Genomic DNA, 44,431 nt, shown 5'->3' with positions numbered 1-44,431 from the left:
GCACCACCCTCAGGGGTTCCGGTAGTCACCACTGCCTCCGAGTTCATGGACGCCGCCTCCGTCGCTCCGCCTCATCGAGCGACCGCGAGCCGGAGTAAGCATGCCATGACCCGACAGTAAGCGGGAGTGGGCTCGCGTCGATCCGGCGGTATCGCTGCAAGCGAGCCCACAGCCTCAGTGGTTGCGGTCCAGAAGGTTGTCGAAGTCGCCGTCGCGGGCGCCGGCGATGAAGGCGGCGATCTCGTCGTAGGTGTATATGAGCGCGGGCCCCTCAGGGTCGCGCGAGTTGCGCATCGCGAATCCGGCCCCGTCGGGCAGTGGGGCCAGCTCGACGCAGTTGCCGCTGGGGTTGCTGCGGCGGCTCTTCTGCCAGGGCACGCCCGGCAGTTCGCCGGCCGGCATCCCGTTGTACGTCTGCTCCATGGACATCTCTCTGCAACATGTAGTTGAAAGTTTGCCGAGAATCGGCGTCTGCACGTGCATCGGCTCTTGCGTATGCAGCCGATAACGCGCATGCTAGCGCATGTGCGAATGTGCGGGGACGCTCACAATTTGTGACTGAAACCGGACGTTCGCTCCCAAATGATCGGGTGGCTTCCCCAGCTGCGATCTTGGAGGACGTGCGCATGGACCCTCTTGCCTTCCTGGCCGGTGCGGCCGCGGCGGCTGGAGCGTGCGCGGCTTGGGTCATGCAGCGCCGGGTGACCCAGCTGCAGCGGCAGCTCACCGCGGAGCGGCACGCCGCCAGCCATGACTCGCTGACCGGCCTGCCGAACCGGCGGGCCTTCTATCAGCGCGGCGCCGAGCTCGTCGCGGACGTGCAGGCCTTTCCCCTGGTCGCGGTCGTCCTCGACGTCGACGGCTTCAAACAGATCAACGATGCATACGGTCACTCCGCCGGTGACGAGGTCCTGGTGACGATCGCGCGCCGGTTCTCCGCGTGCGCGGGCCGCGGCATCGTGGCCAGGCTCGGCGGCGACGAGTTCGCCGGTCTCCTCGCCGGGCGGGACGGGGCCCCCGACGAACAGGCCGCCCAGCTCGCCGACCTCCTGGCCGCGCCGATGCGGCTCTGCGGTCAGGTGGTGTCGGTCAGCACGTCGGTCGGGCTCGTCCCGGTCGAGCCCAGCGCGCACCTCGCCGATGCGGTGCACCGGGCCGACGCCGCCATGTACCGGGCCAAGCACCACAGCCAGCGCCGCCGCCCCCACCTGGCGACGCACCAGCACCTCCTGCATGCCTCGCTCCGCATCGCCAAGCCCACCCACCCCACATCGGCGACCTGACAAGGACCCCCGCGATGGACCTCAAAGAGCTCGTCCGCCAGCGCCGCCGCCACCAGCCCCGTCCGAAGAGCTGGCTGGCCGCCAAACTCCACCGCGCCGAGCAGTGCCGGGACTGCCACCAGCCGTGGCCATGCGACCAGTACGTGGCCGCCCGCAACTCCGTGCTCGTCTACGCGCTGCGACGCCTCGAGCTCGCCCGGCCCGGGAGTCTTGGGTGACGATCGCGCACATCCCGGGCCGGCCGACGTGGCTGTGCACGGGGTGCCGCGAGCCGTGGCCCTGCGCCGCGAAGCGGGACCAGCTCGTCGCGGAGCACGGCGACAGCCCCGCCGCGCTGCGCACCATGATGGCGCTGCGGGTCGCCGACGCCGCCGAGGACCTGCGCCACCTCGGCGCCGACCAGCTCTGGGCCCGGTTCCTGGGCTGGCTGCCGGCACCGGGACAGGGTCCCATGATCCGCTGGGTCGCGAACCCGCCGCTCGGCGGGCACCGCACACCCGTGCCGGTCAGGGAGCAGATCGACCCCCGGGGGCCGGCGCTGCGAGTGCCGCCAGCACCGGAAAGTGGTCCGACGCGGACGCAGTCCCGCCGCCGGTCAGCACACGGCACGACGTGAAGTCCCCGGCGACCGCCGGCGACGCCAGGATGTAGTCCAGCCGCGACCGGACGAACTCCCCGCCGCCGAGCGCGGTCGGCACCGTCCAGCCCTCCCCCGTGCCCACCTCGCGGAACACGTCGACGAGTCCGCGGCGGGCGAGCAGCGCCATCGCCCGCGTGTCCGGGCCGCCCCGGCCGAACCAGCGCCGGTGCCGCCGCCCGACCTCGCCGTAGGGCGTCCAGGGGTCGAGGGAGTTGAAGTCCCCCATCAGCACGACCCGCTCCCGCCGGGCCGCGAACGCCGCCAGCCGGTGCGCCTCATACCTGCGGATGAAACCCCAGTACGGGAACAGGTGCGTGCTGATCACCGTCAGCGGGCCGCCGTCGACCTCCAGCTCGACCCACGCCGCGCCGTGATGGAACCGCCCCGGCACCGTGCCCTGCCGCAGGATCCGCAGGTGCCGCGCGACCAGCAGGCCGACCGGCTGCCCGGTCCCCGGCGGCGCCACGTGCAGGCGCATCCCGGTCCGTTGCGCCAGCGGTGGGTCGCCGCGCAGCTCCTGCACCGCGGCCACGTCCGGCGCGGCGGCATCGACGACCGTGCAGACCGCGTCCAGCCGGCCCCCGTTTGCGCCGTTCAGGATGTTGTACGTAAGGAGCGTCAACGACATACATTGCCCGGATGGACGTCCACAACGCTCTCCTCAGTTCCCGCGACGAGACCATCGGCACGCTCGTCGACCTGATCCGCGTACCCAGTGTGGGTGGCACTCAAGCGGAAGGCGAGATCGTGCGGCACGTCGCCGGTCTGCTCGCGGCGGAGGGCGTCGAGACCGACCTGTGGCAGATCCCGGTCGCCGACCTCGCCGCCCGCCCCGACTTCCCCGGTATGGAGGTCGAGCGGACCGAGGCGTGGGGCCTCGTCGCCCGCCTGCCCGGCACCGGCGGTGGCCGGACGCTCATGTTCAACGGTCACCTGGACGTGGTGCCGCCGGGCGACCTGTCGACCTGGTCCGACGACCCGTACTCGGGGCGGATCGAGGACGGCCACGTCTACGGCCGCGGCGCCTGTGACATGAAGGGCGGTTTCGTCGCGGCCCTGGCGGCGCTGCTCGCCCTGCACCGCAGCGGCACCCGCCTGCCGGGCGACCTCCTGCTCGCGGCGGTCGTCGGCGAGGAGGACGGCGGTCTCGGCACGTATGCGACCCTCGACCGCGGCTGGCGCGCCGACGCCTGCGTGATCACCGAGCCGACCGAGCTGAACGTCCTGGCCGCGAACGGCGGCGCGCTCACGTTCCGGCTGCGCGTGCCGGGCCTGGCCGCGCACGCGTGCGCGCGCACCAGCGGGGTCAGCGCGGTGGAGAAGTTCCAGCTCATCTTCCCCGTGCTCCGGGCCCTGGAGGCGTCCCGCAACCGGGTCGTCGACCCCATGATGGCGCGCTGGGACATCGCGTACCCCCTGGAGATCGGCACCGTGCGGGCCGGCGACTGGGCCTCGACGGTCCCCGACCTGCTGGTCGCCGAGGGGCGGTTCGGAGTCGCCCTCGACGAGCCGGTGGAGGAGGCCCGCGCGGCGTTCGAGCGCACGGTCGCGGAGGCCTGCGCCGGCGACCCGTGGCTGAAGGAGCACCCGGTGACGGTCGAGTGGTGGGGCGGGCAGTTCGCCTCCGGCCGCTGCCCCGACGGCACCGACCTGGTCCGGCGGGTGCTCGACGCGGCCGTCGCCACCCACGGTGGTCCGCCGCCGTCGGTCGTCGGCGCGCCGTACGGCTCCGACCTGCGGCTGCTGACCAACATCGGCGGCATCCCGACGGTGCAGTACGGCCCGGGCGTGGGCTACGGGCACTGCCCCGACGAGCGGGTGTCGATCGCGCAGGTCCACGCGTGCTCGGCCACCCTCGTGAACCTGGCGCTGGGTTTTTCGGCGGAAGGCATTGACCAAGAGTTGTAAAGACTGTTAACTAATCACCCAACGGGCGCTGCGACGTTAGGGTGATCGATGCGTATCTCGCGCACGTTCCTGCTGGCCGGGACCGCCGGCGCGGTGATCCTGCTGGCTGCACCCCTGACCGCGGCTGCCGCGTCGGCGTCGCTGACGGCCGTGTTCGCGCAGACGTCGGTGTGGAGCAGCGGATACGGCGCCGAGTTCGCCGTCACCAACCGGGGCGACGCCGCGGCGAGCGGGTGGGTCGTCGAGTTCGACCTGCCGGCCGGCGCGACCGTCAGCAGCTCCTGGGACTCCACCCGCACCAGCGCCGGGCAGCACCACCGGTTCGCCAACGCGTCCTGGAACGGCACCGTCGCGACCGGCGCGACGGTCCGCTTCGGGTTCAACGTCAGCGGCACCGGGACGCCCTTGAACTGCACGGTCAACGGCGCACCGTGTGCCGGCGGCCCGGCCCCGTCGCCGTCCCGCTCCTCGTCCTCGCCTTCGCCTTCCGCTTCCGCTTCCCCGTCGGCTTCCACTTCCCCTTCGCCGTCCCCGTCGACGCCGCCGACGAGCGGGTCCACTGTGGATGTCTCAACGGCGGCGCAGCTGCAGGCCGCCCTGGCGGGTGCCCGGCCCGGCCAGACGATCCGGCTGGCGCCGGGGGTCTACGACGGCTCGTTCATCGGCACCACCCCGGGCACCGCCGCCGCGCCGATCACGGTCACCGGGCCCCGCACCGCGGTCCTGACCAACCCCACCAGCGCCGGCAGCGGCCCGTCGTGCCCCACCCCGACGCCCGGCTGGGACCCCGGCTACGGGTTCTGGCTCGCCGGCGCGCCCTACTGGAACCTCACCGGCTTCACCGTCGCCGACGCCAAGAAGGGCGTCGTCCTCGACAACTCGCCGCACGTGACGATCGACGGCCTGTACGTGCACCACATCGGCGACGAGGGCGTCCACTTCAGACGGTCCTCATCGGACGGTGTGATCCGCAACTCGACGGTCGAGTACACCGGCACGGCGCAGCCCGCGTACGGCGAGGGCGTCTACCTCGGCTCCGCGAACTCGAACTGGGCCTGCCACGGCAACAGCGACGGCGTCGACCGCTCCGACCGGGTGCAGGTGCTGAACAACCGCATCGGCCCGTACGTGGCGGCGGAGCACATCGACGTCAAGGAAGGCACCGTCGGCGGCGTCATCCGCGGCAACACCTTCGACGGTCGCGGCATCGCCGGCCAGAACTCCGCCGACTCCTGGGTCGACGTGAAGGGCACCGGCTACCTGATCCAGGGCAACACCGGCACGTTCGCCGCGCCGGGGACCTTCGCCAACGGGTACGAGACGCACAACCCCGTCGCCGGCTCGGGCTGCGGCAACGTGTGGCGGGACAACGTGTCCGACCTCGGCGGGGTGGGCCGCTACGCGGTCAACGTGACGTCGACGTCCAAATGCGCCGGCAACCTCAACGTCGTCTATACCTCCAACAGCGTCACGAACGCCACCGGAGGATTGACGAACATCAGTCCCACGAACGGCTGACCGATCGGTCGATGGTATATACCGATGATATGAATATAGTGATGGATATGACTGGCGTACCGTTACGTGAACCGACGTTCCTCGTGCTGACCGCCCTCGCGGCCGAACCGCAGCACGGCTACAGCGTCCTGGAGGACGTGCGGCGAATCTCCGACAACCGCGTCCGTCTGCAGGCCGGCACGCTCTACGGCATCCTCGACCGGCTCCGGGTCGACGGGCTGATCGAGGTGGACCGGGAGGAGGTCGTGGCGTCGCGGTTGCGGCGCTACTACCGGCTCACCGTCCCCGGGCGTGACCTGCTCAGCGCGGAGACAGACCGGTTGCACCGCAATGCCGCTGCCGCCGATCGCCGGCTGCGGCAGCTCCGCCTCGCCACCGACACCGCTGCCTGACGGCCGGCCGCACCGCCTCAGCTCCCACTGATCCGCAGCAGCGACTCCCGGAGCCGGGCCAGCTCATCCACCCCGAGCAGCGCCGCGAAGTCGCCGTCGACCGCCGCCATCGCCGCCGGCGCATCGGCGAGGAACGCCGCACCCCGCCCGGTCAGCGCCACGATCACCGCCCGCTGGTCGCTCGGGTCCGGCCGGCTGGAGACGTACCCGGTCGCCTCGAGCTCCTTGACCAGGCGGCCCGCCATCTGCCGGGTCATGCCCGCCTTCGCCGCCAGGTCCGTGATCCGCGTGCCCTGCGGATCCAGGTTCGTGAGGACCGGCACGTGCCCGAGGCGGATCTCCCCGTGCCCGCCGGCCTGCAGCTTCGCCAGGGACGCCGCCTGGGCCCGCCGGTGCGCGTGCAGCAGCAGGCGGCCGAGCGGCATCGCCCGGAGCTCGTCGGGCGTGAGATCGGACATACGAAACCCCGTTTACAAAGTACGAAACCTGGTTTAGTTTTAGCGGCACCGAGACGGAATGAGAGGACAAGCATGAGTATCGTCCGTGCGGCCGACGCGCCGCGATTCGAGCTCGACGGCTCCCAGTTCACGGTGTTCGCGGGGCCCAGCAACGGCTCCCGGCAGGTCTGCGCGTGGCGGCTGACCGTCGCCGCCGGCCACGAGTCGATGCCGCACAGCATCGACCGCGACGAGGTGTTCATGGTGCTGTCGGGGCAGCTGCGGGTCACGCCCGGCGGCGAGGTGCTCGGCGCCGGCGACTCGGTCGTCGTGCCGGCCGGCGAGCCGATCGAGGTGCACAACCCGGGCGCCGGGCCCGCCGAGGTGCACGTCACCGTCCCCGCCGGTTTCACCGCCTACCGCGCCGACGGCAGCGTGTTCGGCACCCCGCCCTGGGCGGCGTAACGCGCGGGGGTGACCCCGACGTGCCGGACGAAGTGCCGGTGCAGGTGTGACTGGTCGTGGAACCCGACCTCCGCGGCCACGTCGGCCGGGCGGCGGCCGTCCAGCAGCAGCCGGCGGGCCTGCTCGACCCGGCGGCCCACCAGGTACCGGTGCGGCGGCAGGCCGAACGTCGCGGTGAACGACCGCACCAGGTGCCCGGGATGGCACTGCAGCAGCGCGCCGGCCTCCTGCAGCGTGATGCCCTCCCGGGTCCGCACGTCGAGGAGGTCCCGCAGCTCACCGGCGAGCCCTCTCGACAGCGCCGCCGGCGCGGCGAGCCGGCCGAAGTGGCCGCGCAGGCGGTCCCGGATCAACGCGAGGCGGCTCTCCGCCTCCAGCTCGTCCCCGGGCGCGTCCAGGGCGAGGTGCAGCTGATGGATGCGCTGCCGCAGCAGCGGGTCGTCGACCCCGGGACGATCCACGGCGGCGCCGGCGAGTCCCGCGTCCAGGACGCTCGTGTCGAGATAGAGCACCCGCTTGCGGAAGCCGTCGCCGGTCGCCGCCCGGCCGTCGTGGGCGACGTTCGGCGGCAGCAGGGTCACCGACGAGCCGGCCGCGCCACGGTGGTGCCGGTCCAGGTCGAAGCGGATCGCGCCCTCGTCGACGATGAGCAGCGTCCACGCGTCGTGGACGTGCGGCGGATAGGCGTGGTCCACGAAATGCGCGTGGAACACCTCGGCGATGCCGGGCACCCTGGGCCGCCATGCGGTGACGAGCTCCATGTGCACAACGTACAAGACCGCCCAGGTCAGGACCGGCACGCTGGGGCCATGACGTTCCCCACGAAGATCGCCGTGCTGCTGCGGGACGACCTGGCGACCTGGCAGCGCCTCAACGTGACCGCGTTCGTCGTCAGCGGCATCGCCGGCACGGCACCGCAGCTGCTCGGCGAGGACTACGTCGACGCAGACGGCACCCGGTACCTGCCGATGTTCGGCCAGCCCGTCATGGTCTTCGAGGGCGACGCGGCGACCCTCGCGGCCGCGCACCGCCGCGCCGTGGAACGTTCGGTCGCGTGTGCAACGTTCACGGAGGAGCTGTTCAAGACCGGCAACGACGAGGACAACCGGGCCGCCGTCCGCGCCGTCCACCAGGCAGATCTCCGGGTCGTCGGGATCGCCGTGCACGGGCCGAAGAACGCCGTGGACCGGATCCTGAAAGGAGCGCGCCTGCATCGCTAGGCTCCGCCGCCATGGAGCTCCTACTCGCCGATCGTGTCACCGTCGCGTTCGAGGGGCCCGGCGCCGGCAGCGGACCGCTGTCATGGGGCCAGATCGAGAGCTGGAACGCGGTGCGCACCCTCGGGCACTGGATGCCGATCGGTGGCGCGCTGCCGCTGCGGCCCGGCACCACCGTCGAGGACGTGGCCGGCGAACTGCGCCACCACCTGAGCCGCCACCCGACGCTGCGCACGCTCCTGCGGATCCCGGCCGGCGGTGGCACTCCCACGCAGGAGGTCCATGCTTCCGGTGTCTCGCTGCTGGAGGTGTACGACACGAGCGGCGCCGACCCGTCCGACGTTGCCGAGGCCCTCGCGGGGCGGTACCGCGACACGGACCTCGACTTCACGGTGGAGTACCCGATCCGGATGGCGGTCGTCCTGCGCGACGGCGTGCCCAGCCACGTCGTTGCCCTGATCTCCCACTTCGCCGCCGATGGCGCCGGCGCCCAGGCGATGCTCCGCGACGTCGCCGCGCGGTCCTCGGCACCCGTTGCCGGGCGGCAGCCGCTGGAGCAGGCGCAGTGGCAGGCGTCGCCCGCGGGGCGGCGGCAGAACGAGTCCGCGCTCCGGCACTTCGAGGGCATCCTGCGCACCATGCCACCGGCCCGGTTCCGCGCCCCGGCCGGACCCGAACGACCCCGGTTCTGGCGGGCCGGTTTCGACTCGGCCGCGCTGCCGCTCGCGCTGCGGGCGTTGACCGCCCGGACCGGCGCCGACCCTTCGGCCGTGCTCCTCGCCGTGTTCGCCATGGCCGTGCACGCGACGTGCGGCATCGACCCCGTCGTCGTGCGACCCCTGGTGAGCAACCGCTTCCGGCCCGGGCTGGCCGACGTGGTCTGCACCGCCGTGCAGGCCGGCCTGTGCCGGGTGCCGGTCGCCGGCCTGGACTTCGACGACGTCCTGCCGCAGGCCCGGCGCGCCGCGACGACCGCGTACAAGCTGGCGTACTTCGACCAGCGCGACCTGTTCGCCCTCGTCGACCGGGTCGGCGCCGAGCGCGGGGAGCGCCTGGAGATCGGCTGCTTCCTCAACGACCGCCGCGACCCGTCCGCCGGCGGCCCGGAGCCGACCGCCGGCGAGATCGAGGCGACGCTGTCACGGTCGGCGTTCGGCTGGGTGGTCCGGCGGGCGGCGCCCGGGTTCGAGCCGATGATCCTCGACGTCGAGGACACCGCGACCGGGCTGCGCTGCACCGCGCACACCGACACCGCGCACATCTCCCCCGCCGACACCGAGGCGCTGCTGCGTCACCTCGAGCGCATCGCTGTCGCCTGCGCGGTCACGGCGTCAGCTGTTCGATCTGGGTGAGGGCCCACAGCGCCGCCTCGTCCAGCGGCGGCACCGGCCGCGTCGTCGTGACGGGCCCGCCGGTCGCAAGGAAGTTGCCGGCGGACACCTGGACGTGGACGCCGTCAGGACGATACGTGTCGACCGTGAGCAGGACCGCGCCCCCGCCGTAGTCGACCCTGGACCGGTGGACGACGGTGCCGTCCTGCTGTTCCTCCCGCACACAGGTGGCCGTCTCCTCGTCCCGGATGCAGGCACGTTCGGCCGACGCGGGCTCGCGCGAGACCCGGACCTCGACCCGGGCCGGGCCGGCGCCGTCGACCACCACGATCGCCGCGACGAGCACCTCACCGTCAGGGCGGAACGAGAACCCCGGCTCGCAGGTGACCGCGTCCAGCAGCGTCGCACCCGGCAGCGCCTGCCGCAGCGGGGCGTCGAGCGCCATCGTCAGTGGCGCCGCCCCCACGACGTGGAGCCTCGCCCTGGCCTGCGCCATCACCTCGTCGTCCGACGGTTCGGAGGCCCCGTCGCCGGCCGGCGGCGCGCACGCCGCGAGCCGCGCGGCGCTGTCGTCGCCGGCACCGCCGCCGGTGAGCGGCACCGCCACGGCGAGCGCGAGCCCCGCCACCACCGCGGTCACGAACGCCCGGGTGCGGAGCCGGTGCCGGTGCGCCCGCCGCACGACGGCGTCGAGGTCCACGGGCGACGGCGGCAGCGGAGGGTCGAGCTCGCGCAGGGCATCGGTCAGCTGGTCCACGGTGACTCCTCCTGAACGGAAATGCGTTCCCGCAACGTGTCGAGGGCCCGCGCCGCCTGGCTCTTGACCGTGCCGGGGCTGCACCCGAGTTCCCGCGCGGTCTCCTCGACGGACAGGTCGCAGCAGTACCGCAGCACGACCACGGCACGGCGGCGGGCCGGCAGCTCGTCGAGCAGCGCCAGCAGCGACACCCGTTCGTCGACGGCGTCGCTGCCGCCCGAAATCGGCGCGGGCTCCGGCAGCGCGGCGAGGGTGCGTTCGCGGCGCCATGGGCGGCGGCGCTCGTTGAGCATCGTGCGCACCAGAACCTGCCGGACGTAGCCGTCGACGTTGTCCGCCGCCGACACCTTCGGCCAGTGCAGCAGCAGCCGGACCAGGGACGCGGACAGCACGTCGTCGGCCGTGTGCCAGTCACCGCACAGCAGGTACGCGACCCGGCGCAGCGCCGGCAGCCGGCCGGTCACGTACTCGCGGTATCCCTCGACATCCGTTGCCACAACCACCTGACACCGCGGGCACCGCGGGGGGTTGCCTGGTTTGTCAGTGTTCCTGGTCGCGCAGCAGCTCGGCGAACTCGGGATAGGACAGGTCCGACTTCGGCAGGATGCCGGCCGCGACCATGGCGGGACCGAGTTCCCGCCGCACCTCGGGGTCGGCGCACTCCAGGCCGAACTGGATGACCTCGGCGACGACCTCGGTGGTGCCGGCGCGGAAGATGGTGCCGCTGTCGACCTGGTACAGCCACGCGTCGAACCGCGCCTCGGCGCCGTCGACGACCCGCCACAGGGTGCAGAACCCGCGGAAGCTGGCCTCGTCGTGGTCGTCGTCGGCGAGCCGGGCCTCGGCGTCGAGGTCCTCGCCGTCGTACAACCGGCCGGCGGCCCGCAGCTGCTCGCGCTCGATCGGGCTCAGCCCGCCGGCGTCGATGATCTCCCGTTCGTCCACGAATCGGCTCGCCACGGCGCACAGCTAACCGCACTTCCTCGTGATCCGGAAGACCTAGCCCACCCAGAGGTGCACAGGGTCTTCCGGATCATGGGAAGAGGGGCGCGTTGAAGCGTTCGGGCCGCAGCCCGTCGCCGTCGGACCGCCAGCTGCTGAGGGAGCAGTTGCCCAGTGCCGTGGCGTGCGCGAGCTCCGTCAGGCTTGCCTCGTCGAGGCCTTCCACCAGGTATCGCACGAGCATGATGACCGCTTCGTGGCCGAACAGGACGACCCGGCCGCCGGGGTGCTCGGACCGCACGTCGCCGAGCAGTGACCGCAGCCGCAGCAGCACGTCGGCCCAGGACTCGCCGCCGGGTGGCCGGTAGTAGAACCTGCCGAGCCGGCGGCGCCTGGCCGCCTCCTGCGGCAGCCGGGCCTCGACGCCGCGCGTGGTGAGCAGGTCGATGACGCCGAGCTCGCGGTCGCGGAGGCGCTCGTCGAACACGGCCGGGATGCCCGTCCCGGCGAGGGCCAGTTCCGCGGTCTGCCGGGTCCGCAGGTATGGCGAGACGACCGCCACGTGCGGCCGCTCCCCGGTGGGCAGCCCGGCGATCCACCGGCCGGCGGCCGCCGCCTGCTCGCGGCCGAGGTCGGACAGCGGCACGTCGGCGTCGCGCTCCGGGATGGCGATCTCCTCCAGTCCATCCTGCTCGGCTTGTTGTGCAAGCACATTTCCGGTCGACTGCCCGTGCCGGATGACGCCGAGCCACTGGAGTTCCGCCATTGCGTACCTTTGCCCCGGTTGGATTCCCTTCACACAACGACTCTGGCAAGATCGGTGCCTCAGTCTCCGGGGGGGTTGGGCAGCGATGCTGGCGAATACGGTGTTCACGCTGGGTGTCGTGCTCGTGGTCGCCGGGGTCGCCGGATGGGTCGTCGCCGGCATCCTCAGCCGCGCCGGCGCCGGCGGCCCCCGCGGGCGCGGCCCGCAGCCAGGCGAGATCTGGTGGGCGACCGTGCCCTACCGCGACGGCGAGGGTGAGAAGCGCCGCCCCGCGCTCGTGCTGGGCGGTGACGGGCGCTCGTACACCATCCTGAAGATCACCAGCCAGGACAAGAGCCAGCGGCACGACCACCTCGAGATCCCCACCCGCACCTGGGACCGCCGCGCCACCTACAACAGCTTCCTCGATCTCTCGGCCCCCTTCCAGCTCAACCGCCTCGACTTCGCCAACCGCGCCGGCGTCGTCGACCCGGCGACCTGGCAGCGGGTCGCGCAGCTGCACCGGGTCGGCCTGCCCGTCGTGGGATCGTCGTTGCCGCGCGGACGGCTCGTCGCCTGGCTCGGCACCCTGTCGTTCGTGCTCGGGGTGCTCGCCACCTGCGCCGGTATCGCCGGACCGTGGCTCAACGGCGTCCGCAAGGACGCGGAGGCCGCCGCGACCGCCGACGTCCCGCTGTACGACGCCGACCGCACCGCCGCCGACCAGGGCGGGTCGGGCCGCCCGTACGACAGCACCCTCAACGGCGTGCACTTCGCCAACTCGACCGGCTTCTGGGTCGGCTGCGAGGGCAAGGCGTCGGTGGTGACGTTCGCGCTGGACGGCAAGTTCAAGCGCTTCACCGGCACCGCAGGGCTGGACGCCGTCGCCCCGAAGGACGTCGTGGTGAAGCTCGTCGTCGAGGTCGACGGCAAGGACGCGGCGACGGTGTCGGTGAGCCGGACCGCCTCGGCCCCGCTCGACGTCGACCTCACCTCGGCCCGCACGTTGACCCTGTCGGCGCTGCGCACCAAGGGCACCTGCGCCACCGCCACCCGCCCGTACGGCGCCGTCGGCGACGCCCTGCTGCACCGCGCCTGACCCCTCAGGTCTTCGCGGCGTCCCGCACGGGCACCTGCAGGACCATGAGCAGGTCGGCGTGCTCGACCGGGCGGAGCTGGAACATCTCCAGCTCGAGCCGGCCCATCTCGGGGTGCTCGAGCTCGACCGTCGCCGGCCGGAACTGGCGGATGGGGTGCTCCGCCCACCACTGCCGGAACTCCGCGCTGGCCTCGGTCAGCGCCGCCACCATGATCGCGAATCGCGGGTCGCCGGGGCGCTGGCCGGCGGCGGCCCGGAACTGGCTGAGCACCGCGCGCGCGGCCGGTTCCCAGCGGACCATGCGGGCACGGTTCTCCACGTCGGTGAACATCATCCACAGGAGATTGCGCCTGTCGTCGGGCAGCGCCGCGGGGTCGTTCCGGAGGCGCACGTAGGGCGTGTTCCACACCACGTAGTCGAGGTGCAGGTCATAGATCGACGCGGCGTTCGGGGCGGCCGCGTCGACCAGCCGCTGCAGCCGGGGAAGCACCGCACCGACGGACGTCTCGCCCGGCGCCGTGGCGAGACCGGCCAGGCCGCGCAGGTGGCGGCGTTCGTCGGGGTCGAGGCGCAACGCCCGGGCCAGCGCGTCGACCACCTGCTCCGACGCCGCGATGTTCCGGCCCTGTTCCAGCCAGGTGTACCAGGTGACGCTGACCCCACAGAGCCGGGCGACCTCTTCGCGCCGCAGGCCAGGAGTGCGGCGCCGGCCGGGCTGGTCGTCCTCCGGCAGTCCCAGATCGGCCGGCCGCAGCCGCGCCCGCCGGGCACGCAGGAACGCGGCCAGCTCGGCACGGCGTGCCGACTGCGGGGTCTCGCGGCCGTTCGTCACGCCGAGCTGACTCCAGTCCGCAGTGGACGGTGAACAGACCGCAGGCTAGCAGTATCAGTGCCAGGACCGGAGGGGTCAGGTCTCACTATCCTGCCGATGACGGCCATGATCCTCCGGGCCCGGAGACGTAGGAGCTTCGCATGCCAGATCACAAGGGACCGGTCCTGGTCATCGGCGCCACCGGCCAGCAGGGTGGTGCGACCGCGCGGCAGCTGCTCGACCGTGGCCGGAGCGTCCACGCGCTGGTGCGCGACGCCGATTCGCCCGCCGCCAGGGCGCTGCAGCTGGCGGGGGCCGGCCTTGTCGTCGGTGACCTCGATGATCCGGTGTCGCTCCGGACGGCGATGGAGGGCGTGCACGGGGTCTTCCTGGTGCTGACCATGATGGTCGGTCCGAGGATCAGCCTCGAAGGCGTGGTGGCGGAGGAACGGCGCGGCAAGACGGTGGCCGATCTCGCCCGGGATGCCGGCGTCGAGCATCTCGTGTACAGCTCGCTCAACGGCGCGGGCGCCCGGTCGGGCATCCCCTACTACGAGAGCAAGGCACGGATCGAGGAGCACATCCACGCGACCGGGCTCCGGGCGACCGTGCTGCGTCCCGTCTCCTTCATGGACAACTTCGCCACATACAACCGCCCGGTCCTGGAGGACGGCGAGCTGGTGGTCAACCTCGCCGTCCGGCCGGAGCTGCCGATGCAGCTGATCTCGGTCCGCGACATCGGTGCGTTCGCGGCGATCGCGTTCGACCGGCCCGACCAGTTCGTCGGCCGGACCGTCGAGATCGCCGGGGACGTCCTGACTCCGCCGGAGATCGCCGAGACCTTCGGCCGGGTCTGCGGCCTGCCGGCCCGGTTCCGCCAGACGCCCATCGAACGGATCCGCGCCTTCGACGAGCAACTGGCCCAGATGTTCGCGTTCTTCAACGAGCACCCCTCCGAGCTGTCGGACCTCTCCCAGCTGCGGGCGGACCATTCCGGCCTGATGCGGCTGGAGACCTGGCTCCGCGAGACCGGCTGGAAACCCTGAGCACAGAAAGTGGGCAGACATGACCGACGGACTGCTGGTGCCACCCGGTGGCGGCCGCAGGATCCAGACCATGACCCTGAAGGCGGGCGCCGACCAGTCGAAGATCTGGTCGACGTTCGAGGCGGAGGTGCCGCCGGGCTTCGACGTCGGGGCGCACCTGCACAACCAGGCCGAGGAGGTGTTCTATGTCCTCGAAGGCGAGCTCGACCTGCTCGCCTTCCAACCGGCCGCCCCGGTCGGCGGCGACTGGCGCACCTGGGAGTCGGAGACCGGGGCCACGGTGTTCCGGGGTGGGCCGGGAAGTTTCATGTTCGTGCCCGCCGGATGCCCGCACGCGTTCTTCAACCCAGGGTCCGAGCCGGCCCGGATGCTCTTCCTCGTGTCACCGTCCGGCCACGAGCTCTACCTGCAGGAGCTCAGTGAGCTGCTGGCCACCCCGGGGCCACCGGACCAGGCCGAGATCGCGGCACTGCGGCTTCGCCACGACATCCACCAGGTCACACCCCTCGTGAACCGCCGCGGCGGCCCGGATCCTCAGCGCAAACCGGCGTAGCGACGCGCCGTCGGCCGGGGTGACATCGCGTGTGAGATCGATGGTGAACGCTAGCTGATCTCCCTGGAGCGAATAGGTTCCGAACTACACCCGGGGTTCTTTCCGGTTGTAGACAACCGTTTCGCCTTGTCCAGGTTCCTGGAAAGCCCTTGCTTGAACGGGGCTGGGTCGGACGTTGGCCCGCAGGATGCACAGCTGAGTCCTGGACCTACCGTGGGAGCACGTTCTGTCCTCAGTTCGCCGCCTCGTTGCGGTCTCAATAGTCCTGTCCGCTGTCGTACTTCCCGCACCACCCGCGGTCGCCGCCACGGCGCCGGCCGAGGCCGACATACCGCAACAGGTCGCCGCCCGGACGCCGGTGCTGCGGGCCGAGCGGTTCTTTGAACGGCGCACGCCGCCGGTCCGGCCGGTCACCGAGGTCAAGCTGACCGCCGTGAAGGACACGGTCCAGAAGACAACCGACCCGAAGGCCACGAAACCGAAGGCCACGAAGCCCAAGACGACGACCAAGCCGAAGAAGCCCGCGGCGCCGCAGACGCAGACGCCGGTCGTCGCCGGGTCGGTGAGCGCCGTTCTGGCGTACGCGAAGGCCCAACTGGGCAAGCCCTACGTATGGGCCGCTGCCGGGCCGAACGGGTTCGACTGCTCGGGGCTGGTCGTGGCCAGCTATGCCCGGGCCGGTATCAAACTCCCGCACCAGACCGGCGGCCTGATCGGCCGTGGACGGTCGGTGTCCCGCGCGCAACTGCAGCCGGGAGACCTGGTGTTTCCCAGTTCCGGGCACGTCGGGATCTACCTGGGTGACGGCATGATGATCCATGCCCCGCACCCGGGGGATCATGTCCGGATCGCCAAGGTCTACGCGTTCTACGCCGGGCGCCGCATCATCGGGTGACCCGCTGTCGCGCCGGTGATCGCCGGTGCGTCGCGACGACGTGCATCGCCGCCGCCCGCTATGTTGCTGACATGTCGGAAATGCCGGATATCAGGCTGTACCGGGTGCATCGGCGGGCGGCGGTGGTGGATTTCGAGGGTACGGCGGCGCCCGGCCTGTGCGCCGGGTACCTGCACCGTAAGGCCGGCGGGCGGGTCGCGTACGGCACGGGCGGCTGGCTGGTGTGCGAGGCGGGCCGGATCAGCCACCGCTGAGCGGGAGGGCGCCGCCGACCACAGCGGCGGCGGGCGCCGGGGCCGGGCGGTGCACGCACCAGAGCGAGAACGCGGTCAGACCCAGCGCGATGCCGAACGCGGCCAGGTGGATCCACGGGGTCGCGATCGGCACGAAGCCGATCACGGCCACCGGCAGCTGCACCACCGCCACGAGCCCCAGCAGCAGCCTCCTGCGGGCGCCGCCCCAGAGATACGCCGTCCACAGTGGAGCGGTCACGACGGCGAGCGTCAGACCGTCGAGCACGAGGTGCAGCCAGCGGTCGTGGACGGCGTTGTGCGCGAACGCCGACGCCGGGGAGGCGACGAACAGCAGACCCGTCGCGGCGACGAGAACACCGAGTGCACGTCGCATGGCGACCTCCAAGGCCGATGCCGTTGCACGTCACGCTACGGGCGGCCGGTCCAAGACCGTAACAGCGAGTCGCGTGAATGAATGCTTGCGATGGACACGCGACACGGATACTCTTCTTACATGACTATACAACTCCGGTCGCCGAGCTACTTCGTGCTCGCCTCGCTGCTGGACGGGGCGCTGCACGGCTACGTCATCATCAAGCGGGTCGAGGCGCTGTCCGACGGCGCGGTGCGGCTGGCCGCCGGATCGCTGTATGCGGTGCTGGACCGGCTCGCCGACGCCGGGCTGGTCGAGGTGGTCAACGAGGAGATCGTCAACGGGCGGGCCCGGCGCTACTACGCGCTCACCACCGACGGTGGCACGGCACTGCAGGACGAGGCGACCCGGCTCGCGGCCGCCGCGAAGGTCGTCACCAACGCGACGGCCCGGCGCCGCGCCATCAGCACGGCGGTGAGCCCCGCATGAGCGACGAGACGGTCCTCGCCCGGCGATACCGGGCGCTGCTGCGGGCCTACCCGAAGGCGTGGCGGGCGGAGCGCGGCGACGAGCTGCTCGGCACGCTGCTCGACGCCGCCGAGCCGGACCGCCGCCGGCCCAACCTCCGCGAGTCGGTGAGCATCCTCGCGCAGGGGACGCGGGAGCGGTTCGGCCTGCGGCGGCGGCGCGCACCCGGCGAGGTGTGGTCCGAGGCGCTGCGCATCGGCGTGCTGGTCCTGCTGGGCCAGACGGTCGCCTCGACGCTCCTGTCCATCCTGGAGTTGTTCACGATGGACGCGGTGATGCCGGTCGCGAACATCGCCCGCTACGGCGCCGGGGTCGCGTTCGGGATCGCCGCGATGGTGGCCCTGGTCCTCGGGCAGACCGTGGTCACGACCGTCCTGACCGGACTGTGGATCGCGGCGCCGGTCATGCACGGCGAGCTGCCGTGGCAGCTCGTCACCGCGTTCGCGGTGCTCGCCGGGCTGAGCCTCGCGGACCGGACCCCCGGGCGGCGGCGCACCTCCGCGGTCTGGCTGGTCGTCGTGCCGCTCGTGCTGCTGCTGGGGTTCGGCTTCAACCAGATGGTCGGGGGCTACTTCTACCCCGCGAGCGCGCTGCTGTATCCGTTCGCGCTGCTGCTGGCGCTCACCGCCGGGGTGACCGTCGACCCGCGGCTGCCGATCGCCGTCGCCTGCCTGACGGTCGCGATGATGCTGAACGCCACGCTGCACATCCCGTCGCTGTTCGGCGGCGGCAGCATCAACGGGGTGTCGCCGGTGGAGCTGCGGCCGCAGACGGCGGTGTTCGGCGCGATCGCCGTGGTGCTGCTCACGATCGGGCACCTGCGGGCCCGGCGACTCGCCCGGATCTGATTCACCGGGTCCTATGCTTGCCGGATGAGTGCGGAGCACCGCCTGGCGAGGGCCCGGGAGCTGTACGAGCGGAGCGTCTTCGGCGACGACCACGAGGCGCTGCCCGCCGCCGACCGCGAGCTCGACGCGGTCGAGGCGGACCTGCACCTGGCCCGGGGCAGGGTCGTGCACGCCCGGTTCCTGCGGGACCGCGTCGAGGACCCGCAGGAGCTGCCGCTGTTCTCCCGGGCCGCCCAGCTCTACCAGCAGCTGGGCGACGCCCGGGGTGAGGGCGAGGCGCTGTTCTGGATCGGCTGCTTCCACCAGGTGGTCCGCCAGGACGACGACGCGGCGGTGCCGGCACTGCAGCGGGCCAGGACCCTCGCGGGCGCCGCCGGCGACCGGCTGACCCTGTCCTACGTGCTGCGCCACCTGGGCATCTCCGCGCACCTGGCGGGCCGCCTCGACGAGGCCAGGGACCACCTGCTCGCCTCGGCGCGGCTGCGGGAGGAGCTCGGTCATCAGGCCGGCGTCGCGGCGAACCTCGTCGGCCTGGCCTACGTGGCCGCCGCCGACGGCCGCCCGGACGAGGTCCCGGACCTGCTTGACCGGGCGGCCCGGCTCGCCGAGGAGCACGGCGCGGCCGGTGTCGCACGCCAGGTCGGTGAGGCACGCCGGGCGCTCGGCTACGATCGCGCCTCATGAGCATGATCACGCAGTACGCGCGGTTGCGCGACGGCGACCTGGCCGATCTGCGGGACCTGCTGCGGACCGACCACTTCGCCGCCAACGACCAGATCACCGACCGGCCGCACATCGACATCGACAAGGCGTGGGGCGGCCTGGAGTTCCTGCTCGCGCAGGTGGACGCGCCCGTCGACGTGATCAGCGGCGGGGTGCCGATCACCGACGAGCAGTGGGGCTACGACTCGCCGCGGGTGCTCACCCCGGACGAGGTGGCGACCGCCGCCGCGTTCCTCGACACGACCCCGTTCGGGTCCCTCGCCGCGCACTACGAGCCGGCCGCGCTCATCGCCGACGACGTGTATCCGAAGATCTGGCACGACCCGACCTCGCTGGACTACCTGCGGCAGTCCTACGAGGCCCTGGCCGCGTTCTTCCACGCCGCCGCGGCGGAGGGCGACAGCGTCCTCATCTGGGTCAGCTGACGCCCCCGCCGGGTCAGGCCGAAGCCTTGGCCCCGCCGAACCACTTCAGGCGCAGCGCGCGCAGCAGCAGGCCAGGACTGGCCAGGGCGTTGGGGTGGTCCAGCATCGTGGTGACGCGGTTGAGCCGCTGGCTGGTCTTGTCGTCGGTCATGGACGCCTTGAGGATGACCTCGCTGGCCCACTTGATGACCTTGTAGCCGCGGGGCTGGCCGCTGGTGATGTGCGGCAGGCCGAGGTCGGCGAACGTCGAGACCTGCCAGGCGGCGTCGACGACGACCCGGACCCGCTCGAAGTAGCCGCGGGCCGGTTCGGTGGCGACGTCGGGCCCGGTGCGCAGCCACTCCGACAGACAGGACGCGTGCAGCGTCGCCGACGTCATGCCCTGCCCGTAGACGGGGTTGAACGAGGCGACCGCGTCGCCGGCCGCGACGATCCCGGTGGGCAGCCGGTCGAGCTGGTCGAAGTCCCGGCGGCGGCTGTCGGCCTGGTGGTAGGTGATGACGTTGCCGATCATCGTGCCGCGCTCGGCGATGTCGCCGAACATCTGCGGGAAGTACTGGCGGCAGCGCTTCGCGAAATCGTCGACCTCCCGGCTGGGCCGGTCGTCGTCGTATCCGGCGACGAGCACGATCCAGCGGTCACCCTCCACGGAGCTGACCCCGCCGATGCGGGCGATGCGGTCCTTGGCCGGGGTGGTCTGCGAGATCGCGATCCAGGTGTCGCTGACCGCGGGGTCGCGCTGGAACAGCGCCGAGGCGTAGTTGAGCTTGATGGGCATGCGCTGCATCGGGGCCCGGGGCCAGCCGCGCTGCTCGAGCCAGTCGTTGAGCGAGCTCGCGCGGCCCATCGCGTCGACGACGAGGTCCGCCTCGAGCTCCACCGGCTCGCCGTCGCCGGTCGGCACGTACCGGGCGCCGACCACACCACCGTCGGGACCGTCGGCGAACAGGAGGCCCTCGGCCCGCCCGTACACCATCCGGACCTTGGGGTTCTCCAGGACCCGCAGGCGGACCTGGGCCTCCAGGAACGGCCGGGTGGTGATGAGGATCGGCTTCTCCGGCGGCGGCTCGGTGGTGGTCCGCAGCTCGTCGTTGATGAAGATCTTCGCGTCGGTGCGGCCCTCGTCCGGCGCTCCGGCCGCGACCGCGCGCTCGGTGAAGTCGGGCCACCAGCGGTCCAGCTGCACCTGCCCGGCGGGCAGCAGCGCGTGGACCTGGCTGCCCTGCGGCACCCCGGGCCGCGGCCCGGCGGTGACGTCCGTGTCGTCCCGCTCGATGATGACGACCTCGTCGGCGTGGTCGCTGAGGACCCTGGCGGCCATCAGGCCGGCCATGCTGCCGCCGAGGACCACCGCTCGCCGCATGAGGACCTTCGCGTCCGTCGGCGGGTGCGGCGTGTTGATCTCCGCGAAACGCTGCGCTGCTGTCGGTGTCACCGGTCTCCCTGTCTCCTGCCTCGGCGGCCTTCGGCCGTGAAGCCCGCCCCCGCCACACTCGAAACCCATCGAGGATCTTACCCAACAGGTGAAGAACCTTCTCGATGCCATCGTGAGCTGGGAATTCATCGACATGCAACAGGGCGAGCAGGACCAGTCGTAATCTTGCGACGATTGCATCGAAGTATTGCGTTGGGCTGTGGGTTGCTGGCAGGATTCCAGCGCAGAAGCCGACATGCGATGCCAGCACCGCCAACCGCGCCGTGACACGCGTGGGCTGCTCGTTGCCGGTCCGCGGGCCCGCCTGCCCGCTGCCCCGCCACGCAACGCCCCCGCCCGCCCCGTCGCACGTGCCCACCCGCCGCGCCGATCGCCGCGCCCGACCGCCATCGGGCCGGTCAACTGCCGTGCGCGGGCCGGACACTCCGACGGGCACACCCGAGGAGTCCACATGGGAGTTTCCCGCCGCTCCGTCATCACCACCGCGCTCGCCGGGACGGCCGCCACCGCCCTGCCGGTCGCGGCCGCCACCACCGCCGCCGAGGCGGCCAGCCCGCCCGGCGACGTCGTCGGCAAGGTCACCGTCGGCTACCAGGGCTGGTTCGCCGCCCCCGGCGACGGCGCGCCGATCAACGGCTGGTGGCACTACAGCCCCAACTGGTCCCAGCCGCCGGCCCCGGGCGCCTGCTCCATCACCTGCTGGCCCGACATGCGCGACTTCACGCGCGGGTACCGCACGAACTTCGCCAACCTCGGCAACGGCCAGCCGGCGAACCTGTTCTCCTCCTACGACCAGCAGACCGTCGACACCCACTTCCGGTGGATGCAGGAGAACGGCTGCGACGTCGCGGCCCTGCAGCGCTTCAACCCGTTCGGTGGCGAAGGACCGACCCGCGACGCGATGGCGGCGAAGGTCCGCACCGCCGCCGAGGCCACCGGGCGCAAGTTCTACATCATGTACGACGTCACCTGGTGGCTGACCATGCAGTCGGAGATCAAGACCGACTGGACCACCAAGATGTCCGCGTACACCGCCTCCCCCGCCTACGCGAAGCAGAACGGCAAGCCCGTCGTGTGCATCTGGGGCTTCGGCTTCAACGACGACGGCCGTCCGTTCACCCCGGCGCAGTGCCTGGACGTCATCAACTGGTTCAAGAACCAGGGCTGCTACGTGATCGGTGGCGTGCCCACCCACTGGCGCCTCGGCACCGACGACTCCCGCGCCGGTTTCATCGACGTGTACCACGCCTTCCACATGATCTCGCCGTGGATGGTCGGCCGGATCAGCGACAACAACGGCGCCGACTGGTTCTACACCAACCGGGTCCTGCCCGACCTCGCCGACCTCAACGCCCGTGGCATCGACTACCAGCCGTGCATCATCCCCGGCGACCTCGCCTCCGGCCACCGCCGCCACGGCGAGCTGATGTGGCGGCAGTTCTACAACCACACCCGCGCCGGCGTGCCGAGCGTCTACATCTCGATGTTCGACGAGTTCAACGAGGGCAACCAGATCGCCAAGACCGCGGAGAGCGCGGCGTGGCAGCCGACCAACTCCGGGATGCGCGCCCTCGACGAGGACGGCACCCCCTGCTCGTCGGACTACTACCTGCGCCTCACCAACGACGGCGGCCGGATGCTCAAGGGCCAGATCGCGCTGACCGCGACCCGGTTCACGGTGCCGTTCCCGACCGGCCCCGACCAGACCGCGCCGAGCGTCCCCGGCAACCTGCGGGTCACCGGCAACACCGACACGACCGTCGCCCTGGCCTGGAACGCCGCCACCGACAACGTGGGCGTCGCCGGCTACCGGATCTCCCGGGTGAGCGGCTCGGGTTCAGTGGCCATCGGCACTACGGGGAGCCTCGCCTTCACGGCGACGGGGCTGACCGGGTCGACGGCGTACACCTTCGTCGTCGCCGCCTACGACGCGGCGGGCAACACCTCCGGCGCCTCCAACGCGGTCACCGTCACCACGTCTGCGCCGCCGAACAACACCACCAACCTGGCGCAGGGCAAACCCACCTCGGAGAGCAGCCACACCCAGGTGTACGGCAGCGGCAACGCCGTCGACGGCAACACCGGCACCTACTGGGAGAGCGCCAACAACGCGTGGCCGCAGTGGCTGCAGGTCGACCTCGGCGCCGCCACCGCCGCGCGGCGGGTCGTGCTGACCCTGCCCTCCAACTGGGGCACCCGCACCCAGACGCTGTCGGTCACCGACGGCAGCACCGGCGCGACCATCGTGAGCTCGCGCGGCTACACGTTCGACCAGAACGCGGCCAACACGGTCACCATCACCCTGCCCACCACGACGTCCGTGCGGTACCTGCGGCTGAACTTCACCGCCAACACCGGCTGGCCCGCCGGCCAGGTCTCGGAGTTCCGCGTCTACACCGGCTGACCCGAACCTCCCTGACCGACGCCGACGGTCAGGGCCAAGGCGGGTGGCGACCAGGCGTCCGGTCGCCACCCGCCGCCTCAGGCGGCCTTGAGGTAGCGGCCCATGTGGTACAGCAGGGGCAGGCCCTCCCGGTGTTCCCCGAGGACCGGCTCGGCGAGCACGATTGCGTGGTCGCCGGCGTGGACGCGTTCCACCACCCGGCAGACGAGGACCGCGAGGGCGCCGTCGAGGACCGGGACGTCGTGCGGGCCGGACCGCCAGCGGGTCGGGGCGGCGAACCGGTCGATGCCGCTGGTCGCGAACTGGCGCGCGACCTGCTCCTGCGCGTCGGCGAGGACGTGCACCCCGACGTGGCCGGCGGCCTCGACCGTCGGCCAGCTCGACGAGCGGCGGTCGAGGCAGAACGACACCAGCGGCGGGTGCAGCGACACGGACGTAAACGACGTGGCGGTGAACCCGGCCGGGCCGGACGGGCCGGGCGCGGTGATCACCACGACACCGGCCGCGTGCCGGCGCAGCAGCTGGCGGAACAGGTCGGGTTCGATGGCGGTGACGGTCATCGGGGTCCCCCTTGAGCTGTCAGTGCGGGTGGACGGTGAGGATCGGGGTCGCGTCCGCGTCGGCGCGCAGGCGCTCCAGCCACTGCACGACGTGCGCGGCGACGGTGCGGTGGGTGGCGTCGTTGAGCACGTCGTGCCGGCCGTCGCGGACCGTGGCGAGCTCGGCCTTCGGCAGGTCCGCCGCGAGCCGCCGGGCGGCGTCGACGGGGCTGACGGTGTCGGCCTCGCCGTGCAGGACGAGGACCGGCACCGCGACCGGCGCCGGGGCGAGGAGGTTCGCCGCCACCGGCAGGGCGAGCGCCCCGCGCTGGAAGCCGGTATCGCCGGTCAGCCGCGCCTGGTGGGTCGGGCACGCGGTGCGGGCCTGCAGTTCGTCGTCCCAGTCCACGGTGACCCCATCGGCCGCCGGGGCCCCCGCCGCGACCACCCCGGCGAACAGGTCCGGGTGCGCGGCCGCGACGGCAAGGGCGTGCAGCGCGCCGGTGTCGGAGCCGGCGAGCACGACCGGACCCGGCGCGTCCTGGGCGAGCGACACAGCCGTTTCCGGGGTCGCGGAACGCACCGCGTAGCCGTCGGCGGCGATGCGGCGGCCGAACCGGTCGTAGACGCCGGCGTGCTCGCCGCGGCCCGGCAGGATGAGCACCGTGCCGCGGACCGCGATCGCGGCCGGCGGGTCCCAGCGGGCGCCGGCCACGACGGGCGAGCCGATCGTCGCGGTCATCGGGCACCCGCCGCGACCGGCTCAGCCTGGGAAGCCGGCTTCGAGAGCTCACGGTGTGCGAGCTCCTGGCGGATCAGCGGCAGCAGGTGCCGGCCGTAGTCGATCGCGTCGTCCAGCGGGTCGTAGCCACGGATCAGGATCGTGGTGACGCCGATGTCGACGTAGTCGAGCAGGGCCTTCGCGACGGTCTCGGGCGTGCCGACCAGCGCGGTCGAGTTGCCGCCGGCGCCGGTCGCCTTGGCCGGTGCGGTCCACAGTGCACGGTCGTGCAGGTCACCCTTCGCGGCCGCGGCGAGCAGCCGCTGCGAGCCCACGTTCTCCGGTGCGCCGTTGGTGCGCCACGCGCGCTGCGGCCACTTCGCCGCGCCACTGGTGATCGTGTCGAGGATCGAGTGCGCCCGCTCCCAGGCGAGGTCCTCGGTCGGGGCAAGGATCGGGCGGAACGACACGCTGATGCCGGGCACGTCGGTGCGGCCGGCGGCGGCCGCGGCGGCCCGCACGGACGCGATCTGCTCCGCGGTCTCCTTCAGCGGCTCGCCCCACAGCGCGAACGTGTCGGCGTGCTTGCCGCCGACCCGGTACGCCGCCTCCGACGACCCTCCGAAGAACAGCGGGATACGGTGCGCCGGCTGGACGTGCGCGGCGAAGTCGGCGAAGCGGTAGTAGCGGCCGTCGTAGTCGAACGGCTCCGGCGAGGTCCACGCCCGGCGCAGGATCTCCAGGTATTCGTCGGTGCGCGCGTACCGCTCGTCCTTGTCGAGGTAGTCACCGTCGCGCTGCTGCTCGGTGTTGTTGCCGCCGGTGATCGTGTGCACGGCAACCCGGCCACCACTGAACTGGTCCAGGGTCGCGAACTGCCGCGCGGCGAGCGTCGGCGCGACGAAGCCGGGGCGGTGCGCGATGAGCAGGCCGAGCCGCTCGGTGTGGGCGGCGACGTGCGCGGCGACCTGGCCGCCCTCGGGCCAGCCGGAGCCGTAGCCGATGAGGATCCGGTCGAAGCCGCCGTCCTCGTGGGCGCGGGCAAACCGGCGCGTGTACGCCGGGTCGATCACGGGCCCGGACGGCGCGTGGATCTCCGAGGCGTGCTGGGTGCCGATCATGCCGACGAACTCGACCGTCATGACGTGTGCTCCTTCGTGTGCTGGGAACGGTTCAGCGCGGCCTGGCCGGCCGCGGCGAGGATGGTGTCGTCCTGTGGGGTGTGGATGCGGGCGCAGAGCACGTCACGCAGGTGGCGCTCCAGGGGGTTGCGGCGGTTGAGGGCGTTGTTGCCGACGAGCGCGACGGCCTGCTCCACCGCGCCGATCGCGGCCCGGGTGGCGACGAGCTTGCCGATGCCCGCGTCGACGGGGAGCCCGGCGTCGTAGTCGGCGGCCTGGGCGCGCACCAGCACCCCGGCCGAGACCAACGCGGCCTCGATCTCGCCGACGGCGCTCTGGAAACGGGGCAGGGTCGCGAGGGGCTTGCCGAGCGCGGCCGGGACCCGCTCGTGCAGGAAGCCGACCAGCCAGTCACGGGCGGCGGCGGCGACACCGAGGTACAGGGCGGCGAGCCCGAGCGCGTTCCAGTCGCGGATGTCGGCGGCCGTCTCGACGAACGCTTCCAGGGGCACCCGCACCCCCTCGAGATGCACGTCGTCGCTGCGGCTGGCGCGCAGCCCGAGGTGGTCCCAGGTCGGTTCGATCCGGATGCCGGGGCTGCCGCCGCGGACCAGGAACGACCCGACCCGGGCCGGGTCCTCGTCCGTGCGGCCCCAGACGGCCATCCAGGACAACGCGACCGCACCGGTCGAGAAGATCTTGTGCCCGTCGATCACCCAGTCGGCGCCGTCGCGGCGGCCGATGGTCGCCGGCAGGCCACCGCGAGCGGGGGTGCCGAGCTCCGGTTCGACCCGCAGCGCGTTGACGAGCGCCGGCCACTGCCGCGACTCGGCGAGCAGTTCGTCGTAGAGCTCCGCCGGCCACGACGGCCGGCGCGCCTGCGCGGCGTGGGTGAACAGTGTCATCGCCGTGACCAGCGCGACGGCCGGGTCCCCGGCGCCCAGTGCCGAAAGGATGTCGACGGTGCGGGCAAGCCCCGCGCCCTCGCCGCCGTAGCGGGTCGCGACGGTGGCGGTCAGCAGCCCGTGCTTGTGCACGACGGCGATCCCGTCGTAGGGGAACGACGCGTCCCGGTCGTGCTCCGCCGCGCGGGCGGCCAACTCCTGCGTCACCACGTCCAGGCTCATGCGGAACTCCTTTCCAAGGACGGTGGGTGGTGGACCGTGACCGGCGGCGGCGGGGCGGTGAGCGCCGCGATCTCGACGAGGGCGTGCTGGCCGGTGCAGCCCTGCGACAGCCGGGAGCTGGGCACGTCGCCGGTGAGGACGTTCGGGTTGCCGTGCACGCACAGCAGCCGCCCGCCGGGCTCCTCGACGGGGTCGAACCAGGCACCGGTCGGCAGCCGCACCACGCCGCGGCGCAGCCCGTCGTCGAGGACCACGCCGGCGAGGCATGCGCCCCGGTCGTTGAAGACCCGCACGACGTCGCCACCGAGGATCCCTCGATCGGCGGCGTCCAGGGGGTGCACGTGCAGCGCCTCCCGGCCCGCGCGCTTGCCGGCGAGGCTGGTGGCGCCGACGTCGAGCTGGCTGTGCAGCCGGGTGTCGGGCTGGTTGGCGATGAGCAGCAGCGGGAACCTCGCGGCGGCCGGCGCGCCGAGCCACTCGTCGGGCTCCAGCCACGCCGGGTGGCCGGGGCAGTCCGGGTAGCCGAACCCGGCGACGGTCGCGGAGTACAGCTCGATCCGCCCGCTCGGCGTCTTCAGCGACGTCCGCCCGGCCCGGAAGTCCTCGAAGAGGGTGAAGTGGGTCGGGCCGGCCGGCAGCTCGTATTCGCCGGCGGCCCAGAACGCGTCGAAGTCCGGCACGTCGTGACCTTCGGCGCGCAGGTCGTCGCGCCAGCCGTCGTACAGGTGCCGCAGCCACTGCCGCGGGGTGCGCCCCTCGGTGAACGCGTCGCCGAAGCCGAGCCGGTCCGCCAGGGCAGCCAGGATCGCGTGGTCGTCGCGGGCCTCCCCGACCGGGTCGACCGCGCGGTGCATCGCGATGAGGTGGGTGTCGCGGCGGCCGCCGCCGACGTCGTCACGTTCGAGGCTGGTGGTGACCGGCAGGACGATGTCGGCGTGCCGGGCGGTCGACGTCCAGTGCGGTTCGTGCACGACGACGGTGTCCGGCCGGCCGAACGCGGCCCGCAGCCGGGTCAGGTCCTGGTGGTGGTGGAAGGGGTTTCCGCCGGCCCAGTACACGAGTCGCGCCTGGGGATAGGTGCGGCGTTCGCCGTCGTAGTCGTAGGTGTCGCCGGGCCGCAACAACATGTCGGCGATGCGGGCCACGGGGATGAAGTCGCGGACCGGGTTGGCGCCCTGCGGCAGCCACGGCAGGCGGCGGTTGGGGCCGTGGTCGCCGACGTCGCCCATCGAGCCGTAGCCGTGGCCGAAGCCACCGCCGGGCAGGCCGATCTGGCCGAGCAGCGCCGCGAGGGCGATCCCGGCCCACACCGGCTGCTCGCCGTGCTGGGCCCGCTGCAGCGACCAGGTGACGGTGACCAGGGTCCTGGCCGCCGCCATCCGCCGCGCCAGGGCCCGGATGTCCGCGGCGTCGATGCCGCAGATCGCGGCGGCCCACTCGGCGTCCTTGGGGGTTCCCCCGAACAGGTACTCCGACAGCACGTCGAAGCCGGTCGTGTACGCGTCGAGGAACGCCCGGTCATGCAGGCCCTCGGCGACGAGGGTGTGCGCGAGGGCGAGCATCAGGGCGGTGTCCGTGCCGGGCACGACCGGCAGCCACGTGGCGTCCGTGCCGGCCAGCAGATCCGCGGGTAGGTCGGCGCGCAGCGGGCTGACGAGCACCACCGGGACCCGCCGTTCGGCGAGCCGGCGCAGGTGGCCGGGCGTGCTGTGGCGGGTGACGCCGCCCGGGGTGACGAAGACGTTCTTCGCCGGGACGCCGCCGAACGCGACCAGCAGCTCGGTGTGCTCGGTGAGCGTCGGCCACGAGGAGGCGTTGCGCAGCACCTCCTCGGCGTCGCCGACGACGTGTGGCAGCAGCACCAGGGACGTGCCGAGGCTGTAGGAGTTGCGGGAGCCGGTGTAGCCGCCGAACCCGTTGAGGAACCGGTGCAGCTGGCTCTGCGCGTGGTGGAAGCGGCCGGCGCTGGCCCAGCCGTACGAGCCGCCGAAGACCGCCGCATTGCCGTGCTCGCGGCGGACCCGGTCGAGCTCGGCCGCCACGAGGTCCAGGGCGGTGTCCCAGTCGACCTCGACGTAGCCGTCGCGGCCGCGCCGGTCGGTCGGGCCGGGACCGTCGTCGAGCCAGCCGCGCCGGACCGCGGGCCGCGCCACCCGGGTGCGGTGCCGCAGCCCGCCGGCGACGTTGCCCAGCAGCGGCGACGGCGCCGGGTCGGCCGGATGCGGCTCTACGGTCAGGGTGTCGCCGGCGCCGGCCCGGACCCGGAACGCGCCCCAGTGCGACGTGGTGGGGGTGCTCATCGCGCGCCGACCACCAGCCGGGACCGCCACTCGTCGGCGTGGTGGCACGCCACCGACCACGCCTCCTGCACCGTGTCCTCGACCGTGGCCGGTGCCGCGGTGCAGCGCCCGGTCGCGAAGGGGCACCGCGACGCGTAGGAGCAGGCGTCTGGCCCGAACGCCGCGACCGGCTGGTGGTCCGGGGCCGGCCGCAGCGCCCGCGCCGGGATCGGGTGCTCCCGGCGGACGCTGGGCGCGGACGCGGTGAGCAGGGCCGTGTACGGGTGCCGCGGCTCGCTCAGCACCCGCTCGATCGGGCCCTGCTCGACCAGTCGCCCGCCGTAGAGCACGGCGACCCGGTCGGCGATCCCGGCGAGGGAGCTCAGGTCGTGGGAGATGACGACGACGGTGACCCCGGACCGGTCCCGCAGGTCGGCGAGGAGGCGCAGGACGTGGTTGCGGTTGGACGCGTCGAGGGCGCTGACGGGCTCGTCGCACAGCAGCAGCCGCGGCTGGAGGGCGACGGCGCGGGCGAGCAGCACCCGCTGCCGCTGGCCGCCGGAGATCTGCCCCGGCAGCCGGCCCGCGAGGGACTGGTCGAGCCCGACCTGGGTGAGGGCGGTGGCGACCCGGGCGTCGATCGCGGCCCGGTCCAGCGTGCCGGCGACGGTGAGCCCCTCGGCGACGATCCGGGCGACGGTGTGCTGCGGGTCGAGGGCGCGCAGCGGGTCCTGGAACACGTACTGGACCTGGCCGGTGCGCCGCCACGCCCGGCGGGCCTTGCCGCGCAGCGCGGTGAGGTCGGTGCCGTCGAACGTGATCCGGCCGGCGCGCACCGGCGACAGCCCGACGACGGCCCGGGCCAGGGTGGTCTTGCCGGAGCCGGTCTCGCCGATGATGCCGAGGATCTCCCCCGCCTCGACGTTCAGCGACAGGTCGGCCAGGACCCGGTGCTTGTCGAACGTGACGTCGAGCCCGTCCACGGACAGCAGGATGCTCATGCCGCCACCTCCGCTGCGCTCCGGCGTCGGCCTGAGCTAAAACTGAGCCCCTGATTCACGGCCCCTCCGCTGCGCTCCGGCCCGCTCATGCGCCCACCAGTTCCAGGGTCGCGGCCCGGTGGCACCGGACCTGACGGTCGTCCACTGTGGACAGCTCGACGGGGGTCGCGCAGGCGTCGGTCGCGTGCGCGCAGCGGGCCGCGAACCGGCACCCGATCGGCATCGCGCCCGGCTCCGGGGGCCGCCCCGGGATGACCTCGAGGTCGCGGCGGCGCCAGTCGCCCAGGGACGCGACCCGCAGCAGGGCCTCCGTGTACGGGTGCCGCGGGTTGGCGATGACGTCGGCGGTCGGGCCCTGCTCGACGATCTCACCGGCGTAGAAGACCGCGACCCGGTCGCAGACCTCGGCGACGACGGCCAGGTCGTGGCTGACGAGCAGCAGCGCCAGGCCGCGCTCCTCCCGCAGGTGCCGCAGCAGGTCCAGGACCTCGGCCTGCACGGCGGCATCGAGGGCCGTGGTGGCCTCGTCGGCGACGAGCAGCTCGGGTTCTCCGGCGACGGCGATGGCGATGAGGGCCCGCTGGAGCATGCCGCCGGACAGTTCGTGCGGGTACTGGTCGTACACCGCGGACGCCCGGCGCAGCCCCATCGCGCTGAGCAGCTCGACGGCGGCGGCGCGGGTCTGGTTGCGGGGCAGGCGGCGCTTGAGCCGCAGCTGCTCGGCGAGTTGCCGGCCGACGGTCAGCGACGGATTGAGGTAGGACGCCGGGTCCTGGAAGACGGCGGCGAGCCGGTTGCCGCGCACCGCGTCCCACCCGCGCCGGTCGAGTGTGGTGAGCTCGGTGTCGCCGAGCTGGAGACCGCCGCCACCCACCGTGACACCGGGCGGGAGGACGCCGAGGACGGCCCGGCACGTGAGTGTCTTGCCCGATCCGGATTCGCCGACGAGCCCGACGGACTCGCCTCGTGCAATGGTGAACGACACGTCCCGAACGGCATCGTGGCCGGTGTTCAGCGTCACTCGGAGCTGATCGACTCGCAACACCGACGTCATGCCACACCGCCCGGGCGGATGGCGTCGGCGAGGGCGTTGAGGGCGGCGACCGCCACCATGATGAGGGCCGCGGGGATGACCGGCGCCCATGGTTGCTGGGACAGGAATCCGAGCTCGCTGGCGAGGACTCCTCCCCAGGTGGGAGCGGGCGGCTGGACGCCGATGCCGAGGAACGTCAGCGACGACACCGCGAGCAGCGCGCCGCCAGTGGCCTGCGCGGCGGTGACGGCGACGGTCGGCACGACCTTGCCCCACACGTGGGTGCGCAGGATCCGCCATCGCGAGGCACCGAACAGCTCGGCCGCCTCGACGTACTGGGCCCGGGTGAGGCTGAGCCCGGCGGCGCGGGTGACCCGGAAGAACAGCGGCGCGAAGAGGACCCCGATCGCCACCATCGCCTGCGTGAGGCCGTTGCCGAGGATGCCGGTGACCGCGATCGCGAACACGATGAACGGCAGCGTCATCACGGCGTCGACGGCGCGCAGCAGCACCCATTCGACGGTCCGGCCGAGCCACAGCGACGCGAGGCCGGGCAGGACCCCGAGGGCCAGCCCGACGCCGACGCTCTCCAGGGCGGCGACGACGGTGGTGCCGGTGCCGGCGAGGAGCCGACTGAACACGTCGCGGCCGAGGTAATCGGTGCCGAACAGGTGGGTGAGGCTCGGCCCGCGCAGCGCCAGATCCGGGTCCTGCAGCAGCGGGTCGTGCGGGGTGACGGTCCCGCCGAAGACGGCGAGGAACGCGACGACGGCGAGCACGGCGATCGCGAACCGCGCCGACGGCAGCCTGAAGGTCGGCCGGCCGGCCGTGATCACGCTCATCGCTTGCCCTGGGGGGTCAGCCGCAGCACGGCGATGTTGACGAGGGTGTTGCAGACCAGCACGACGGTGACGGTGACGAGCAGGGTGCCCTGGATCAGCGGGACGTCGTGCTGCCCGGACGCCTGCAGCGCCAGCTGGGCCAGGCCCGGCAGGTTGAAGATCTTCTCGGTGACGACGGCGCCGCCGAGGATCATCGGCACGCCGATGCCCAGCACGGTGAGGGCGGGCCCGATGGCGTTGCGCAGCGCGTGGCCGAACAGGACCCGGCGGGTGCCGAGGCCGCGCACGACCGCGCCGGTGACGTAGTTCTCGCCGAGCTGCCCGACCAGCGAGGTGCGCAGCTGCCGGGCGATGGAGGCGGCGATGTCGAGGCTCAACGCGAGCGCCGGCAGGATCGCGAAGCGCAGCCACTGGCCGAGGCCGTTCTCCAGCGGCACGTAGCCGCCGGCCGGCAGCGCCTTGAGCAGCACCGAGAAGACGATGATGAGGCCGATGCCGAGCACGAACGGCGGCAGCGTGCCGAGCGCGGAGGCGACGGCGGTGACGGCCCGGTCGAGGCGGCTGCCCTGCCGCAGCGCGGCGGCGATCCCGGCGGCCCCGCCGATGAGCACGGCCAGGAGGATCGCGAGGCCGGCCAGGGCGAGATCGACGGGGAGCGCGGCGAAGATGCTGTCGGCGACCGGGATGGTGGTGAAGTACGACCGGCCGAGGTCGCCCTGCAGCGCCGAGAACAGCCAGTCGACGTACTGCACGGGCAGCGGCCGATCGAGGCCGAACTCGTGGTTCATCCGGGCGATGTCGGCCGGGGTCGCGGTCTCGCCGAGGACCGCAGCGGCCGGGTTGCTCGGCGACAGCGCGCCGAGCCCGAACGTCAGCAGCGACGAGAACACGAACACCACGACGGGCGTGGCGAGGGTACCGATCCAGCGCCGGGACCTCCGCTTCGGCGGCGCCGGGTCCGGCTTTGCCAAAGCCACCGGAGCCGGTCGCGACAGCAGCGTCGTCATGACACGGTCACCCCTTCGAAGCGCTGGACGACGGTGAACTCGGGGATCGCCGACACGTTGGCGCGGCGGGCGAGGATTCGCGGCACGCTGTAAAGGAAGACGTTGGGCATCGACTTGACCGCGATCGCGGTGGCCGCCTGCAGCACGCTCGGGTAGGACGGGTCGTCGAGCGGGGTCTTGCTGACCTTCGCGAGGGCCTCGGCGAGCTCCGGCGGGGTCTGCCGGCCGGGGTTCATCAGGCCTTCCTTGCCGAACAGCACCTGGAACGCCTGGACGGCGGAGTCCCGGCCGGCGAACTGGTCGACGAACAGGGCCTTGCTGTGCTGGACGTACACCAGCTGCGTTGCCTGTGCCTGCGGGATGACCTCGATGGTGGCCTTGAACCCGGCGGCGTTGAGCTGCGACTGCAGTTGCTCGGGCACGCCCTCGGCCTTGGCGGTGGTGATGACGACCTCGACCGGCGAGGTGCCGTAGCTCGACTGGGCGAGGAGCTGCTTGGCCTTGTCGGGGTTGTACTGGTAGATGCCGTCGAGGCTGTTGCTGTAGCCGGCATAGCCCTTCGGGAACGGCTGGTAGGCGACGTCGCCGTGGCCGAACTGCGCGGTCTTGAGCAGCGCGGCCCGGTCGACGGCGTAGCGAAGCGCCTCGGTGACCTTCGGGTCGTCGAACGGCTTCTTGGCGATGTTGACGTCGAGGACCGCGACGACCAGCGACGGGATCACCTGGACCTGCAGGCCGGCGGCCTTGGCGGCGTCGACCTGGCTGCCGGGGATCTGCGCCACGTCGTACTGCCCGGACTGCAGCGCAGCCACGACCGTGGCGGACTCCGGCAGCGGGTACGCCTCGAAGCCGCCGAGCTTGATGTTCGCGGCGTCCCAGTAGTCGGGGTTGCGGGTGAGGGTGGCCTTGGAGTTCTGCACGTACGAGGTGAGCGTGAACGGCCCGGCGCCGACGGGCCTGGTCGCGAGGGCCGCGGCGTCGGCCTCGAACGCCGCCGGGCTGACGATCATGCCGGTCTTGCCGGCGAAGAGGTTCGGGATCTGGTAGTCGGCCTGGGCGAGACCGATGACCACAGTGGTGGCGTCGGGTGCGGTGACCGACTTGACGTTGGCGAGCTGCGCGGCGATGAGCGACTTGGGGAAGTCGCGGCCGCGCTCCAGGCTCTTCTTCACCGCGGTCGCGTCCAGGGCGGTGCCGTCGCTGAACTTGAGGCCGGGCCGCAGCGTGAACGTCAGTGTGGTGCCGGCGGCGTCGTACTTCCAGCCGGTCGCGAGGGCCGGGACGGCGTTGCCCTTCTCGTCGAGCTTGGTGAGGCCGGCGTAGACCAGCGACAGCAGGTGCACGTCCCAGCCGGCGGACGAGGTGACCGGGTCCCAGCTGGTGACGCTGGACCAGCCCCACTTGAGGGTGCCGCCGGCGGTGCCACTGGGGCCGGCGACCGTCCCGTCACCGCAGGCGGCGAGCAGGGTCGCGGTGCCGGCTGCGGCACCAAGTCCGAGGAACGACCTGCGGGTCAGCGATGAGCTCATGGGGACGGAGCCTTTCGAAGGTGTCGGAGGGTGCTTGAGGGTGCACGGAACCGCCCGCAGTGGGTGCGGCTTCAAAGAAAGAGTTGGGCGACAGGCCCGAAGAGATCGACGGTGACTTATCGACAGAGGGCGCTGGCCGTGCGCCGGAAGTCGACGTAGCGACGAACTACGCCGGGGTGGGTCGATGTCATGTGCCCATCATGCGGACGCCGCTTCAGTGTCGTCAATAGCCATCGGGAAGTGTCCTATTGTTCGAGACAAATCCGATGGTTTTTATAGGAGTTCTCAGGCCGGCGCGACCCGCTCGACCGCGTCCAGGTACTGCTGCAGAGGCCGCCATCCCGGCACGATCTCCCTGCCCAGGGGCCCTTCGAAGAGCAGCGTGGGCAATGCGTAACGCAGACCGCCGTCGATCGGCTTGGCCGCGCCGCAGTGTGGACCCGGCGCGGTGAGACCGATCACCTCGGCCGCCGGGCGGCGGGTCTCCAGCCAGTCCGCGCGCACGGCGGCCTCGATCCGCGGGTCGTCCAGGTCCCGGGCGAAGGCGTCGAGATCGAGGCCTCCGACCTCCGCCGCCGCGGCCAGGACGCGCTCGGCGGTGTCGGCCGGCTCACCCCTGAGGAACATCGCCTCGCGGAGCTTTCTCAGCACCGCGCTCTCGGCGCCCTGCCGGGCCGCGGCCTTGGCCCCGAGCGACGCCGGCCACGAGCTCAGCGCGACCCGCTCCAGCCGGGCCGGGCAGGGCGCGCCGGTGTGCCCGGAGACCTGCTGGACGAACCGGAAGTACCAGGCGGTCTCCGCGGCCGGGTCCGGCGGCGGGTCGTCGTCGAGGTCGAACAGGATGCCGTACACCCGGCGCCACCGGGACCGGCCCCCGGTCAGCTCGCGCAGCCGCTGGAACGTCGGCTCCGACCCCCATGCCCACGGGCACATCGGGTCGGTGAACTCGACGACCTCCAGCACGGTCAGTCCGTTTCCGTCTCGGTCCCGGCTGTGAACAGACTCGGCAGGTTGACCACGATGCCCTCCTGGCTGCTGCGGGCGATGACCACGACCGCCTCGTCCTCGCCCGGGTTCTCCTCGCGGTGCGGCACGAACGGCGGCACGAAGATGTAGTCGCCGGGTTCGGTCTCGAGCCTTCGTTCGGCGCCATCCTCGGCGAACACGAACACCGGGTGACCGGAAACAACGTAGATGGCGGTCTCGGCCTCGCCGTGATGATGGTCGCCGGAGCTGGTCGCCGGGGCCACGTGCGTCTGGCCCATCCAGACCTTCTCCGAGCCGACGGTCTTGCCCGAGACGGCCTCCAGGCGGGTCATCCCGCTGGTCTGCCGGGTGTCGCCGCTGAGCTCCTTGCCCTTGATGTGCCGCAGCGGCGCGTGCCAGTGGTCGGTCATGTTCGCATCCTTACTTGGTACTGCCGACGAGGCCCAGCAGCGACGCCGCGGGCTCGGCCGGCGCATCGGTGAGCAGGTCGGCGATCGTGACGCCGGTCAGGATCTCCTCGGTGCGGGCTTGGATCGCCCGCCAGACCGCGGTCACGCCGGGCGCCCTGGTCGTGTCGGCCGACCCTTCGAGACTCTCACCGTGCACGGTCATCAGCTCGCCGTCGACCGCGCCGACGACGTCAGCCAGGGTGATGGTGGCGGCGTCGCGGCCGAGCCAGTATCCACCCTCGCAGCCGCGCTGGCTGCGCACCAGGCCGGTCCGGCGCAGGTCGCGCATGACGGACTTGAGGAACCGGTAAGGGATGTGCTGGGCGGCCGCGATCCCCTCGCAGACCAGTGGACGCCCGGCGTCGGCCGCCAGTTCCACCAGTGCGCGGATCGCGTAGTCCGCCTTCGCCGATATGCGCATCGCGGGACACATCCTCGCCGACGGGGTTGATCGCCTACCCCGGAAACCCTACCAAACGACTTCGGTATGTATCCATTCCCGTCCGCGCATTAAAGTCCTTTAGTCCGTTTTGTCGTTAAGGTCACCAGTGGCTGGGCACGACGCCCGGCCGGACGGGAGCGACGAAGCATGAACCGCAGAAGTCTGCTGCTGGGCGCGGGCGCGGTGGGCCTCACGGCCGCCGTCGGCGGCGCCGCGATCGCGGTGGCCGCACCGGAGGACATCGAGGCGGGTCGGCGCCCCCAGCCGCTGCTCACCTGGGAGCTGACCGGCGGCTTCGTCCCCGCCGGCTGGAACGCGCTGCGCGCCCCGCGCCTCGCCGCCTACGACGACGGCACCCTCATCGCCGACGCGAACCGCCGACTGAAGATCGGCCAGGGCACGCTGCGCTCGCTGCGCAACCACGCCGCCGCCGTGCTGCGCGACCCCGCGAACACCCGCCGCCGCCCCGGTGCCCCGATGATCGCCGACGTGCCGTCGACGGTGTTCACGCTGCGCGCCAACGGTCGCCGCTCCCGCGCCCAGTTCGAGGGGCTCGAGGAGACCCGCTCGGACCGCGCGTATCCGCCGGCGTCGTATTCGCTGCTGGACCACCTCGCCCAGCTGCGCGACCGCACGCTGAAGAGCGGCTCGCCGTTCCACCCGGACGCGGTCCGGCTCATCGCGGTCCTGCTCGACCCCACCCAGCCGCAGCAGCCGACCGTCGTCGAGCCGTGGCCGGCCGGGGTGCCGGTGCCGCACCTGCGCAAGGACGAGTTCGTCGCCCAGCTCGACCTCCGCGACCGGCAGGCCCGCGCCCTGCTGCGCGCCGTGCCGCGCCCCGACCCCACCCGCTGGCCGGTTCTCGCCACCCAGGACGGCAAGCTCTTCCAGGTCAACCACCGGTTCCTGCTCCCCCACGAGTAGCCCGTGCCGGGCCCGCCTCAACCACGCGGGAGCGGCGGGGCGCGCCGCACGGCCGGGCTGATCGTCGCGGCGACGGCGGTGGCGAGCATGACGCCGGTCAGCGCGAGGATCGTGCCGGTCGGGCCCGCGCCGGCCAGCAACAGCCCGGCGCCGAGCGACCCGATCGGCATGACGCCCCAGGAGACCGTCATCGCCGCGCTGGTAACGCGGCCCAGCAACTCGTTGGGGACCAGCAGGGCGCTGTAGCTGACGATCACGACGTTCCACAGCGGTCCGACGAACGCGGTGGCCGCGCCGATCGCGCCGATCTGCAGGGCGTTGGTGGTGAGCAGGAAGAGCGGCAGCAGCGCGGTCCAGATCCAGTTGACCCCGATGATGACCATCTTGGGGCTGAGGTGGCGATGCAGCCTGGTCGCCGCCAGCGCGCCGAGCAGCCCGCCGCCGGAGTAGACGCCGAGCATCGTGCCGATCTCACCGGCGGTGGCGCCGCGGCGCTGGGCGAGCACGACGAGGACGAGGACCAGCGCCTGGAAGACCAGGTTGCTGGCGGCGATCAGCAGGATCGCGGCCCGGATCAGCGGGTGCCGCCAGATCCAGCGCAGACCGGTGGCGGTCGCCTGCCAGAGGGGTTCGGCCGGGGCGACGGGCCCGGTGCGCAGCTCCTTGCGCAGCGACAACAGCGCGACCGAGGCGGCGGCGTAGGAGATCGCGTCGACCAGGAACGGCAGCGTGCGGTCCAACCCGAAGAGCAGGCCACCGATCGGGCCGCCGGCCAGCGCCGCACCCCGGCCGCGGGCCTCGTTCTGGGCGAGCGCCGTGGGCAGCTGCACGGCCGGCACGATGACGGGCAGGGCCGCGGTCTCGGCCAGGCCGAAGAAGACGGCGCACATGCCCTGCACGAACGCGACCACGACCAGCTGCGCGACGGTGAGCGCGTCCAGCCACTGGGCGATCGGGACGCTCAGCAGGGCCAGACCGGCCAGCGCCTCGCTGGCCCGGAGGACTCGACGGCGGTCCCACCGGTCCACCAGCGGCCCGGCCGGGAGCTGGGCGACGAGGAAGGGCAGCGTGCCGGCCGCCGCGACGAGGCCCGCGTCGGCGGCCGATCCGGTGGTGGCCAGCACCAGCAGCGGCATCGCGGTCGCGCTGATCCGGGCGCCGAGGGCGGAGACGACCTGCCCGCTCCAGAGCGTGACGAAGTCGCGGTTGCGCCACAGCGCCGGCACGCCCGGCTCGGCCACCCTGGTCACGACGTCTGGTCCGACGTCTGGTCCGACGTCTGGTCCGGCGCGGGGTCCGGCGCGGGGTCCGGCGCGGCTTCCGGCGCGGCTTCCGGCGTGGCTTCCGGCGTGGGGAAAGCGTGGAACAGGACAGTGACGTGCCGGCGGCCGGGTGCGGGGTCGCGGTGCCAGCGGTTGAGGAAGGCGATGTACTCCTCGCCGAACCGGGCCAGTTCCTCCTCGGTGAGCGCGGTGTGGCCGAAGGAGTGCTGGGCGGCGACGGCGAACTCGCCGTGCTCCTCCCGGTTGGCCAGGTAGGTGTGCAGGTCGCGCTCGGAGCGCTCCAGCCACTGCCGGCCGACCTCCATGGCGGCCGCCGCGACGTCGGCGTCCGCGGGCCGCCTGGGCAGGCGCATGTCCTGCGGGACTGACCGCCAGTATCGCCGCCGGCCGGCGGAGCGACCGGTGTCCTCCTCGATGAAGCCGAACCGGGCCAGTTGGCGCAGGTGGTAGCTGGCCGCGCCGCGGTCCACGGCGAACTCGGTCGCCAGGTCGGCGGAGGTCGCCGCGCCGCGCCGCTGCAGGCGGGTCAGCATCTGCTGCCGCAGCGGATGCGCGAGCGCCTTGAGCGCCTCGATGTCGGTGAGGACGCGGGCATTCTCATCGGGCATGATGAGAATATATCTATGCAAAGATTTCTTCTCAACCCCGTGCTGGTCGTGCCGTGGCGGCGATCCCCCGCACGACGGTGGCGACCAGACGGTCGAACGTTTCGTCCACGTCCTGCGGCAGCCCGAATCCGCCCGACGTGTGCAGCACTGCGAAGCCGTGCATGACGGCCCGGGCGATCCGGGTCGCGTGGACGACCTCGTCGTCGTCCAGGCCGTAGCCGCGCAGCACGGCGAAGGGCACCTCGACGAACCGGTTCCCCGCGGCCGCGACCGCCGGATCGGGGTCGGGAGCCTGCGGCAGCAGCGCGTAGCGGTGCGGGTGGGTCACCGCGTAGTCGTGGTAGGCGCGCATGAGCGCCTCCAGCGCGGCGTCACCACTGAGGCCGAGCACGGCAGTCGTGGTCGCGGCGGTGAACTCGTCGAACAGACGCACCGCGAGCAGGTTGCGCAGGTCGGCGAGGCTGCCGACGTGCTTGTACAGCGACGGCGTGGCCACCCCGGTCCGGGCGGCGACCGCGGCCAGGGTCAGCGCGGCCGGGCCCTCGGCGTCGACGAGGGCGAGCGCCGCGTCCACGACCGCGTCGCGACTGAGGCCGGCCCTAGGCAACGGCGTGCTGGTTGAGGAAGGCGATCACGGCGGCCGTGGTCTCTGCGGGGAACTCCGAGTGCGGGTAGTGGCCGGCGCCCTCGATCATCGTGACCTTGCCGCCGAGGCGCGAGGCGATGAGGTTCGCCTCGGCCGCCGGGTCGGGGAAGTCGGGGTCCCTGGTGCCCATGACGACCAGTGCCGGGGTGTGGACCTCGGGCGTGCGGGCCTCGCACACGGCGACGTCGGCGGCGAACATCGCCCGCAGCGCGGCCATCCGGCCGGGCTCGGCCAGGTTCGCCGACAGGGCCGCCCGCTCCTCGCGGAAGTTGGCCGGCTTCCGGGTCTTGAAGAGGCTGGCCCAGTACAGCATCCACAGCGGACGGAAGCGGCCGACCGCCCAGGCGGCGGCGCGCATCACGGGGTTGGGCTTCGGCATGACCCGGGCGAACGGATCGCTGAGCACGATGGTGCGGAACAGCTCGGGTGCCTCGGCGGCGGCCCAGACGGCGGTGGCGCCCGTGTAGGAGTTGGTGAACAGCACGGCGGGGCCGGCGTCGAGGTGGCGCAGCAGGGCGACGGTGTCGCGGCCGATCGCCTCGGGCGTGTAGTCGGTCCAGACGGCGTCGGTGGCGCCGTGGCCGCGCAGATCCATCGTCACGACCCGGTAGCCGGCTTCGACGAACAGCGGGCGAAGCAGTTCGTAGGACTTGCGGGTCACGCCCATACCGGGCAGGCACAGCAGCAGGGGTCCGGCGGTGCCGCTGTCGTCGTACGCGATCCGGCCGCCTTCGTGGCTAAGTTCCATAGCCATAAAGCTAATGCCATTAGCCAACCCCTGTCAAGCGATGCCGGCCGCCTTGCACGCCTCGGCGTAGGCGCCCGCGCACAACGCGCTCGGGGTGACGAAGCCGTCCTTCACCACCGTCGAGGCGATCGTGTCCCTGGTGACGGTCACGGGGTCCAGCAGGATCGACGGGACCTGCCCCGCGCCGTTGTCGACCGTCGCGGGCACCGCCGGCCGATTGCCGCGCACCAGATCGTTGGCGAGGGCTGCGGCGGTCTCCGCCTCCGTGCGGATCGCCTTGTAGACCGTCATGTACTGGTCGCCGACGAGGATCCGCTGCAGCGCCGCGGTCTCCGCGTCCTGGCCGGTGACCGGCACCTGCGGCATCCCGGCGGCCTTCATCGCGGCGATCGCGGCACCGGCCGTGCCGTCGTTGGCGGCGTACACCCCGACGATCGTGCGCCCCCGCAGCGTCGGCAGGGTCCGGGCGGTCCAGGCCTTCGCGTTGTCCGGGTTCCACTCGGCGGTGTCCGACTCCGCCGCGACGCGGACCTTGCCGTCCAGGCCGGCGTGCGCGCCCTGTTTGAACAGCGTCGCGTTGTTGTCGGTCGGCGAGCCGTTGATCCACAGGATCTCCCCCGCCGACGCCTTCGCGCCCAGCGCCTGCAGCAGCGCCGCCGCCTGCAGCGACCCGACCTTCGCGTTGTCGAAGGAGATGTAGTAGTCGACCGCGGTCTTGAGCACGAGCCGGTCGTAGGAGATCACCGGCACGTCCGCCGACCTGGCGAGCGCGACGATCTCCCCGGCGGCGATGCTGTCGACCGGGGTCAGCACGAGGACCTTCGCGCCCTTGGCGAGGGCGTCCTTCGCCTGCTGCAGCTGGGTGTCGGCGCTCTGCTCGGCGTTGCGGTAGTCGACCTCGCAGCCCGGGCACAGCTCGGACAGCTTCTGCGCGAAGTACGGCTGGTCCCCCGCCTCGTAGCGGCTGGCCTTACGCTCCGGCAGCAGCAACGCCACCGTGGCGGACGGCCCACCGTCACCGTCGTCGGTCTCCAGCGACTGGGTGCAGCCGGACAGCACGGACACCGCCAGGAGCAGCGCGGCGAGGCGTTTCATCGACAGAATCCCCCAGCGATCAGTACGTGAAGCGGGACACCAGGCCACGCATGTCGGACGCCATCCGGGCGAGCTGGTCGACGGCCTCGCCGGTGCTCGACACGCCCTCGTTGGTCGACTTGGTGGCGTCGGCGACCCCGGCGATGTTGGTGGCGATGTCGACCGACCCACCGGCCGCCTCGTCGACGCTGTGGCCCATCGTGCGGGCGGTGACCGCCTGCTCCTCGACCGCGGCGGCGATCGAGTGCTGATATTCGCTCATCTGGGAGATGACCTCACCGATCTGCCCGATCGCGTTGACCGCGTCCTCGGTGTCGAGCTGGATCGCCTGGACCCGCTTGCCGATGTCGTCGGTGGCCCGGGCGGTCTCCCGGGCCAGGTCCTTGACCTCCTGGGCGACGACGGCGAAGCCCTTGCCGAAGTCGCCGGCCCGGGCCGCCTCGATGGTGGCGTTGAGGGCCAGGAGGTTCGTCTGCCCCGCGATCGAGGTGATCACCTTGATGACCTCGCCGATCTCGCCGGAGGACGCGCCGAGCTTGCCGATGGTCTGGTTGGTGGTGGCCGCGATCGACACCGCCGTCGCGGTGACGGTGGCGGCGTGCGCGGTGCTGCGCGAGATCTCCTCGATCGCGCCGCCCATCTCCATGGCGCCGTTGGCAACCGCGGCGACGTGTTCGCTGACCTCGTTGGCGGCGCGGGCGACCAGTTCGGCGCGGGAGTTGGCGTCGGTGGCGCTGGTGTCGATCTGCCGGCTGATCGCGGCGAGCTCCTCCGCCGCCGCGGACAGCGTCGCGGAGTTGTCGCCGAGGCTGCGGACCGCCTCGCGGGTGCTGGCGGTGGCCGCGTTCAACGCCCGGGCCATGTCACCGACCTCGTCGCGTTGCGGGATGTCCGCCTCGGCGGTCAGGTCACCGGCGGCGACCGCGGTGAGCACGCCGTGCACGCGGCGGATCGGGCGGACGATGAGCCCGGTCAGATACCGGCTGAGCAGCAGCGCGGCGGCCAGCCCGACGAGCAGCGCGACGACCATCGCGACCCGGGCCCGGCCGTAGGCGTCGGACGCGGCGCCGGCGCCGGCCCGGCCGCTGGTCTGCTCGTAGGCGAGCAGGTCGGTGAGGGCGCTCATCGCGTTGGCGGTGACGGTCGCGCCGTCGCCGAGATACGCGGCCTGGAACCCGGGGATGTCGCCGGCGGCGACGAGGGGCAGCAGCCGGTGGTCGCGGATGTTGCGGAACGCGCCCCACCAGATGGTGAAGCGGGCCAGCAGCTGCCGTTGTTTCGTCGCGGTCACGGTCCGGCCGTAGGCGGCGAGCTCCCGGTCGACGGCCGCGTCGCCGGCGGCGATGCCGTCCTGGAACGCCTTGCTGGCGACCGGGCCGTTGGACAGTGCGAGGTTGGCGACGTCGGCCTGGACCTTCATCGCCGACTGGTTCATCGCCGCCAGGTGCGAGGACGGCACGAGGTTGTCGTGGTACAGGTCGGCGGCCTTGGCGTTGACCGCGCCGAGGCTGCTCACCCCGACGCCGAGGACCACGGCGCCGACGGCGCAGCACACCAGGACCAGCAGCACGAGTTTCCGGGCGACCGGCTGATCGGCCAGCCACTGACGCCTCGACCGCTGCGACGCTGCACGCTCCACGAACCCGCCGATCGGCCGCGAAAGGTCCGACCTGAGCGATTCAGCTCACCACACCCCGCCGCAGCAGCGGTCGGGGTCACAACGCCCGGCGCAGCCACTCCTCGACACCGGCGACATGGATCGTGGCCCAGGACCTGGCGAGGTCCGGCTGCCGGGCGGTGATCGCGTCGACGATCGCCTGGTGCTGCTCGCGGGTCCGTTCGGCGGCGCCCTCCTGGGTGAGGCCGCGCCAGATCCGGGCCCGGGTCGTCGGCCCGGACAGCCCGTCGATGAGCGAGCACAGCACGGCGTTGCCGGAGCCGGCCGCGATCTGCCGGTGGAACTCGAGGTCGTTGGCGACGAGCGCCTCGATCGTCGGGTTGTCGCCGAGCTCGTCGAGGACCGTCTGGAGTTTCGCGATGTCCTCGACCGGCATCCGCTCCGTGGCCAGGGCGGTCGCGGACGGCTCCAGGATCCGGCGGACCTCGAGGAACTGCAGGACGGTGTCGTCGCGGTGGAAGTCCACGACGAAGCTGAGCGCGTCGAGCAGCAGGTCCGGGGCGAGGCTCGTGACGTAGGTGCCGTCGCCCTGGCGGACGTCGAGGACCCGGATCATCGACAGCGCCTTGACCGCCTCGCGCAGGGAGTTGCGGGACAGGCCGAGCCGCTCGGCCAGGTCCGCCTCCTTCGGCAGCCGATCACCGGGGCCGAGCTCACCCGAGGTGATCATGCCCTTGATCTTGTCGATTGCCTCGTCGGTCAATGCCATGGGTGCCTCACGCATTCCTCAGGGGCGACGATACGCCGGTGCCGCCCGGGTCGAGCTGGTAGAACGCGACGGCGGTGCCGCCGAAGATCGCGGCGCGGTCGGCGTCGCCGACGTCGCCCAGCAGGTCACGCATGGTGTCCAGGACGCCCTGGTACGAGGCGGCGAGCAGGCAGACCGGCCAGTCCGAGCCGAACATGAGCCGTTCGGCGCCGAACAGGTCGAGCGCGGCCAGCACGAACGGGCGCAGGTCCGCCGCCGTCCACGTGCGCCAGTCGGCCTCGGTGACGAGCCCGGACAGTTTCGCCGAGACGTTCGGGCACGCCGCGAGCCGGGCGAGGTCGTCCCGCCACGGCTGCGACCGGCCGGACGCCACGGGCGGCTTGCCGAGGTGGTCGAGCACGAACCGGACGGAGGGCAGGTCGGCGGCGAGGCGGGCACACTCACCGAGCTGGTCCGCGCGCACGACCAGGTCGAACGCGAGCCCGGCGGCGCCGACCGCGAGCAGCCCGGCCCGGACGTCGGCGCGGTCCAGATACCCGGCCGGCTCGGCCTGGACCTGCGCGCGCACCCCGACCAGATACTCCGCTCCGGGAAGCCGCCGGTATCGCCCCAGGGGCAGGTCGGCCGGGTCCGCCCAGGCCACCACGCCGGCGAT

Annotated in this window: 52 protein-coding genes (1 of these 52 running past the window's edge); 20 read left to right on the top strand and 32 right to left on the bottom strand. The window is 72.5% G+C overall.

Annotated elements, in window-relative coordinates:
• Positions 1-174: 174 nt before the first annotated feature.
• Positions 175-423, bottom strand: coding sequence for a DUF397 domain-containing protein (locus ACFPIJ_RS63325; protein WP_380129228.1), 249 nt, complete (start codon positions 421-423; stop codon positions 175-177).
• Between the two features lie 203 nt (positions 424-626).
• Here ACFPIJ_RS63325 and ACFPIJ_RS63320 point away from each other — a divergent pair, with 203 nt between their 5' ends.
• Genes ACFPIJ_RS63320 through ACFPIJ_RS63310 form a run of 3 tightly spaced genes read left to right on the top strand, consistent with a single transcriptional unit; the run spans position 627 to position 1,899 of the window.
• Positions 627-1,283: a GGDEF domain-containing protein gene (locus ACFPIJ_RS63320; protein WP_380129227.1), complete on the top strand. Its 657-nt coding sequence runs from the start codon at positions 627-629 to the stop codon at positions 1,281-1,283.
• A 14-nt stretch (positions 1,284-1,297) separates the two neighbouring features.
• Positions 1,298-1,501, top strand: coding sequence for a hypothetical protein (locus ACFPIJ_RS63315; protein WP_344502625.1), 204 nt, complete (start codon positions 1,298-1,300; stop codon positions 1,499-1,501).
• Positions 1,498-1,899 carry a hypothetical protein gene (locus tag ACFPIJ_RS63310; protein ID WP_380129226.1) on the top strand — a complete coding sequence of 134 codons (402 nt, stop codon included), beginning with the start codon at positions 1,498-1,500 and terminating at the stop codon, positions 1,897-1,899. Before ACFPIJ_RS63315 ends, ACFPIJ_RS63310 begins: the two co-directional genes overlap by 4 nt.
• Here the strand turns inward: ACFPIJ_RS63310 and ACFPIJ_RS63305 are convergent.
• Complete coding sequence (locus ACFPIJ_RS63305) at positions 1,790-2,545, bottom strand: endonuclease/exonuclease/phosphatase family protein (RefSeq protein WP_380129225.1); 756 nt, start codon at positions 2,543-2,545, stop codon at positions 1,790-1,792. The two genes, ACFPIJ_RS63310 and ACFPIJ_RS63305, sit on opposite strands and share 110 nt — an antisense overlap.
• A gap of 17 nt (positions 2,546-2,562) precedes the next feature.
• On the opposite strand from ACFPIJ_RS63305, the gene ACFPIJ_RS63300 reads away from it, so the two are divergent.
• From ACFPIJ_RS63300 to ACFPIJ_RS63290, 3 genes are read left to right on the top strand one after another with little or no spacing between them, the layout of a single operon-like run.
• Positions 2,563-3,831 (top strand): ArgE/DapE family deacylase, encoded by a 1,269-nt coding sequence (locus ACFPIJ_RS63300; protein ID WP_380129224.1) that lies wholly within the window; start codon positions 2,563-2,565, stop codon positions 3,829-3,831.
• 48 nt (positions 3,832-3,879) lie between these two features.
• Positions 3,880-5,349, top strand: coding sequence for a cellulose binding domain-containing protein (locus ACFPIJ_RS63295; RefSeq protein ID WP_380129223.1), 1,470 nt, complete (start codon positions 3,880-3,882; stop codon positions 5,347-5,349).
• A gap of 47 nt (positions 5,350-5,396) precedes the next feature.
• Positions 5,397-5,741 (top strand): PadR family transcriptional regulator, encoded by a 345-nt coding sequence (locus ACFPIJ_RS63290; RefSeq protein WP_203851183.1) that lies wholly within the window; start codon positions 5,397-5,399, stop codon positions 5,739-5,741.
• Between the two features lie 17 nt (positions 5,742-5,758).
• Here the strand turns inward: ACFPIJ_RS63290 and ACFPIJ_RS63285 are convergent, their stop codons facing one another.
• Complete coding sequence (locus tag ACFPIJ_RS63285; RefSeq protein WP_380129222.1) at positions 5,759-6,199, bottom strand: MarR family winged helix-turn-helix transcriptional regulator; 441 nt, start codon at positions 6,197-6,199, stop codon at positions 5,759-5,761.
• Between the two features lie 72 nt (positions 6,200-6,271).
• Here ACFPIJ_RS63285 and ACFPIJ_RS63280 point away from each other — a divergent pair, with 72 nt between their 5' ends.
• Positions 6,272-6,643, top strand: a complete 372-nt coding sequence (locus tag ACFPIJ_RS63280; RefSeq protein WP_380129221.1) for a cupin domain-containing protein — start codon at positions 6,272-6,274, stop codon at positions 6,641-6,643.
• Here ACFPIJ_RS63280 and ACFPIJ_RS63275 read toward each other — a convergent pair.
• Positions 6,595-7,404, bottom strand: a complete 810-nt coding sequence (locus ACFPIJ_RS63275) for a helix-turn-helix domain-containing protein (RefSeq protein WP_380129220.1) — start codon at positions 7,402-7,404, stop codon at positions 6,595-6,597. The genes ACFPIJ_RS63280 and ACFPIJ_RS63275 overlap by 49 nt on opposite strands.
• 48 nt (positions 7,405-7,452) lie before the next feature.
• On the opposite strand from ACFPIJ_RS63275, the gene ACFPIJ_RS63270 reads away from it, so the two are divergent.
• Both ACFPIJ_RS63270 and ACFPIJ_RS63265 read left to right on the top strand, forming a co-directional pair.
• A complete protein-coding gene (locus ACFPIJ_RS63270) occupies positions 7,453-7,863 on the top strand; it encodes a DUF2000 family protein (RefSeq protein WP_380129219.1) in 411 nt (136 codons plus the stop codon).
• A gap of 11 nt (positions 7,864-7,874) precedes the next feature.
• Entirely contained in the window at positions 7,875-9,212 is a 1,338-nt protein-coding gene (locus ACFPIJ_RS63265) for a condensation domain-containing protein (protein WP_380129218.1), read from the top strand.
• Here the strand turns inward: ACFPIJ_RS63265 and ACFPIJ_RS63260 are convergent.
• The 4 genes from ACFPIJ_RS63260 to ACFPIJ_RS63245 all read right to left on the bottom strand — a co-directional run bounded on the left by ACFPIJ_RS63260 (position 9,184) and on the right by ACFPIJ_RS63245 (position 11,656).
• On the bottom strand, positions 9,184-9,948 hold the full coding sequence (locus tag ACFPIJ_RS63260) for a hypothetical protein (protein ID WP_380129217.1): 765 nt from the start codon (positions 9,946-9,948) through the stop codon (positions 9,184-9,186). The genes ACFPIJ_RS63265 and ACFPIJ_RS63260 overlap by 29 nt on opposite strands.
• Complete coding sequence (locus ACFPIJ_RS63255) at positions 9,936-10,445, bottom strand: SigE family RNA polymerase sigma factor (protein ID WP_380129216.1); 510 nt, start codon at positions 10,443-10,445, stop codon at positions 9,936-9,938. The genes ACFPIJ_RS63260 and ACFPIJ_RS63255 overlap by 13 nt, the downstream gene beginning before the upstream one ends.
• Before the next feature lie 43 nt (positions 10,446-10,488).
• Entirely contained in the window at positions 10,489-10,908 is a 420-nt protein-coding gene (locus ACFPIJ_RS63250; RefSeq protein WP_380129215.1) for a hypothetical protein, read from the bottom strand.
• Positions 10,909-10,981: 73 nt separating this feature from the next.
• A complete protein-coding gene (locus ACFPIJ_RS63245; protein WP_380129214.1) occupies positions 10,982-11,656 on the bottom strand; it encodes a histidine phosphatase family protein in 675 nt (224 codons plus the stop codon).
• An 85-nt stretch (positions 11,657-11,741) separates the two neighbouring features.
• Here ACFPIJ_RS63245 and ACFPIJ_RS63240 point away from each other — a divergent pair, with 85 nt between their 5' ends.
• Entirely contained in the window at positions 11,742-12,734 is a 993-nt protein-coding gene (locus ACFPIJ_RS63240) for an NPCBM/NEW2 domain-containing protein (RefSeq protein WP_380129213.1), read from the top strand.
• 4 nt (positions 12,735-12,738) lie between these two features.
• On the opposite strand, the gene ACFPIJ_RS63235 is transcribed toward ACFPIJ_RS63240, so the two are convergent.
• Complete coding sequence (locus tag ACFPIJ_RS63235; RefSeq protein WP_380129212.1) at positions 12,739-13,566, bottom strand: helix-turn-helix transcriptional regulator; 828 nt, start codon at positions 13,564-13,566, stop codon at positions 12,739-12,741.
• Between the two features lie 140 nt (positions 13,567-13,706).
• Here ACFPIJ_RS63235 and ACFPIJ_RS63230 point away from each other — a divergent pair, with 140 nt between their 5' ends.
• The 4 genes from ACFPIJ_RS63230 (at position 13,707) to ACFPIJ_RS63215 (ending at position 16,293) form a co-directional block, all read left to right on the top strand.
• On the top strand, positions 13,707-14,591 hold the full coding sequence (locus ACFPIJ_RS63230; protein ID WP_380129211.1) for an NmrA/HSCARG family protein: 885 nt from the start codon (positions 13,707-13,709) through the stop codon (positions 14,589-14,591).
• Positions 14,592-14,610: 19 nt separating this feature from the next.
• Positions 14,611-15,144 (top strand): cupin domain-containing protein, encoded by a 534-nt coding sequence (locus ACFPIJ_RS63225; RefSeq protein ID WP_380129210.1) that lies wholly within the window; start codon positions 14,611-14,613, stop codon positions 15,142-15,144.
• A gap of 433 nt (positions 15,145-15,577) precedes the next feature.
• Positions 15,578-16,039 (top strand): C40 family peptidase, encoded by a 462-nt coding sequence (locus ACFPIJ_RS63220; protein ID WP_380129209.1) that lies wholly within the window; start codon positions 15,578-15,580, stop codon positions 16,037-16,039.
• Between the two features lie 71 nt (positions 16,040-16,110).
• Entirely contained in the window at positions 16,111-16,293 is a 183-nt protein-coding gene (locus ACFPIJ_RS63215) for a hypothetical protein (protein ID WP_380129208.1), read from the top strand.
• On the opposite strand, the gene ACFPIJ_RS63210 is transcribed toward ACFPIJ_RS63215, so the two are convergent.
• Positions 16,280-16,666, bottom strand: coding sequence for a hypothetical protein (locus ACFPIJ_RS63210; RefSeq protein WP_380129207.1), 387 nt, complete (start codon positions 16,664-16,666; stop codon positions 16,280-16,282). The two genes, ACFPIJ_RS63215 and ACFPIJ_RS63210, sit on opposite strands and share 14 nt — an antisense overlap.
• A 120-nt stretch (positions 16,667-16,786) precedes the next feature.
• On the opposite strand from ACFPIJ_RS63210, the gene ACFPIJ_RS63205 reads away from it, so the two are divergent.
• From ACFPIJ_RS63205 to ACFPIJ_RS63190, 4 genes are read left to right on the top strand one after another with little or no spacing between them, the layout of a single operon-like run.
• Entirely contained in the window at positions 16,787-17,134 is a 348-nt protein-coding gene (locus tag ACFPIJ_RS63205) for a PadR family transcriptional regulator (RefSeq protein ID WP_380129206.1), read from the top strand.
• Complete coding sequence (locus ACFPIJ_RS63200) at positions 17,131-18,021, top strand: hypothetical protein (RefSeq protein WP_380129205.1); 891 nt, start codon at positions 17,131-17,133, stop codon at positions 18,019-18,021. The genes ACFPIJ_RS63205 and ACFPIJ_RS63200 overlap by 4 nt, the downstream gene beginning before the upstream one ends.
• A 24-nt stretch (positions 18,022-18,045) precedes the next feature.
• Positions 18,046-18,705, top strand: a complete 660-nt coding sequence (locus tag ACFPIJ_RS63195; protein WP_380129204.1) for a tetratricopeptide repeat protein — start codon at positions 18,046-18,048, stop codon at positions 18,703-18,705.
• Positions 18,702-19,169 carry a DUF1877 family protein gene (locus ACFPIJ_RS63190; protein WP_380129203.1) on the top strand — a complete coding sequence of 156 codons (468 nt, stop codon included), beginning with the start codon at positions 18,702-18,704 and terminating at the stop codon, positions 19,167-19,169. Before ACFPIJ_RS63195 ends, ACFPIJ_RS63190 begins: the two co-directional genes overlap by 4 nt.
• 13 nt (positions 19,170-19,182) lie before the next feature.
• On the opposite strand, the gene ACFPIJ_RS63185 is transcribed toward ACFPIJ_RS63190, so the two are convergent.
• Positions 19,183-20,604 carry an FAD-dependent oxidoreductase gene (locus ACFPIJ_RS63185; protein WP_380129202.1) on the bottom strand — a complete coding sequence of 474 codons (1,422 nt, stop codon included), beginning with the start codon at positions 20,602-20,604 and terminating at the stop codon, positions 19,183-19,185.
• A gap of 451 nt (positions 20,605-21,055) precedes the next feature.
• On the opposite strand from ACFPIJ_RS63185, the gene ACFPIJ_RS63180 reads away from it, so the two are divergent.
• A complete protein-coding gene (locus ACFPIJ_RS63180; RefSeq protein ID WP_380129201.1) occupies positions 21,056-23,008 on the top strand; it encodes a galactose-binding domain-containing protein in 1,953 nt (650 codons plus the stop codon).
• Between the two features lie 77 nt (positions 23,009-23,085).
• On the opposite strand, the gene ACFPIJ_RS63175 is transcribed toward ACFPIJ_RS63180, so the two are convergent.
• From ACFPIJ_RS63175 to ACFPIJ_RS63115, 13 genes are all read right to left on the bottom strand, one after another.
• Positions 23,086-23,568, bottom strand: a complete 483-nt coding sequence (locus ACFPIJ_RS63175; protein ID WP_380129200.1) for a flavin reductase family protein — start codon at positions 23,566-23,568, stop codon at positions 23,086-23,088.
• A gap of 19 nt (positions 23,569-23,587) precedes the next feature.
• Positions 23,588-24,289: an alpha/beta hydrolase gene (locus tag ACFPIJ_RS63170; protein WP_380129199.1), complete on the bottom strand. Its 702-nt coding sequence runs from the start codon at positions 24,287-24,289 to the stop codon at positions 23,588-23,590.
• The gene (locus ACFPIJ_RS63165) at positions 24,286-25,410 is read right to left on the bottom strand and encodes an LLM class flavin-dependent oxidoreductase (RefSeq protein WP_380129198.1); all 1,125 of its coding nucleotides are present in this window, start codon (positions 25,408-25,410) and stop codon (positions 24,286-24,288) included. Before ACFPIJ_RS63165 ends, ACFPIJ_RS63170 begins: the two co-directional genes overlap by 4 nt.
• Positions 25,407-26,516 (bottom strand): acyl-CoA dehydrogenase family protein, encoded by a 1,110-nt coding sequence (locus tag ACFPIJ_RS63160; protein ID WP_380129197.1) that lies wholly within the window; start codon positions 26,514-26,516, stop codon positions 25,407-25,409. Before ACFPIJ_RS63160 ends, ACFPIJ_RS63165 begins: the two co-directional genes overlap by 4 nt.
• Positions 26,513-28,816 carry a molybdopterin-dependent oxidoreductase gene (locus ACFPIJ_RS63155; protein ID WP_380129196.1) on the bottom strand — a complete coding sequence of 768 codons (2,304 nt, stop codon included), beginning with the start codon at positions 28,814-28,816 and terminating at the stop codon, positions 26,513-26,515. The genes ACFPIJ_RS63160 and ACFPIJ_RS63155 overlap by 4 nt, the downstream gene beginning before the upstream one ends.
• Complete coding sequence (locus ACFPIJ_RS63150) at positions 28,813-29,796, bottom strand: ABC transporter ATP-binding protein (RefSeq protein ID WP_380129195.1); 984 nt, start codon at positions 29,794-29,796, stop codon at positions 28,813-28,815. Before ACFPIJ_RS63150 ends, ACFPIJ_RS63155 begins: the two co-directional genes overlap by 4 nt.
• Before the next feature lie 85 nt (positions 29,797-29,881).
• Positions 29,882-30,781, bottom strand: a complete 900-nt coding sequence (locus tag ACFPIJ_RS63145; protein WP_380129194.1) for an ABC transporter ATP-binding protein — start codon at positions 30,779-30,781, stop codon at positions 29,882-29,884.
• 65 nt (positions 30,782-30,846) lie between these two features.
• Positions 30,847-31,671, bottom strand: a complete 825-nt coding sequence (locus tag ACFPIJ_RS63140) for an ABC transporter permease (RefSeq protein ID WP_380129193.1) — start codon at positions 31,669-31,671, stop codon at positions 30,847-30,849.
• Positions 31,668-32,678 carry an ABC transporter permease gene (locus ACFPIJ_RS63135; protein ID WP_380129192.1) on the bottom strand — a complete coding sequence of 337 codons (1,011 nt, stop codon included), beginning with the start codon at positions 32,676-32,678 and terminating at the stop codon, positions 31,668-31,670. The genes ACFPIJ_RS63140 and ACFPIJ_RS63135 overlap by 4 nt, the downstream gene beginning before the upstream one ends.
• On the bottom strand, positions 32,675-34,207 hold the full coding sequence (locus ACFPIJ_RS63130) for an ABC transporter substrate-binding protein (RefSeq protein ID WP_380129191.1): 1,533 nt from the start codon (positions 34,205-34,207) through the stop codon (positions 32,675-32,677). The genes ACFPIJ_RS63135 and ACFPIJ_RS63130 overlap by 4 nt, the downstream gene beginning before the upstream one ends.
• 285 nt (positions 34,208-34,492) lie before the next feature.
• A complete protein-coding gene (locus tag ACFPIJ_RS63125) occupies positions 34,493-35,170 on the bottom strand; it encodes a DsbA family oxidoreductase (RefSeq protein ID WP_380129190.1) in 678 nt (225 codons plus the stop codon).
• A gap of 2 nt (positions 35,171-35,172) precedes the next feature.
• The gene (locus tag ACFPIJ_RS63120) at positions 35,173-35,604 is read right to left on the bottom strand and encodes a cupin domain-containing protein (RefSeq protein ID WP_380129189.1); all 432 of its coding nucleotides are present in this window, start codon (positions 35,602-35,604) and stop codon (positions 35,173-35,175) included.
• 10 nt (positions 35,605-35,614) lie between these two features.
• A complete protein-coding gene (locus ACFPIJ_RS63115) occupies positions 35,615-36,064 on the bottom strand; it encodes an RrF2 family transcriptional regulator (protein WP_380129188.1) in 450 nt (149 codons plus the stop codon).
• 168 nt (positions 36,065-36,232) lie between these two features.
• On the opposite strand from ACFPIJ_RS63115, the gene ACFPIJ_RS63110 reads away from it, so the two are divergent.
• A complete protein-coding gene (locus tag ACFPIJ_RS63110; RefSeq protein WP_380129187.1) occupies positions 36,233-37,009 on the top strand; it encodes a hypothetical protein in 777 nt (258 codons plus the stop codon).
• A 17-nt stretch (positions 37,010-37,026) separates the two neighbouring features.
• Here ACFPIJ_RS63110 and ACFPIJ_RS63105 read toward each other — a convergent pair whose 3' ends face one another.
• The 8 genes from ACFPIJ_RS63105 to ACFPIJ_RS63070 form a co-directional block, all read right to left on the bottom strand.
• Positions 37,027-38,259, bottom strand: a complete 1,233-nt coding sequence (locus ACFPIJ_RS63105) for an MFS transporter (RefSeq protein ID WP_380129186.1) — start codon at positions 38,257-38,259, stop codon at positions 37,027-37,029.
• The gene (locus ACFPIJ_RS63100; RefSeq protein WP_380129185.1) at positions 38,256-38,900 is read right to left on the bottom strand and encodes an ArsR/SmtB family transcription factor; all 645 of its coding nucleotides are present in this window, start codon (positions 38,898-38,900) and stop codon (positions 38,256-38,258) included. Before ACFPIJ_RS63100 ends, ACFPIJ_RS63105 begins: the two co-directional genes overlap by 4 nt.
• Before the next feature lie 31 nt (positions 38,901-38,931).
• A complete protein-coding gene (locus ACFPIJ_RS63095; protein ID WP_380129184.1) occupies positions 38,932-39,507 on the bottom strand; it encodes a TetR/AcrR family transcriptional regulator in 576 nt (191 codons plus the stop codon).
• Positions 39,500-40,294, bottom strand: coding sequence for an alpha/beta fold hydrolase (locus ACFPIJ_RS63090; protein WP_380129183.1), 795 nt, complete (start codon positions 40,292-40,294; stop codon positions 39,500-39,502). The genes ACFPIJ_RS63095 and ACFPIJ_RS63090 overlap by 8 nt, the downstream gene beginning before the upstream one ends.
• A 33-nt stretch (positions 40,295-40,327) precedes the next feature.
• Entirely contained in the window at positions 40,328-41,389 is a 1,062-nt protein-coding gene (locus ACFPIJ_RS63085; protein WP_380129182.1) for a sugar ABC transporter substrate-binding protein, read from the bottom strand.
• Between the two features lie 19 nt (positions 41,390-41,408).
• On the bottom strand, positions 41,409-43,028 hold the full coding sequence (locus ACFPIJ_RS63080) for a methyl-accepting chemotaxis protein (protein ID WP_380129181.1): 1,620 nt from the start codon (positions 43,026-43,028) through the stop codon (positions 41,409-41,411).
• A gap of 76 nt (positions 43,029-43,104) precedes the next feature.
• Positions 43,105-43,776, bottom strand: a complete 672-nt coding sequence (locus ACFPIJ_RS63075) for a FadR/GntR family transcriptional regulator (protein ID WP_380129180.1) — start codon at positions 43,774-43,776, stop codon at positions 43,105-43,107.
• A gap of 7 nt (positions 43,777-43,783) precedes the next feature.
• A protein-coding gene (locus ACFPIJ_RS63070; RefSeq protein ID WP_380129179.1) for an amidohydrolase family protein crosses the window boundary here: on the bottom strand, positions 43,784-44,431 show its 3' portion. 222 nt of this gene lie beyond the right edge of the window; only the last 648 of its 870 coding nucleotides appear in the window; its start codon lies beyond the right edge, outside the window; the stop codon is at positions 43,784-43,786.

The sequence above is a fragment of the Dactylosporangium cerinum genome, assembly GCF_042653625.1.
Taxonomy (GTDB): domain Bacteria; phylum Actinomycetota; class Actinomycetes; order Mycobacteriales; family Micromonosporaceae; genus Dactylosporangium; species Dactylosporangium cerinum.
The sequence above is the reverse complement of the archived record's forward strand: the minus strand, read 5'-3'. Positions and strand labels throughout refer to the sequence as shown.

Bases quoted from the DNA above. Each gene is read 5' to 3' on its own strand.
- ACFPIJ_RS63325 (WP_380129228.1), bottom strand. From the start codon at position 423: ATGGAGCAGACGTACAACGGGATGCCGGCCGGCGAACTGCCGGGCGTG.
- ACFPIJ_RS63320 (WP_380129227.1), top strand. From the start codon at position 627: ATGGACCCTCTTGCCTTCCTGGCCGGTGCGGCCGCGGCGGCTGGAGCG.
- ACFPIJ_RS63315 (WP_344502625.1), top strand. From the start codon at position 1,298: ATGGACCTCAAAGAGCTCGTCCGCCAGCGCCGCCGCCACCAGCCCCGT.
- ACFPIJ_RS63300 (WP_380129224.1), top strand. From the start codon at position 2,563: ATGGACGTCCACAACGCTCTCCTCAGTTCCCGCGACGAGACCATCGGC.
- ACFPIJ_RS63295 (WP_380129223.1), top strand. From the start codon at position 3,880: ATGCGTATCTCGCGCACGTTCCTGCTGGCCGGGACCGCCGGCGCGGTG.
- ACFPIJ_RS63290 (WP_203851183.1), top strand. From the start codon at position 5,397: ATGACTGGCGTACCGTTACGTGAACCGACGTTCCTCGTGCTGACCGCC.
- ACFPIJ_RS63285 (WP_380129222.1), bottom strand. From the start codon at position 6,199: ATGTCCGATCTCACGCCCGACGAGCTCCGGGCGATGCCGCTCGGCCGC.
- ACFPIJ_RS63280 (WP_380129221.1), top strand. From the start codon at position 6,272: ATGAGTATCGTCCGTGCGGCCGACGCGCCGCGATTCGAGCTCGACGGC.
- ACFPIJ_RS63275 (WP_380129220.1), bottom strand. From the start codon at position 7,404: ATGGAGCTCGTCACCGCATGGCGGCCCAGGGTGCCCGGCATCGCCGAG.
- ACFPIJ_RS63270 (WP_380129219.1), top strand. From the start codon at position 7,453: ATGACGTTCCCCACGAAGATCGCCGTGCTGCTGCGGGACGACCTGGCG.
- ACFPIJ_RS63265 (WP_380129218.1), top strand. From the start codon at position 7,875: ATGGAGCTCCTACTCGCCGATCGTGTCACCGTCGCGTTCGAGGGGCCC.
- ACFPIJ_RS63245 (WP_380129214.1), bottom strand. From the start codon at position 11,656: ATGGCGGAACTCCAGTGGCTCGGCGTCATCCGGCACGGGCAGTCGACC.
- ACFPIJ_RS63240 (WP_380129213.1), top strand. From the start codon at position 11,742: ATGCTGGCGAATACGGTGTTCACGCTGGGTGTCGTGCTCGTGGTCGCC.
- ACFPIJ_RS63230 (WP_380129211.1), top strand. From the start codon at position 13,707: ATGCCAGATCACAAGGGACCGGTCCTGGTCATCGGCGCCACCGGCCAG.
- ACFPIJ_RS63225 (WP_380129210.1), top strand. From the start codon at position 14,611: ATGACCGACGGACTGCTGGTGCCACCCGGTGGCGGCCGCAGGATCCAG.
- ACFPIJ_RS63215 (WP_380129208.1), top strand. From the start codon at position 16,111: ATGTCGGAAATGCCGGATATCAGGCTGTACCGGGTGCATCGGCGGGCG.
- ACFPIJ_RS63210 (WP_380129207.1), bottom strand. From the start codon at position 16,666: ATGCGACGTGCACTCGGTGTTCTCGTCGCCGCGACGGGTCTGCTGTTC.
- ACFPIJ_RS63205 (WP_380129206.1), top strand. From the start codon at position 16,787: ATGACTATACAACTCCGGTCGCCGAGCTACTTCGTGCTCGCCTCGCTG.
- ACFPIJ_RS63200 (WP_380129205.1), top strand. From the start codon at position 17,131: ATGAGCGACGAGACGGTCCTCGCCCGGCGATACCGGGCGCTGCTGCGG.
- ACFPIJ_RS63195 (WP_380129204.1), top strand. From the start codon at position 18,046: ATGAGTGCGGAGCACCGCCTGGCGAGGGCCCGGGAGCTGTACGAGCGG.
- ACFPIJ_RS63190 (WP_380129203.1), top strand. From the start codon at position 18,702: ATGAGCATGATCACGCAGTACGCGCGGTTGCGCGACGGCGACCTGGCC.
- ACFPIJ_RS63180 (WP_380129201.1), top strand. From the start codon at position 21,056: ATGGGAGTTTCCCGCCGCTCCGTCATCACCACCGCGCTCGCCGGGACG.
- ACFPIJ_RS63175 (WP_380129200.1), bottom strand. From the start codon at position 23,568: ATGACCGTCACCGCCATCGAACCCGACCTGTTCCGCCAGCTGCTGCGC.
- ACFPIJ_RS63170 (WP_380129199.1), bottom strand. From the start codon at position 24,289: ATGACCGCGACGATCGGCTCGCCCGTCGTGGCCGGCGCCCGCTGGGAC.
- ACFPIJ_RS63165 (WP_380129198.1), bottom strand. From the start codon at position 25,410: ATGACGGTCGAGTTCGTCGGCATGATCGGCACCCAGCACGCCTCGGAG.
- ACFPIJ_RS63160 (WP_380129197.1), bottom strand. From the start codon at position 26,516: ATGAGCCTGGACGTGGTGACGCAGGAGTTGGCCGCCCGCGCGGCGGAG.
- ACFPIJ_RS63155 (WP_380129196.1), bottom strand. From the start codon at position 28,816: ATGAGCACCCCCACCACGTCGCACTGGGGCGCGTTCCGGGTCCGGGCC.
- ACFPIJ_RS63150 (WP_380129195.1), bottom strand. From the start codon at position 29,796: ATGAGCATCCTGCTGTCCGTGGACGGGCTCGACGTCACGTTCGACAAG.
- ACFPIJ_RS63140 (WP_380129193.1), bottom strand. From the start codon at position 31,671: ATGAGCGTGATCACGGCCGGCCGGCCGACCTTCAGGCTGCCGTCGGCG.
- ACFPIJ_RS63135 (WP_380129192.1), bottom strand. From the start codon at position 32,678: ATGACGACGCTGCTGTCGCGACCGGCTCCGGTGGCTTTGGCAAAGCCG.
- ACFPIJ_RS63130 (WP_380129191.1), bottom strand. From the start codon at position 34,207: ATGAGCTCATCGCTGACCCGCAGGTCGTTCCTCGGACTTGGTGCCGCA.
- ACFPIJ_RS63120 (WP_380129189.1), bottom strand. From the start codon at position 35,604: ATGACCGACCACTGGCACGCGCCGCTGCGGCACATCAAGGGCAAGGAG.
- ACFPIJ_RS63115 (WP_380129188.1), bottom strand. From the start codon at position 36,064: ATGCGCATATCGGCGAAGGCGGACTACGCGATCCGCGCACTGGTGGAA.
- ACFPIJ_RS63110 (WP_380129187.1), top strand. From the start codon at position 36,233: ATGAACCGCAGAAGTCTGCTGCTGGGCGCGGGCGCGGTGGGCCTCACG.
- ACFPIJ_RS63100 (WP_380129185.1), bottom strand. From the start codon at position 38,900: ATGCCCGATGAGAATGCCCGCGTCCTCACCGACATCGAGGCGCTCAAG.
- ACFPIJ_RS63090 (WP_380129183.1), bottom strand. From the start codon at position 40,294: ATGGAACTTAGCCACGAAGGCGGCCGGATCGCGTACGACGACAGCGGC.
- ACFPIJ_RS63085 (WP_380129182.1), bottom strand. From the start codon at position 41,389: ATGAAACGCCTCGCCGCGCTGCTCCTGGCGGTGTCCGTGCTGTCCGGC.
- ACFPIJ_RS63075 (WP_380129180.1), bottom strand. From the start codon at position 43,776: ATGGCATTGACCGACGAGGCAATCGACAAGATCAAGGGCATGATCACC.